General features: G+C 60.8%; 47 protein-coding genes (1 of these 47 running past the window's edge). 28 read left to right on the top strand and 19 right to left on the bottom strand.

Features of this window, described 5'->3' with window-relative positions:
- A protein-coding gene (gene rpoC / locus ACIGGE_RS06115; protein ID WP_103023020.1) for a DNA-directed RNA polymerase subunit beta' crosses the window boundary here: on the bottom strand, positions 1–1,100 show its 5' end (the start). It extends 3,226 nt beyond the left edge of the window; only the first 1,100 of its 4,326 coding nucleotides appear in the window; it begins with the start codon at positions 1,098–1,100; its stop codon lies beyond the left edge, outside the window.
- Between the two features lie 59 nt (positions 1,101–1,159).
- A complete protein-coding gene (gene rpoB, locus ACIGGE_RS06110; protein ID WP_397489697.1) occupies positions 1,160–5,362 on the bottom strand; it encodes a DNA-directed RNA polymerase subunit beta in 4,203 nt (1,400 codons plus the stop codon).
- A gap of 574 nt (positions 5,363–5,936) precedes the next feature.
- Between rpoB and ACIGGE_RS06105 the strand changes: the two genes are divergently transcribed.
- The 11 genes from ACIGGE_RS06105 to csgH all read left to right on the top strand — a co-directional run bounded on the left by ACIGGE_RS06105 (position 5,937) and on the right by csgH (position 15,221).
- The gene (locus tag ACIGGE_RS06105; protein WP_397489696.1) at positions 5,937–6,176 is read left to right on the top strand and encodes a hypothetical protein; all 240 of its coding nucleotides are present in this window, start codon (positions 5,937–5,939) and stop codon (positions 6,174–6,176) included.
- A 156-nt stretch (positions 6,177–6,332) separates the two neighbouring features.
- Complete coding sequence (locus ACIGGE_RS06100; RefSeq protein WP_397489695.1) at positions 6,333–6,593, top strand: hypothetical protein; 261 nt, start codon at positions 6,333–6,335, stop codon at positions 6,591–6,593.
- A 313-nt stretch (positions 6,594–6,906) separates the two neighbouring features.
- The gene (rplJ, locus tag ACIGGE_RS06095; RefSeq protein ID WP_103023013.1) at positions 6,907–7,422 is read left to right on the top strand and encodes a 50S ribosomal protein L10; all 516 of its coding nucleotides are present in this window, start codon (positions 6,907–6,909) and stop codon (positions 7,420–7,422) included.
- Between the two features lie 81 nt (positions 7,423–7,503).
- On the top strand, positions 7,504–7,881 hold the full coding sequence (rplL, locus tag ACIGGE_RS06090; protein ID WP_103023012.1) for a 50S ribosomal protein L7/L12: 378 nt from the start codon (positions 7,504–7,506) through the stop codon (positions 7,879–7,881).
- Between the two features lie 389 nt (positions 7,882–8,270).
- Complete coding sequence (locus ACIGGE_RS06085; RefSeq protein WP_345725348.1) at positions 8,271–8,696, top strand: curli assembly protein CsgF; 426 nt, start codon at positions 8,271–8,273, stop codon at positions 8,694–8,696.
- A gap of 2 nt (positions 8,697–8,698) precedes the next feature.
- Positions 8,699–9,658 (top strand): CsgG/HfaB family protein, encoded by a 960-nt coding sequence (locus tag ACIGGE_RS06080; protein ID WP_397489694.1) that lies wholly within the window; start codon positions 8,699–8,701, stop codon positions 9,656–9,658.
- A 221-nt stretch (positions 9,659–9,879) separates the two neighbouring features.
- Entirely contained in the window at positions 9,880–11,973 is a 2,094-nt protein-coding gene (locus ACIGGE_RS06075) for a beta strand repeat-containing protein (RefSeq protein WP_397489693.1), read from the top strand.
- A 105-nt stretch (positions 11,974–12,078) separates the two neighbouring features.
- Positions 12,079–13,476: a hypothetical protein gene (locus ACIGGE_RS06070; protein WP_397489692.1), complete on the top strand. Its 1,398-nt coding sequence runs from the start codon at positions 12,079–12,081 to the stop codon at positions 13,474–13,476.
- Between the two features lie 66 nt (positions 13,477–13,542).
- Entirely contained in the window at positions 13,543–14,274 is a 732-nt protein-coding gene (locus tag ACIGGE_RS06065; protein WP_397489691.1) for a hypothetical protein, read from the top strand.
- Positions 14,275–14,292: 18 nt separating this feature from the next.
- A complete protein-coding gene (locus tag ACIGGE_RS06060; protein ID WP_397489690.1) occupies positions 14,293–14,883 on the top strand; it encodes a hypothetical protein in 591 nt (196 codons plus the stop codon).
- Positions 14,883–15,221, top strand: a complete 339-nt coding sequence (gene csgH, locus ACIGGE_RS06055; protein ID WP_221597048.1) for a curli-like amyloid fiber formation chaperone CsgH — start codon at positions 14,883–14,885, stop codon at positions 15,219–15,221. Before ACIGGE_RS06060 ends, csgH begins: the two co-directional genes overlap by 1 nt.
- Here the strand turns inward: csgH and ACIGGE_RS06050 are convergent.
- Positions 15,191–16,048, bottom strand: a complete 858-nt coding sequence (locus ACIGGE_RS06050; RefSeq protein WP_397489689.1) for a hypothetical protein — start codon at positions 16,046–16,048, stop codon at positions 15,191–15,193. The two genes, csgH and ACIGGE_RS06050, sit on opposite strands and share 31 nt — an antisense overlap.
- A 224-nt stretch (positions 16,049–16,272) precedes the next feature.
- Between ACIGGE_RS06050 and ACIGGE_RS06045 the strand changes: the two genes are divergently transcribed.
- On the top strand, positions 16,273–17,685 hold the full coding sequence (locus tag ACIGGE_RS06045) for an MATE family efflux transporter (protein ID WP_397489688.1): 1,413 nt from the start codon (positions 16,273–16,275) through the stop codon (positions 17,683–17,685).
- Position 17,686: 1 nt separating this feature from the next.
- Here the strand turns inward: ACIGGE_RS06045 and ACIGGE_RS06040 are convergent, their stop codons facing one another.
- Positions 17,687–18,520, bottom strand: a complete 834-nt coding sequence (locus ACIGGE_RS06040) for a mechanosensitive ion channel family protein (protein ID WP_103023006.1) — start codon at positions 18,518–18,520, stop codon at positions 17,687–17,689.
- Positions 18,521–18,737: 217 nt separating this feature from the next.
- Between ACIGGE_RS06040 and groES the strand changes: the two genes are divergently transcribed.
- The 3 genes from groES to ACIGGE_RS06025 all read left to right on the top strand — a co-directional run bounded on the left by groES (position 18,738) and on the right by ACIGGE_RS06025 (position 21,393).
- Positions 18,738–19,025, top strand: a complete 288-nt coding sequence (gene groES / locus ACIGGE_RS06035) for a co-chaperone GroES (RefSeq protein WP_103023005.1) — start codon at positions 18,738–18,740, stop codon at positions 19,023–19,025.
- 85 nt (positions 19,026–19,110) lie between these two features.
- Positions 19,111–20,760: a chaperonin GroEL gene (groL, locus tag ACIGGE_RS06030; protein ID WP_103023004.1), complete on the top strand. Its 1,650-nt coding sequence runs from the start codon at positions 19,111–19,113 to the stop codon at positions 20,758–20,760.
- A 231-nt stretch (positions 20,761–20,991) separates the two neighbouring features.
- A complete protein-coding gene (locus ACIGGE_RS06025; RefSeq protein WP_196847498.1) occupies positions 20,992–21,393 on the top strand; it encodes a DUF4168 domain-containing protein in 402 nt (133 codons plus the stop codon).
- A gap of 81 nt (positions 21,394–21,474) precedes the next feature.
- On the opposite strand, the gene ACIGGE_RS06020 is transcribed toward ACIGGE_RS06025, so the two are convergent.
- The 3 genes from ACIGGE_RS06020 to ACIGGE_RS06010 form a co-directional block, all read right to left on the bottom strand.
- The gene (locus ACIGGE_RS06020; RefSeq protein WP_397489687.1) at positions 21,475–23,661 is read right to left on the bottom strand and encodes a DUF305 domain-containing protein; all 2,187 of its coding nucleotides are present in this window, start codon (positions 23,659–23,661) and stop codon (positions 21,475–21,477) included.
- Positions 23,662–23,727: 66 nt separating this feature from the next.
- Positions 23,728–25,014, bottom strand: a complete 1,287-nt coding sequence (locus tag ACIGGE_RS06015) for an acyl-CoA dehydrogenase family protein (protein WP_397489686.1) — start codon at positions 25,012–25,014, stop codon at positions 23,728–23,730.
- On the bottom strand, positions 25,014–26,363 hold the full coding sequence (locus tag ACIGGE_RS06010; protein WP_397489685.1) for a phosphotransferase: 1,350 nt from the start codon (positions 26,361–26,363) through the stop codon (positions 25,014–25,016). Before ACIGGE_RS06010 ends, ACIGGE_RS06015 begins: the two co-directional genes overlap by 1 nt.
- A gap of 104 nt (positions 26,364–26,467) precedes the next feature.
- Between ACIGGE_RS06010 and ACIGGE_RS06005 the strand changes: the two genes are divergently transcribed.
- Both ACIGGE_RS06005 and ACIGGE_RS06000 read left to right on the top strand, forming a co-directional pair.
- A complete protein-coding gene (locus tag ACIGGE_RS06005) occupies positions 26,468–26,875 on the top strand; it encodes a host attachment protein (RefSeq protein ID WP_397489684.1) in 408 nt (135 codons plus the stop codon).
- Between the two features lie 137 nt (positions 26,876–27,012).
- Positions 27,013–28,029 carry a serine hydrolase gene (locus tag ACIGGE_RS06000; protein ID WP_196847494.1) on the top strand — a complete coding sequence of 339 codons (1,017 nt, stop codon included), beginning with the start codon at positions 27,013–27,015 and terminating at the stop codon, positions 28,027–28,029.
- A 92-nt stretch (positions 28,030–28,121) separates the two neighbouring features.
- On the opposite strand, the gene ACIGGE_RS05995 is transcribed toward ACIGGE_RS06000, so the two are convergent.
- Positions 28,122–28,394 carry a hypothetical protein gene (locus ACIGGE_RS05995; RefSeq protein WP_103022998.1) on the bottom strand — a complete coding sequence of 91 codons (273 nt, stop codon included), beginning with the start codon at positions 28,392–28,394 and terminating at the stop codon, positions 28,122–28,124.
- A 248-nt stretch (positions 28,395–28,642) separates the two neighbouring features.
- On the opposite strand from ACIGGE_RS05995, the gene polA reads away from it, so the two are divergent.
- From polA to ACIGGE_RS05980, 3 genes are read left to right on the top strand one after another with little or no spacing between them, the layout of a single operon-like run.
- A complete protein-coding gene (polA, locus tag ACIGGE_RS05990; protein WP_397489683.1) occupies positions 28,643–31,507 on the top strand; it encodes a DNA polymerase I in 2,865 nt (954 codons plus the stop codon).
- Positions 31,489–32,784 (top strand): sensor histidine kinase, encoded by a 1,296-nt coding sequence (locus ACIGGE_RS05985; RefSeq protein ID WP_247714207.1) that lies wholly within the window; start codon positions 31,489–31,491, stop codon positions 32,782–32,784. The genes polA and ACIGGE_RS05985 overlap by 19 nt, the downstream gene beginning before the upstream one ends.
- Before the next feature lie 55 nt (positions 32,785–32,839).
- Positions 32,840–33,919, top strand: coding sequence for a mechanosensitive ion channel family protein (locus tag ACIGGE_RS05980; RefSeq protein WP_221597036.1), 1,080 nt, complete (start codon positions 32,840–32,842; stop codon positions 33,917–33,919).
- On the opposite strand, the gene ACIGGE_RS05975 is transcribed toward ACIGGE_RS05980, so the two are convergent.
- On the bottom strand, positions 33,916–36,243 hold the full coding sequence (locus tag ACIGGE_RS05975; RefSeq protein ID WP_397489936.1) for a CDC48 family AAA ATPase: 2,328 nt from the start codon (positions 36,241–36,243) through the stop codon (positions 33,916–33,918). The genes ACIGGE_RS05980 and ACIGGE_RS05975 overlap by 4 nt on opposite strands.
- 515 nt (positions 36,244–36,758) lie before the next feature.
- Between ACIGGE_RS05975 and ACIGGE_RS05970 the strand changes: the two genes are divergently transcribed.
- From ACIGGE_RS05970 to ACIGGE_RS05960, 3 genes are read left to right on the top strand one after another with little or no spacing between them, the layout of a single operon-like run.
- Positions 36,759–37,682 (top strand): 5'-nucleotidase, lipoprotein e(P4) family, encoded by a 924-nt coding sequence (locus tag ACIGGE_RS05970; RefSeq protein WP_397489682.1) that lies wholly within the window; start codon positions 36,759–36,761, stop codon positions 37,680–37,682.
- Between the two features lie 56 nt (positions 37,683–37,738).
- The gene (locus ACIGGE_RS05965; protein ID WP_397489681.1) at positions 37,739–38,878 is read left to right on the top strand and encodes a nitronate monooxygenase; all 1,140 of its coding nucleotides are present in this window, start codon (positions 37,739–37,741) and stop codon (positions 38,876–38,878) included.
- A gap of 37 nt (positions 38,879–38,915) precedes the next feature.
- The gene (locus ACIGGE_RS05960) at positions 38,916–40,055 is read left to right on the top strand and encodes a CaiB/BaiF CoA transferase family protein (protein ID WP_397489935.1); all 1,140 of its coding nucleotides are present in this window, start codon (positions 38,916–38,918) and stop codon (positions 40,053–40,055) included.
- A 3-nt stretch (positions 40,056–40,058) separates the two neighbouring features.
- Here ACIGGE_RS05960 and metK read toward each other — a convergent pair whose 3' ends face one another.
- The 6 genes from metK to hisS all read right to left on the bottom strand — a co-directional run bounded on the left by metK (position 40,059) and on the right by hisS (position 47,135).
- The gene (gene metK / locus ACIGGE_RS05955; RefSeq protein WP_397489680.1) at positions 40,059–41,297 is read right to left on the bottom strand and encodes a methionine adenosyltransferase; all 1,239 of its coding nucleotides are present in this window, start codon (positions 41,295–41,297) and stop codon (positions 40,059–40,061) included.
- 30 nt (positions 41,298–41,327) lie between these two features.
- A complete protein-coding gene (gene lnt, locus ACIGGE_RS05950; RefSeq protein ID WP_397489679.1) occupies positions 41,328–42,920 on the bottom strand; it encodes an apolipoprotein N-acyltransferase in 1,593 nt (530 codons plus the stop codon).
- Positions 42,921–42,962: 42 nt separating this feature from the next.
- A complete protein-coding gene (locus tag ACIGGE_RS05945) occupies positions 42,963–43,724 on the bottom strand; it encodes a DUF4167 domain-containing protein (RefSeq protein ID WP_103022992.1) in 762 nt (253 codons plus the stop codon).
- A 241-nt stretch (positions 43,725–43,965) separates the two neighbouring features.
- Positions 43,966–44,796 carry a peptide chain release factor N(5)-glutamine methyltransferase gene (gene prmC / locus ACIGGE_RS05940; protein ID WP_397489678.1) on the bottom strand — a complete coding sequence of 277 codons (831 nt, stop codon included), beginning with the start codon at positions 44,794–44,796 and terminating at the stop codon, positions 43,966–43,968.
- Positions 44,797–44,829: 33 nt separating this feature from the next.
- Complete coding sequence (gene prfA / locus ACIGGE_RS05935; protein ID WP_397489677.1) at positions 44,830–45,897, bottom strand: peptide chain release factor 1; 1,068 nt, start codon at positions 45,895–45,897, stop codon at positions 44,830–44,832.
- 2 nt (positions 45,898–45,899) lie between these two features.
- Entirely contained in the window at positions 45,900–47,135 is a 1,236-nt protein-coding gene (hisS, locus tag ACIGGE_RS05930) for a histidine--tRNA ligase (protein WP_375246261.1), read from the bottom strand.
- A 139-nt stretch (positions 47,136–47,274) separates the two neighbouring features.
- On the opposite strand from hisS, the gene ACIGGE_RS05925 reads away from it, so the two are divergent.
- Both ACIGGE_RS05925 and ppa read left to right on the top strand, forming a co-directional pair.
- A complete protein-coding gene (locus ACIGGE_RS05925) occupies positions 47,275–49,215 on the top strand; it encodes a M61 family metallopeptidase (protein WP_397489676.1) in 1,941 nt (646 codons plus the stop codon).
- A gap of 97 nt (positions 49,216–49,312) precedes the next feature.
- Entirely contained in the window at positions 49,313–49,846 is a 534-nt protein-coding gene (gene ppa, locus ACIGGE_RS05920) for an inorganic diphosphatase (RefSeq protein ID WP_103022989.1), read from the top strand.
- Positions 49,847–49,849: 3 nt separating this feature from the next.
- On the opposite strand, the gene ACIGGE_RS05915 is transcribed toward ppa, so the two are convergent.
- The 3 genes from ACIGGE_RS05915 to ACIGGE_RS05905 all read right to left on the bottom strand — a co-directional run bounded on the left by ACIGGE_RS05915 (position 49,850) and on the right by ACIGGE_RS05905 (position 53,014).
- On the bottom strand, positions 49,850–51,223 hold the full coding sequence (locus tag ACIGGE_RS05915) for a mechanosensitive ion channel domain-containing protein (RefSeq protein ID WP_397489675.1): 1,374 nt from the start codon (positions 51,221–51,223) through the stop codon (positions 49,850–49,852).
- Positions 51,220–52,566: a TldD/PmbA family protein gene (locus tag ACIGGE_RS05910; protein WP_397489674.1), complete on the bottom strand. Its 1,347-nt coding sequence runs from the start codon at positions 52,564–52,566 to the stop codon at positions 51,220–51,222. Before ACIGGE_RS05910 ends, ACIGGE_RS05915 begins: the two co-directional genes overlap by 4 nt.
- Positions 52,567–52,639: 73 nt before the next feature.
- Positions 52,640–53,014 (bottom strand): hypothetical protein, encoded by a 375-nt coding sequence (locus tag ACIGGE_RS05905; protein ID WP_103022987.1) that lies wholly within the window; start codon positions 53,012–53,014, stop codon positions 52,640–52,642.
- A gap of 209 nt (positions 53,015–53,223) precedes the next feature.
- Between ACIGGE_RS05905 and lptB the strand changes: the two genes are divergently transcribed.
- From lptB to ctrA, 3 genes are all read left to right on the top strand, one after another.
- Entirely contained in the window at positions 53,224–53,994 is a 771-nt protein-coding gene (lptB, locus tag ACIGGE_RS05900; protein ID WP_234003092.1) for an LPS export ABC transporter ATP-binding protein, read from the top strand.
- A 26-nt stretch (positions 53,995–54,020) separates the two neighbouring features.
- Entirely contained in the window at positions 54,021–55,478 is a 1,458-nt protein-coding gene (gene rpoN / locus ACIGGE_RS05895) for an RNA polymerase factor sigma-54 (RefSeq protein ID WP_103022986.1), read from the top strand.
- A 141-nt stretch (positions 55,479–55,619) separates the two neighbouring features.
- Positions 55,620–56,315: a response regulator transcription factor CtrA gene (gene ctrA / locus ACIGGE_RS05890; RefSeq protein ID WP_050601718.1), complete on the top strand. Its 696-nt coding sequence runs from the start codon at positions 55,620–55,622 to the stop codon at positions 56,313–56,315.
- Between the two features lie 66 nt (positions 56,316–56,381).
- Here ctrA and ACIGGE_RS05885 read toward each other — a convergent pair whose 3' ends face one another.
- Positions 56,382–57,599 carry a mechanosensitive ion channel family protein gene (locus ACIGGE_RS05885; protein WP_397489673.1) on the bottom strand — a complete coding sequence of 406 codons (1,218 nt, stop codon included), beginning with the start codon at positions 57,597–57,599 and terminating at the stop codon, positions 56,382–56,384.
- Positions 57,600–57,671 lie beyond the last annotated feature (72 nt).

Raw genomic sequence — 57,671 nt, 5'->3', positions numbered from 1 at the left:
CACTGATGCAGCTTGAGTTCCGGACCGGTCACAATGACCGAACGGCCCGAATAGTCGACGCGCTTACCAAGCAGGTTCTGACGGAAGCGGCCCTGCTTGCCCTTCAGCATGTCGGAGAGCGACTTCAGCGGACGTTTGTTGGCGCCGGTGATGACGCGGCCGCGGCGGCCGTTGTCGAACAGAGCGTCGACCGCTTCCTGCAGCATGCGCTTTTCGTTGCGGACGATAATGTCCGGTGCGCGCAGTTCCATCAGCCGCTTGAGGCGGTTGTTGCGGTTGATCACGCGGCGATAGAGGTCGTTGAGATCCGACGTCGCAAAACGGCCCCCATCGAGCGGCACCAGCGGGCGCAGTTCGGGCGGGATGACCGGCACGACTTCGAGGATCATCCATTCGGGGCGGTTGCCCGATTCGATGAAGCTTTCGACAACCTTCAGGCGCTTGATGATCTTGGCTGGCTTCAGCTTCGATTTGGTCGTCGCCAGCTCTTCCAGAAGGTCCTCTTTCTCACGGTCGAGATCGAGATCCATCAGCATGAACTTGACCGCTTCGGCACCGATGCCGGCGCTGAAGCTGTCTTCGCCATACTCGTCCTGCGCTTCGAGCAGCTCGTCTTCAGTCAGCAGCTGGAATTTTTCCAGCGGCGTCAGGCCGGGTTCGGTGACGATGTAGCTTTCAAAGTACAGCACACGCTCGAGCTGCTTAAGCTGCATGTCCAGCAGCAGGCCAATGCGCGAGGGCAACGACTTCAGGAACCAGATATGCGCAACGGGCGCGGCCAGTTCGATGTGGCCCATGCGCTCGCGACGGACCTTGGTTACGGTAACTTCGACGCCGCACTTTTCGCAGACGACGCCCTTGTACTTCATGCGCTTGTACTTGCCGCACAGACATTCGTAGTCTTTTACCGGACCGAAGATGCGCGCGCAGAACAGGCCGTCACGTTCAGGCTTGAACGTGCGGTAGTTGATCGTTTCCGGCTTCTTGATTTCGCCGAAGGACCACGAGCGAATGCGCTCCGGGCTGGCGATGCCGATCTGGATCTCGTCGAAGGTTTCGGGCTTCGCGAGCTGGTTGGTGAATTTGGTCAGTTCGTTCATGACTTAATTCCCTAAACGGGTGAATTCTCTGGGACGGAAGCGGTGGGGGCCGAAGCCCCCTATTCCGCCGCTATAGCGAGACCATCGTCGTCTTCGTCGGTCAGAGACTTGAGTTCGACATTGAGGCCCAGGCTGCGCATTTCCTTGACGAGCACGTTGAAGCTCTCCGGAATGCCCGCTTCGAAGGTGTCGTCGCCCTTGACGATGGCTTCGTAGACCTTGGTACGTCCTATCACGTCGTCCGATTTCACGGTGAGGATTTCCTGCAGCGTGTAGGCGGCGCCGTAGGCCTGAAGTGCCCAGACCTCCATTTCCCCGAAGCGCTGGCCACCGAACTGCGCCTTACCGCCCAGCGGCTGCTGGGTGACGAGGCTGTAGGGGCCGATCGAACGGGCGTGGATCTTGTCGTCGACGAGGTGGTGCAGCTTGAGCATATAGATGATGCCCACGGTGACCTTGCGGTCGAAAGCTTCACCCGTGCGCCCGTCGAACAGGACCGACTGGCCGGAGCTGTGCAGACCCGCCTTTTCGAGCTCGATCGTTACGTCGCCTTCACGCGCACCGTCGAACACCGGCGTACCCATCGGAACGCCTGCGGTCAGGTTGCTGGCCAGTTCGACCACTTCGGCGGTCGAACGGCTGTCGATCGCGTCGTGATACTCCTCGCCGTACACTTCCTTCAGGCGGTCGATAACGGCTTCGGGCGGCTTTGCCTGGGCATAGGCTTCCGAAGCGTTGGGGTTGGCCTTCTTCCACTCTTCAAGCTGCTCACCGAGCTGGTGACCCAAATTGCGGGCCGCCATGCCGAGATGCGTTTCGAAGATCTGGCCGACGTTCATACGACTGGGAACGCCCAGCGGGTTGAGCACGATATCGACCGGTGTCCCGTCTTCGAGGAACGGCATGTCCTCGATGGGCAGGATGCGGCTGATGACGCCCTTGTTCCCGTGACGGCCGGCCATCTTGTCGCCCGGCTGCAGCTTGCGCTTCACCGCGACGAAGACCTTGACCATCTTGAGCACACCCGGAGCGAGTTCGTCACCGCGCTCGAGCTTTTCCTTACGGTCTTCGAACTTCTCTTCGATGATCTTGACCGCTTCGTCGTACTGCGACTTGACCGCTTCGAGTTGCGCCTGACGGCCATCGTCCGCCACGGCGAACTTGAACCATTCGTGCCGGTCGATTTCGTCCAGAAGCTCTTCGGAAATCTCCGTGCCCTTCTTGACGCCTTTCGGCGCTGCCGAGGCGGTTTGCCCGGCGAGCATATCGCGCAGGCGGTTGTAGGTCGCCCGGTTGAGAATGGCGCGCTCGTCGTTCGAGTCCTTGCGGAGACGTTCGATTTCCTCGTTCTGAATCGCGCGGGTACGGTCGTCGATCTCGATACCGTGACGGTTGAAAACGCGAACCTCGACAACGGTGCCTGCAACGCCCGGGGGCAGGCGGAGCGATGTGTCGCGCACGTCGCTGGCCTTTTCACCGAAGATGGCGCGCAGAAGCTTTTCTTCCGGCGTCATCGGGCTTTCGCCCTTTGGCGTGATCTTGCCGCACAGGATATCGCCCGGATGCACTTCCGCACCGATGTAGACGATGCCCGCTTCGTCGAGGTTGCGCAGGGCTTCCTCGCCGACATTGGGAATGTCGCGGGTGATGTCTTCAGGGCCGAGCTTCGTGTCGCGGGCCATGACTTCGAATTCCTCGATATGGATCGAGGTGAAGACGTCGTCCTTTACGATACGTTCGGAGATGAGGATACTATCCTCATAGTTGTAGCCGTTCCATGGCATGAAGGCGACGAGGCTGTTCCGGCCCAGTGCCAGTTCGCCCAGATCGGTCGAAGGACCGTCAGCGATGATGTCGCCTGGCTCGACCGTTTCGCCCACCTTCACCAGCGGACGCTGGTTGATGCAGGTGTCCTGGTTCGAACGCTGGAACTTCTGCAGCGTGTAGATATCGACGCCCGACTGTCCGGCCTCGACATCGCCGATCGCACGGATAACGATACGCGTGGCATCGACCTGGTCGACGATACCGCCGCGCGTCGCTGCGATGGCAGCGCCGGAATCGCGGGCCACGGTTTCTTCCATACCGGTGCCGACCCAAGGCGCTTCGGCCTTGACCAGCGGAACGGCCTGGCGCTGCATGTTCGATCCCATCAGCGCGCGGTTGGCGTCATCGTTTTCCAGGAACGGAATGAGCGATGCCGCGACCGAAACGAGCTGCTTGGGGCTGACGTCCATCAGGGTGATGGATTCGCGCGGCGCCATCAGGTTGTCGCCATCGTGACGGGCCGAAACCAGTTCCTCGACGAACGAACCATCCGTGGTGAGATCGGCCGAAGCCTGCGCCACCGTGTGTTTCTGCTCTTCCATCGCCGAGAGGTAGATGACCTCGTCGGTGACCTTGCCGTCAACGACCTTGCGGTACGGCGTTTCGATAAAGCCGTACTTGTTGACGCGGGCGAAGGTCGACAGCGAGTTGATCAGACCGATGTTCGGGCCTTCCGGCGTTTCGATCGGACAGATACGACCATAGTGCGTCGGGTGAACGTCGCGGACTTCGAAGCCGGCGCGTTCGCGGGTAAGGCCGCCCGGGCCGAGCGCCGACACGCGGCGCTTGTGGGTGACTTCCGACAGCGGGTTCGTTTGGTCCATGAACTGCGAAAGCTGGCTCGAACCGAAGAACTCGCGCACGGCGGCCACGGCAGGCTTCGCATTGATCAGGTCGTTCGGCATGACGGTCGATACATCGACGCTGCTCATGCGCTCCTTGACGGCGCGCTCCATGCGCAACAGGCCGACGCGATACTGGTTTTCCAGCAGCTCGCCCACCGAACGCACGCGGCGGTTGCCGAGATTATCGATGTCGTCGACGTCGCCCTTGCCGTCCTTGAGGTCGACCAGTTCCTTGACCACGGCCAGGATGTCTTCCTTGCGCAGCGTGGTCACGGTGTCTTCGGCGTCCAGCTCGAGACGCATGTTCAACTTCACGCGGCCAACGGCAGACAGATCGTAACGCTCACTATCGAAGAACAGGCCTTCGAACAGAGCTTCTGCAGTTTCCTTGGTCGGCGGTTCGCCTGGACGCATGACCTTGTAGATCGCCTCCAGACCTTCGTCACGATTTTCGGCCTTGTCGACCTTGAGCGTGTTGCGCATCCACGCGCCGGTGCTGACGTGATCGATGTCCAGCAGATCCATCGCATCGATGCCGGCAGCATCAAGAACTTCGAGGTTTTCTGCCGAAACTTCGTCGCCCGCCTCGATGTAGATGCGACCGGTCTTCTCGTCGATCATGTCACGCGATGCATAATGGCCGAAGATTTCCTCGGTTGGCAGCAGCAGCGTTTCGAGACCGTCCTTGGCAGCCTTGTTGGCCGCACGCGGACTGATCTTCTGACCGGCGGGGAACACTTCTTCGCCAGTCTTCGCATCGATCAGCGGGAAAGCCGGCTTCTGGCCACGCCATTGCTCGGCGACGAAAGGAATGTTCCAGCCTTCGCCCTTCTTGCCCGTCGCCCGCTTCCAGGTGACGGTGTTGTAGAAGTGCGAAAGAATGTCTTCGTCATCCAAACCGAGCGCGAACAGCAGCGACGTGACCGGCAGCTTGCGCTTACGGTCGATACGCACGTTGACGATGTCCTTGGCGTCGAATTCGAAATCGAGCCACGAACCGCGATACGGAATGATCCGGGCGGCGAAGAGGAGCTTGCCCGAAGAATGCGTCTTGCCGCGATCGTGGTCGAACAGCACACCTGGCGAACGGTGCATCTGCGATACGATCACACGCTCGGTACCGTTGATGATGAAGGTACCATTGCCCGTCATCAGGGGCATGTCGCCCATGTAGACGTCCTGCTCCTTGATATCGAGAACCGAGCGCGTTTCGGTTTCCTGGTCCACCTCGAACACGATCAGGCGCAGCGTGACCTTCATCGGGGCGGCATAGGTGATGCCGCGCTGGCGACATTCCACGATATCGTATTTCGGCTGCTCGAGCTCGTAATGCACGAAGTCGAGTTCGGCTGTCCCGGCGAAGTCGCGAATCGGGAATACGCTGCGAAGAGTCTTCTCGAGGCCGGAAACGTAATCGATTTCCTTGTTCGAACGCAGGAACTGTTCGTAGCTCTCGCGCTGGACCTCGATCAGGTTCGGCATATCGACGACTTCGTGAATGTCGCCGAAGATCTTGCGGATACGACGCTTCGCCGTGCCCTGCGCGTTTGCGCCCCGGGTTTTCTTCGGAGCTTTCGCCATGGTAGCCATAAGGGGTAGTTACCTCTTCTCGTGTGCGCCGGCGCCTGCGCGGACAGGGCCGGAATTCGTTTCTCATGCGCGTGAGATCATAGCCGGGACGCGAAAAGGCCGCAGCGTCCTGCACACCGGTTCCGGTGGCCTGCTGCAGCTTCTCTAGCGTCGCGATTATGGAAACGCCGCTTCCATCCTGTGTCCAATTCCCGCGCATGAATCGGACTCGCTCGAAGCGTGCGGTCGAAGGGGCATATAGGAAGCATGCCGCAAAGGGTCAAGCAGAAGGAAATTTGGTCACCTGACTAGTGACGACATTCTTAACCCCGACAGCAGGCAAGCCTTTTATCTCCTCGGATCCTTGATCGAATTGGGATGATGCGGGTTGGTTCGCAGTTGCCGTTATTGCCGCACGCAATAAGCGTGCGGCGCGCAGTGTTCCGACCAGGCACACAAATGCGTCTAGATTCGATCCGAAACTAGGTGCTCTCCACCAAAAATTCGACGACGTCGCGAGAATATGTCTTTTCGCGGGCGAAAATATGGCTATTTTAAGGCTACGCCAATCCAGGCGTTACAGGAATATTGTCACATGAAGAAGATCGCTCTCGTCGCCGCACTTCCGTTCGCGCTGACTCTCGCCGCTTGTGGCGAACAGGCCGCTGACGAAACCACCGCAGACGAAATGGCTCCGGCTGAAGCAGTCGACGAAACCGTTGTTGTCGAAGAAACCCCGGTTGCCGATCCGATGGCAACCGAAGGCGCAATGATGGAAGAAACCGTCACCGCCACCGAAACGCCGATGGCTGAAGAAACCACTCCGACTGAATAATCGGACTTCCGTTTACCGCGCCCTGCGCGAAACGGTACGATTAACGAAAGGCCTGTCCCTCATGGGGGCGGGCCTTTTTCGCGTCAAAAGGGCTTTTTTGGAACCGATGGCAATTGTGGCGGTTTTATGGCCATGCTCTCGAAAGGAGATTATGACATGACGAAGTTTGCTATCATCGCCGCCCTCCCCTTCGCCCTTTCGGTCGCCGCCTGCGGCGACTCGGTTGACGGAACCGACACCACTGACCTCGAAGCCAACGCTGTCGAGCCTATGGATCAGGGCATGAGCGATCCGATGGAAACGCCGGCACCGATGATGACGGGCACCGAAACCGGTACCATGGACGATACCATGACTACTCCGCCCACCGGCACCGCTACTGGCGAGCCCATGGAATCGGATCCGATGGCCGAATAACGCCGGAGTCGATGACTCACGCGGGTTCTGCTTGACAGAATCACCCAAATCCTTAGAGGCCCGCCACCGAACGGCGGGCCTTTTTGGTTTACCCGTTCATCCGTCCGAGACAGTTGGTGACCGGAATGTGCCGGTCTTAATTTCCAGCCTAGACGGGGAACAGAGATTTCATGACGATGTTCTGCATCGTCGTTTCGCGCCTGTTGGTGCACCTCCTTCCCCCTCAACGGACTCGCCCGTGTCGCTTCGGCGGCGCGGACAAACGTAGCCGGTCGTTCGCCGCAAGCGAACGGCCATAGTGAAGGAGTATGGCATGGATCGTTCGCAGAAAGCCGATGCAGTCGCCCAGCTCAGCGAAGTCTTCAACCAGGCTGGCGTGGTCGTCGTGACCCGCAACCTGGGCCTTACGGTCGCTCAGTCGACCGAACTGCGCTCGAAGATGCGTGAAGCCGGTGCGACTTACCAGGTTGCGAAGAACCGTCTCGCCAAGCTCGCCCTGAAGGACACCGACTACGCAGGTCTCGACGAGTACCTGTCCGGTCCGACCGCCCTTGGTTATTCCGAGGATCCGGTTGCTGCGGCCAAGGCCGTGGTGGATTTCGCCAAGACCACCGACAAGATTGAAATCGTCGGCGGTTCGATGGGCGCGCAGAAGCTCGACGAAGCAGGGGTCAAGGCACTCGCCTCGATGCCGAGCCTCGACGAACTTCGTGGCACGATCGTGGGCCTCCTCAACGCGCCGGCGACCAAGGTCGTCCGCACGATCAAGGAACCCACCTCGATGCTCGCACGCGTATTCGGTGCCTACGGCGCCAAAGAAGCCGCGTAAGAGCTGGTTCCCGCATAGAACACATATTCATCGGGGCAGACCCAATCGGGCTCCCCGGCCTTATATTTGGAGTGAAACATCATGGCCGATATCGCCAAGCTTGTTGAAGAACTGTCGAAGCTGACTGTCATGGAAGCCGCTGAGCTTGCCAAGGCGCTTGAAGAAGAGTGGGGCGTGAGCGCTGCTGCTGCTGTTGCCGTTGCTGGCCCTGCTGCCGGTGGTGACGCTGGTGCGGCTGCTGAAGAGCAGACCGAATTCGACGTCGTCCTGACCGGCGACGGCGGCAAGAAGATCCAGGTGATCAAGGAAGTCCGCGCCATCACCGGTCTGGGCCTCTCGGAAGCCAAGGCTCTCGTCGAAGGCGCGCCCAAGCCGCTCAAGGAAGGCGTCAACAAGGCAGAAGCCGAAGAAATCAAGGGCAAGATCGAAGCAGCCGGCGGTACCGTCGAACTCAAGTAAGCCTTTCGCTTACGCTTCGATCTCGTTTCGAGATCACGAAAGGGCGGCACCGCAAGGCGCCGCCCTTTTTACGATTCGCACTGCTCGTATTGATATCCCGTTGTAGCTTGATTAGCCTTGTTCGGTGCCGCTTCTTGGAGCACTAGCCTCTTGTAACATAACAGATAGCAGATTTTTCAGTGACTTGCCGTTTCACGAGACGCTGTTGAAAACGCATTCGGACGTGCTTGTACCAAATCGGGTCAGTGCTTAACGAAACCTAAATGGGGGTTCTCACCAACAGCGCCCGCGAGTAGCGTGAGTTCCACAACGAGTCGCATAATGAATCAGCTCATCGTCTGACGGACAAATCCGCAGTCGATATTCGATCACGACTTGGGGGTTTTGGGGTGTCTACAGGGAAAATCGGCTTCTTCTTCGGAGCCGTGTTCATGCTTTCTACTGTGCCGCTTTCGGCGCAGGATCTGGTTCACGAACCGATCAGTCCTACATTCGGTGGAAACCCGTTCAACTCGAACCACATTCTCGGGACCGCAAACGCACAGAATAAATATCGCGACCCCAATTCTTCGAGCAGTAATTCGCAAGCCGATATCTTTGCACGGCAATTGCAGTCACGCCTGTTGTCCGCCCTGTCCTCGCAGGTCGTTGACGCGATCTTCGGCGATAATCCGCAGGAAAGCGGCACCATCAGCTTCGGCGGGCAGACAATCGAATTCTTCCGCTCACTCGATTCCGTCACGCTCGTCATCACCAACGATGACACCGGTGAAGAGACGCGGATCGTCGTGCCGTTGTTTGTTGAGGTCGACTGAACATGCGGATCGTGCGCACCCTCGCCGCAGCCGCAGCCTGCATTGCGCTCATGGGCTGTACCACCCTCACCAACAGCGGCCGCGACTTCCTGCCAACCGACACCAGTCTCGCCTATTTCCCGAAAAAGACCCAGACGCAGGTCCTACTGAACGACTTGCCGGCTCCCCAGCGTCAGGTCGCAGTTGCAGTTTATGGTTTCACGGACCAGACCGGGCAATTCAAACCGACCGAGGCGGGTCAAACGCTGTCGCGTGCCGTCACCCAGGGTGCCAGCTCGATGCTGGTGAAGGCGCTACAAGAAGCGGGTAGTCGGCAGTGGTTCACCATTGTGGAGCGCGAGCGGCTGGATAACCTGCTCAAGGAAAGACAGATCATTTCCGAGATGCGTAAGCGCTACCTCGGCGAAGAAGGCGTCAATCCGAACGCATTGCCCGCTCTGCTGTTCGCCGGCGTCTTGCTCGAAGGCGGCATCGTGGGCTACGATACCAATACCGTGACCGGCGGCGCCGGTGCGGCCTTCCTGGGTATCGGCGGACGCACCGAATATCGTCAGGATACGGTCACGGTGTATCTGCGCGCGGTATCGGTCCGTACGGGCGAGGTTCTGACTACGGTGACGGCTTCCAAGACGATCGCCTCCCAAGCGGTCGGCGCCAGCGCCTATCGCTTCGTTGCATTCAAGGAATTGCTCGAAGCGGAGTTTGGCTACACCACTAACGAACCCGACCAGATCGCCTTGCAGCAGGCCGTCGAAAAGGCGGTTTTCGGCTTGGTCATGGAAGGGGTCGATCTCGATCTCTGGCAGTTCGCCGACATGGCGAATGCCGAGCCTTTGCGTGCGCTTTACCGTAAGGAACGCGACGGTGTCTACGAGGCCCGTGACGTGCAGAAAGCCTTCCAAAAGGCCGGATCCTTCAGCGCACTGACTATTGTCGACAAGGACGACGAGGAGAAGAATTGAGAGCCGACGGACACTCCGTAGGAAGAACATAATCAATTTCTGACTGAGCATGCGCGTAAGACTCAATCAGCGCATGTGACAAAAGGTCGCAAAAGAAAGCACGAACGAGAGCGGCAACTCTCGCCCGTGCAGTGTGTAGGCTGCGATAACCTGGTGATGCCCGGCGTCTGATGCGCCGCGGTCGACGATGGTTATCGCCTTAATCAAAAGGTGATGCAACCATGAAGAATGTGCTACTCTATACTGCTTCGGTCGCCGCGCTCGCGCTGGCCGGTCCTGCAATGGCCCAGACATTCACCGGTCAGCAGTCGGATATCGACCAGACTGGTTCAGGCAACGCTGCGGACGTCGATCAGGCTGGCAACGAGAATGTCTCTGTCATTACGCAAGGCAGCGGGTCTACGGATGGCGACAACAACCGTGCAGAGGTTTCGCAGACCGACTCTCAGCCCGGTTCGGTTAGTTACAACGTTCCGGCAAACCAGTCCGACATCAACCAACAGGGCGATGGCGGTTTCGCCTCGGTCGACCAGTCAAATGGTGTAGCTGCCGGCGGGGGAAATTCGGTCGATATCGACCAGTATAGCGAAGACGGCGCAGCCGAGTCGGGTACCCGCACGACCTCGCCGACTGTCGATGTCCTGACCTCGGACGAAGTCACTGAAGCCTTCAACAATGCTGTTTTCGTCCAGCAAACTGCGGGTGGCGCTGGCGGTCCTAACAGCGTCATCGTCCGCCAAGGCGCCGACGGTGCTGCGGTTTATGGAAACGTCGCTGACATTGCGCAGACTGGAGACAACAATAGTTCCGAAATCGATCAGCAGTCGTTCGGTGCCAGCGCCACGAATGTCCAGACCGGTTCGGGTAACGTCGCGACCATAACACAGAGCGACACTGGCCTTCGCCAGTCCACTGGCTCGCCTTCAGGCGTTCCCGGAGATGGTGACGGCGGTTACGATCCGGAATCGATGGTTTCTCAGGTGGGCAATTCCAACACCGCCACTGTTACACAGACCGCAGATAACGGATCCTTCAATCTCACTGGTGACGTATTTCAAACCGGTGATACCAACGATGCTACCGTAATCCAGAACGCCTTGGGCGGGAACGGGTTTTCGGGCACGCTTGGCGCGACCGTGACGCAGACTGGCGATAGCGACGCAATGGTCACGCAAAACGCCGCGGTTAGCGGCGCAAAGAACATCTTTGCAACTGTTACGCAGGATGCTTCGAGCGCGACGGTTACCCAGACGGGTAACGGCAACGAATCCGAATGGTTGCGAGCAACTGTTTCACAGAGTGGCGGTTCGAATGCGACGGTCGAACAGACTGCAAATGGCAATGATACTTCGTTCATCGACGCGAAAGTGACGCAGGCAGGCGGAGCAACTTCCAATACCTTCCAGACTGCAAACGGCGATAATTCTACCAACATGGATATCGTCGTGAACCAGGATGGGGCATCGATATCGACGGTCACCCAGACCTTCAACAACGATGCCTCGGCAAACTTCCTTGCCACGGTCGATCAGACCGGAGCTGGGCATAGTTCGACGGTGACCCAGGCGGATGACGGCAGCGCCAACATCAATCCGACTACTGGCATTGGTGATAATGGTCTGACTGCCGACATCGACCAGACTGGTTCGGGCAACACCTCAACGGTCGAGCAGTACAACCGTAATCAGTACGCAGTGGTCGAGCAGACCGGCATCGGAGAAACCGCGACGGTTATCCAGAATGGTAACGGCAACGATGCCTTTGTCGACCAGGACGGTAGCGGAAATACCGCGAACGTCTATCAGGCCGGTTTCGGTCAGATGGCCGATATCGATCAGAGCATCAATGCATCTGGAAGCCTTGCTGAGATCAGTCAGAGCGTTCCAAGCGGCGATGGCAATGGCAGCAACTCCGCGACCATCTCTCAGGACCTGTCCAACGGCGATTTCGCCTATATCGATCAGATTTCGTTCGCTCGCGGCGAAACAGCGACCATCAACCAGGGTCTCGTTTCGGCCAGTTCATCGTCAACGGCTATGATCGTTCAGTACGGTGACGAATCCGACGATAGCGGACAGAACCTGAACGAAGCTACGATCAACCAGGATGGTGGCATGCTCAACGACGCGTTAATCGAACAGTACGGCACCGGCAACACCGCGACGTCGACTCAAATCGGTTCGTTCAACGATTCCGATATTTTCCAGGACGGTACGGATAACACTGCAACCGTGACGCAGACGGGCGACAACAATCTGTCGGACGTCATGCAGAATGGTTCAGGCAATACCGCCACCGTGACGCAGGGAATGTAAGGAGTTTCGGGGCAGAACCGCCATGGTCTCTGCCCCGCACTCTCCAACAGGGGAATAATCATGAAATATGCTCTTACTATGTCCGCCTCGGCGCTGGCACTGGCCTTGGCCGCGCCCGCCATGGCACAACTCTCGCCGGACCTTGCCGATTGTGTCGGTGGCGCCGCGAACTGTTCGGATATCGACCAGACCGGCAACAACGATGTCGCCAGTGTGACCCAGACCGGATCGCGCAGCGTGTCGGATATCGATCAAGCCGGCACTGGCGCGACGAACACCGCCACTGTGAACCAGACCGGCACCGACGCTTCGAATGCCAATGAATCGCTCATCGCACAGACCGCCGGTTCGGAAGGCAATCTCGCATCCGTAACGCAGAACGGGGCCGGCAACCTGTCGGACGTTTTGCAGGCGGGCGATGATTCGACCATCACCGTTTTGCAGGAAGGCAGCGCCAACAGCTCGCAAGTCGTGCAGTATGACGGCACCAGCACCAATAGCATGGCCACGGTCAACCAGAACGGCACTGCCAACGTCTCGGATGTGGCACAGCTTGCAGCAAGCTCCAGCGTGGTTGTAAATCAGGGCCAAGACATGGGCTCCGCCAGCAGCGGCAACCGCAGCTTCGTCGGCCAGACCGCGGCATTCTCGAATGTCAATGTCACCCAAGATGGCATCGACAACGACTCCGATGTCTACCAGCTTACGGGCGCAGCAAACGTCAATGTCACCCAGTCGGGTACGGCCAACCAGTCGACCGTGCTGCAGGCGGGGCTTCTGTCGACTGTCGACGTCAACCAGTCGGGCACGTCCAACGTCTCCCGAGTGGGCCAGATTGCAATCGGGTCGGTAGTCGATGTCGATCAGGAGGGCACCAGCAACGATGCAATGGTCGGTCAGCTTTCGGCTGGCACCGTTGCCAAGGTGAATCAGAACGGCACCTCCAACAACGCTGCGATTGGTCAGTTGGGCGTCGGCGATTTCGACTATTTCAGCGATCAGACCTACTTCGATAATAACTCGAGCGACAATTTCTTCGCTGACGTCGAGCAGATCAATAGCAACAACAGTCTGGTTGCTGGCCAGCTCGGCGTCGACAACGAATTGACTGTGCGACAGACCGGCAACAACAACAGCGCCGGTGCGCGCTGGAGTTCGGTCGGGATCGCCCAGGTCGGCGAATTGCAGAAGGCCAGCCTATTCCAGGAAGGTAACTTCAACAGCTCGACCATCTATCAGGGCATCGGCGATCACGGCGCGAGCTTTGAAAACAACGCTATCGTAACTCAGGATGGCGATCGTGGCGAGTCGCTGGTCTCCCAGAACGGCAACGGCAACAACGCCACGCTAACCCAGCATATGGGTGGGGACGACAATTACTCCTCCATTATCCAGGCCGGTGCCAGTAATATTGCCACGGTCGATCAATACTCGAGCAACAACAGCTCGATGATCACTCAAACCGGCATTGGCAACACCGCCACGGTCACCCAAGGCATGTAAAATACGCTAGACGGGTCGCCCGTCCGGCGGCCCGTCACCTCCTTCCTCTCCCGAGCAAACTCGGGGATGAACATTTACTCCAGGGCGGACATTCCGGCGCGCTCGACCGAAACATCCGCCGACAAACTTGAACGGACCAACGCCATGAGCATCCCGATCCAGATAATGCGAACGACCGCAGCGGCAGCAACGCTGATGGCGACTCTGGGAACGGGCGTGGCGCTGGCTCAGAGCGCAGGCAGCGCCCACCAATTCGAGAATGTCGAAGCGCCTAGAAATCAGGAAAACGGCGTCTTCATCAATCAGATCGGCAGCAGCAACGAGGCGAGCGCCCAGCAGGATGGAAACGCCGCCAGCGCACAGGTTGCGCAGCAAGGCGAAGGCAACCGTGCAGCCATCCGCCAGAGCTCCGCACCGCATTATGCGGCTGTCGCGCAGAACGGCAACCTCAACGAGGCTGACATCGCCCAGGATGGTAATGGCCAGACTGCTCTCGTCCTTGCACAGCAGGGCAATGGCAACGTCGCTGACATCCTTCAGCGCGAAGCCGGCCTTGCCTATTCGGCCGGGGCGATCAGCCAGACCGGCGACTCGAACAGTTTGTCCCTCATTCAGGACGGTAGCGACAATCAGGCGCGGCTCACTCAGGCGGGTGACGGCAATGCGATGACAGCATCGCAACTGGGTGGTAACAACAGGCTCGACTGGTCGCAGGTCGGTAGCGGATTATCCGACCTCCAGATCGAACAGACCGGCGGCGCCGGTCTTATCGTGATCCAGACCAATGGCGGGGGCTGAGGCGAAAAGGATGACCCAATGACCTTGCTAGTCACGTTGGGAGTGATCTTGCTTTCTCAGCAGATCGCCGTTGAGCAGGTCGATCCGATCGACGCTCCATCTATAGCGCAGGATATCGAACAGCTTAGCAAGCGCGGCGATGCCGAGATGTCAGATCCGATTGGAGCGCCGGACGGCGACGGCGGCAAGGATGTGCAACAGCTGAGCCGTCCGGATACTACACTTGAACTTACCCGTGTCGAAGGCATGGACCGTTGCAGTGCAGAATTGCTGTCCGATAAGGATGCCGATTTTTGTGCCCGTCGGATCGAAACACGCTCAGGCGATTTCTCGCCTCGTCCAGCGCCCTCGCTGACCGCTGAACAGGTACTGGTCGGAGAGAAGTATGCTTCTGTGGCGGGTGTCGGGGTGGCGAATGCATCTCGCGATGCGACGCGCCGCGAACTCTCACCTGAGGATCAGGACTTGCAGGCTTTGGCCTCTTTGACTCTCCCCTCAACCACGCCCCCCCCCGCCGCCAAGGAAGAGCCGCAAGCCGGCCTTCCCGCTGCGACGGAGGCATTGATCGAGGCGATCGTCAATCAACTTTCGCAGCCGGGCGGTAATTGATGCGTATCCTTGCTCTGATCTACTTCTTTTTCGGGAGCGCCGCGACCATGGCAACCAGCCAACCACCCCGGGCGATCAGCATGGATGTCGAGGAAACGGCTGATGCGGTCACGGTGGTCCTCAACGGACATTCAGATTCGGACCAGGAGGTCAGCTACGAACTCGTGATCGAAGGCCGCTCCACCAGCCGACATAAGGGCCGAACCAAGCTAATTGCGGGACAGAACGCGATACTTTCCACGATGCGCATGAGCGCTGCCGAACCATGGTGCATCAAGGCATCTGTTACAGAAGCCGACGGCACCAGCTACGAATATGCGAAAGGCTCCTGTACCTGATTTGTAGCTATGTCGGAGCCATTTTGGCCTGTATCGATCAAGATTTCGTCATAGATCGGATCATAGCTTATCCCAAGTCCGGCAGTTGCGAGTCGATCGATCGCGACAAAGCTTTGCGCGGCAGGCGAGTTCGATAGGCGGTCATATTCCTCGGTCGGGAAACGATCTGCCAGAGCCGCCAAGACCGATCCGAGATTGACGCTGACGGTCTGATTGGCATCGCTGAATTCGATCTGCCCAGTCACTAATCCATCTACGCGGGCAGTCAGATGTGTGAGGCCGCCGTGGTTCGCCGAAGCTGACGCCGGCGGTGTCAAAAGTACATCCACCTCGAAGGCAGCCGTGTCCTCGGCGGTATCCGCACCTAGCGCCCCAGATGGCGGCCGAACGATATCTGCTTCGGTCGGCGCGGTATCCGTTTTCAATGGTAGCAACGCTTCGACGGGGGTGGCCGGCATGTTCAGCGTAGATCGGCGGATCGGAGTCGCCAGCTCGAATGGCGCCGGCGAAGCCTTCGCAATCTCCTGTGCCGCTAGCGCGCGTGACGTTTCGATCTGCGCTCCAGTCGCAACTGGAACAACGCGAGCCGCTGCTGGGACGAGCGCCTCATCATCCCATTCGACCTGCGAAGACGCACCGATCGTAAGGAGGAGGACTGACGCAGATGCGTTCAACCCCGCGATGGTCCATTTGCCTACCAGCGTGCGGGGGTCAGGATCGACGAACGCTAGTGGCGGAAAGCTGGCAATCAACGCATCTAGATCGGAGGCGTACGAATAAACGCGCACACCGTCGCAAGTTTCCGTCAGCTGATAAGTGCCGTGCATCGAATCACCCCCATCCCACCGACGACCGCAGTCCGCCGGTCTTGGAAAGCTGACCCTCGGTAGCCGGTCTCGCAAGGGCAATTGCGAGATGCACCAAAATAAACCGGTTTGAAGGCACTAGATTCGGGTGTGCCTTCCTGGACGCGCAGGCAGGTAGAAAGTTCGGCAATCCCGAAAAAACTATGGAGGACCATTGCGGAGGCGCCTAACCGGGCCGGCTTGTCATGGCAGACCTGGCCCCTCTGACACCCCCGCGGACACGCGGCGATGGTTGGCGCGATGAACTTCGCGCGATGCTGCGGCTGAGCTGGCCGCTAGCGACAGCGAACCTGTTGCAGATGCTCACATACGCCATCGACGTGATTTTCATCGCACGACTGGGTGAGGATCAGCTGGCCGCGTCGGCGCTGGCCGTAGCCGTGTTCGGCCTGGTCATGTGGGCTCTATGCGGCTTGACCGGCGCTGTGGCCCCGGTTGCGGCAGCAGAGCTCGGCGAGCGCGCCCCGGCCTTGCGGCCCGTGCGCCGATCGGTTCGTATGGCGCTGTGGCTGGCCCTGTTTGCCGGTATCGTGGGCATGGGTCTGTGTCTTCTACTCGGCCCATTGATGCGCGTGACAGGGCAGGAACCCCAGATCATCGCGCTGGCTATCGAGTATAATACGCTGCTCGTCCTTTCGATGGTGCCGATGCTGTTCAACAACGTGCTGCGCAGTTTCGTCTCCACACTCGACCGCCCGATTTTCGCCACCGCCATTACCGCTGGCGGCATCTTCGTCAACGCGCTGGCAAATTACGCCTTTATTTTCGGCAATTTCGGCGCGCCGGAGCTTGGACTGCAGGGTGCCGCGGTGGCGACGATCATAACGACTTTCACGACGCTGCTTGCCTATATCGTCGCCATCCGGCTCGATCCGCGGCTGCATCGCTATCACATCTTTGGTCGTTGGTGGTCACCGGACTGGGCGCGCTTCCGGCATATTGCTGCCATAGGCACGCCAATCGCGCTTACAATCACAGCAGAAGCCGGGATCTTCGGAGCTGCCGCCTTCCTGATGGGCAATATCGGCGCGAGCGAGCTCGCCGCTCATACGGTGGCCCTGCAGATCGCGGCGCTGGCTTTCCAGGTGCCGTTCGGCGTGGGACAGGCTGCCACCATCCGCGTGGGTTATTTCTATGGCGCGCGCGACGAGGGCGGCATTCGGCGCGCGGGATGGACCGCAATCGTGGTTGGTACCGGCTTCATGGTTCTGACCGCACTTGCCATGGTGGTCATCCCCAAGCCGCTGATCGCGATCTACGTCGATCCGTGGGATCCGAAAAACGCCGTCCTGGTCGGCTTCGCGCTGCAATATATCGTCATCGCCGCCGCCTTCCAGCTGTTCGACGGGATGCAGGCCGTTGCCGCCGGCGCATTGCGGGGATTGCAGGACACCCGAATTCCCATGTGGATTGCCGCCTTCGCCTATTGGGTACCGGGCATCGGAACCGCTCTGGTTCTGGGCTTTGCCACCCCGCTCGAAGGGACAGGGGTCTGGATCGGCCTTGCAACGGGCCTGACCTTTGCAGCGGCCCTGCTGGGTTGGCGCTGGCATCGACGCGAGGCGCTGGGTCTGACCCTGCGCCCCGCCAGTCGATAGCTCAGGCGCTGCGCTGCCAGATGTCGCGCTGCGGGAACGGGATCGAGATACCGACGTCGTCGAAACGCGCCTTGGTCGCCTCGGTCAGATCCCAGGACAGCGCCAGATAATCACCTGTGGCGCACCACACGCGCATGCCGATGCCCACCGAACTGTCGTCGAGCGAGCTGACGAAGGTCTGCGGTGCTGGATCCTTCAGCACGCGCTCATCCGCTTCGGCAAGCGCCAGCAATTCCTGGCGCGCCTGCTGCATGCTATCATCATAGGCAATGCCCACGATCAGTTCGAGCCGGCGGGTCGGATGACGATTGAGATTGACGATCGCCTGGTTCCACAGCTCCGAATTCGGGACCATGACGAACAGGCCGTCGAACTGTTTGAGCTCGGTCGTGAACAAGCCGATCTGCTGGACGGTACCGGAAATGGAGCCGGCATTGATCGATTCCCCGATCTTGAACGGCTTCTGCACCAGGATCATCACACCCGATGCCACATTGCTGAGCGTGCCCTGTAAAGCCAGACCAACGGCCAGCGCCATACCGCCCAATGCAGCGAGGATGCTGGTCGTTTCCACGCCGAACTGTGCCAGTACGGTGACCAGCACCAGCGCCCACAGCGCATATTTGACCAAGTTGGAAAGAAAGTTGGCGACCGTGGGGTCGATGCGGTCGGACCGGTTCAGTGCGCGCGCCACCCAGCCCGACAGGATCCCTGCCAGCAGCAAGCCGATGACCAGCACGGCAAAGGCGCCGGCGATTTCCACCATGTTCAAGCGCAACCACAGCCAGATCTGTTCGGGAATGGTCAATGCGGCAATGGTTTTGTCGGTCGTCATGACGGGCTGGCCTCTTGCTGGCTAATCTGGAATTGGGGCGCGCGATAGGGAACCGGGCGCGTCTTGGCCACCCCCTGCCCCGGCCTGTCGCGCCGACCGAATTTTTTCCCTACGTCCCCGTTGACACCCTTGGTGCCGGCCCCCAAATGCCCTTCGCTGGCACTCTCGATGTGGGAGTGCCAACGAACATTCACACTCATTCAAGAGGTCACACACAATGGCATTTCGTCCGCTGCATGACCGCGTACTGGTCCGTCGCATCGAAGCTGATGAGAAGACCGCAGGCGGCATCATCATCCCCGACAGCGCCAAGGAAAAGCCCAGCGAAGGCGAAATCGTCGCCGTCGGTTCGGGCGCCAAGGCTGAAGACGGCACGGTTACCCCGCTCGACGTCAAGGCTGGCGATCGCGTTCTGTTCGGCAAATGGTCCGGCACCGAGGTCAAGCTCGATGGCGAAGACCTGCTGATCATGAAGGAAAGCGACATCATGGGGATCATGGGCTGAGCCCATTTCCTTCGTCATGACACTGTCAACTGTGTCAACTTCAGTAATCTGATCGAATAGAAATCTGAACGGAAAGGACAGCATTATGGCTGCCAAAGACGTAAAATTCAGCCGCGATGCCCGCGAAGGCATTCAGCGCGGCGTCGATATCCTCGCCAACGCCGTCAAGGTTACGCTGGGCCCCAAGGGCCGCAACGTCGTCATCGACAAGAGCTTCGGCGCTCCGCGCATCACCAAGGACGGCGTCACCGTCGCCAAGGAAATCGAACTCAAGGACAAGTTCGAGAACATGGGCGCGCAGATGCTCAAGGAAGTCGCTTCGAAGTCGAACGACGCCGCCGGTGATGGCACCACCACTGCCACCGTGCTTGCCCAGTCGATCGTGACCGAAGGCATGAAGTCGGTCGCAGCGGGTATGAACCCGATGGACCTCAAGCGCGGCATCGACATCGCCGTTACGAAGGTTGTCGAAGACCTCAAGGCCCGTTCGAAGGACGTGTCCGGCTCGAACGAAATCGCGCAGGTCGGCATCATCTCGGCCAATGGCGACCGTGAAGTCGGCGAAAAGATCGCCGAAGCCATGGAGAAGGTCGGCAAGGAAGGCGTGATCACCGTCGACGAAAGCAAGGGTCTCGAATTCGAGCTCGAAACCGTCGAAGGCATGCAGTTCGATCGCGGCTACCTCAGCCCTTACTTCATCACAAACCCGGACAAGATGACGGTCGAACTCGAAAACCCGTACATCCTGATCCACGAAAAGAAGCTCTCGAACCTGCAGGCGATGCTGCCGGTGCTCGAAGCCGCTGTCCAGTCGGGACGTCCGCTGCTGATCATCGCTGAAGACATCGAAGGCGAAGCGCTGGCTACCCTCGTGGTCAACAAGCTGCGCGGCGGCCTCAAGGTTGCGGCGGTCAAGGCTCCGGGCTTCGGCGATCGTCGCAAGGCGATGCTGCAGGACATCGCGATCCTGACCAAGGGCGAGATGATTTCCGAAGACCTCGGCATCAAGCTGGAAAACGTCACGCTCGGCATGCTCGGCGAAGCCAAGCGCGTCACCATCGACAAGGACAACACCACCATCGTCGACGGTGCCGGTGACGAAGGCGACATCAAGGCCCGCGTTACGGAAATCCGCACGCAGATCGACAATACCAGCAGCGATTACGACAAGGAAAAGCTGCAGGAACGTCTTGCCAAACTCGCCGGCGGTGTTGCCGTCATCAAGGTCGGCGGTGCTACCGAAGTCGAAGTGAAAGAACGCAAGGACCGCGTCGACGATGCGCTGCACGCAACCCGCGCAGCTGTCGAAGAAGGCATCGTCCCGGGCGGCGGTACCGCGCTGCTCTACGCGTCGAAGGCTCTCCACGGCCTTTCCGGCGAGAACGACGACCAGACCCGCGGCATCGACATCGTCCGCCGTGCGCTGACCGCTCCGGTTCGCCAGATCGCAGCCAATGCCGGTCACGACGGTGCGGTTGTTTCGGGCAAGCTGACCGACGGCAACGACGAAAACCTTGGCTTCAATGCCGCTACCGACACCTATGAAAACCTGGTGTCGGCTGGCGTGATCGACCCGACCAAGGTGGTGCGTACTGCCCTGCAGAACGCTGCATCGGTTGCCGGTCTGCTTATCACGACCGAAGCTGCGATCGTCGACAAGCCGGAAGACAAGTCGTCTGCCCCCGCAATGCCCGACATGGGCGGCATGGGTGGAATGGGTGGAATGGGCTTCTAAGTCCTACTCGACCAACCCGGAGATTGGGCCCGGCAGGAGCGATCCTGCCGGGCCTTTTCTTTAGAGATTCGCAAGTATCGCTGACCGTGCTGCACTCAACTCATCGCAGGTGAGCGACATGTCTGGGTATCCGCCTTCCTTTAGACACAATTGAACCCACCAGCTGTTCGCAATGCCGGCCATCATGCGCATATCGGTTGCACAGGGGACACCAGTCCAAAGGAAAACACTATGAAAACCCTCAATATTCTTCTCGCGGGCTCCGCCATGGTTCTTGCTAGCGGTGCTGCCGCTCAGTCCATGGAAGAACAGACCGCGGATCCGGCAACCACTATGCCAGCCCAGGAAGCACCTGCTCAGGATGCGCCGGCAAGTCCGGCAATGGGTGAACAGTCCGCTGATGCAGAATTTACCGATACACAGGTAAAAAGCTTCGCTGCAGCAGTCGTCGAAATTCAGACTTTGTCGGGCGATGAAGCTGCCAAGCAGCAACAGGCTGCGCAGATCGTCGCAAACTCGGGTCTCGATGCCGAAACATTCAACGCAATCGGTACGGCGATGCAAACCGATCCGGCGCTGGCCCAGCGTGTTCAGCTCGCGGCCGCAGAAGTGCAGTCCCAACCCGCCGGCTAGGGTTCCAACCCCTCACATCGAAAGGCCCCCGCTGATCCGATCGGCGGGGGCCTTCTCGTTAGCGCAGTCGAGACGGAGAATTCATCCGCCTTTGCGGCTGTCCTCGGCTGCCGCCACCAGCGCGTCGGGCCATGTCACCTGAGTCTGTGTTTGCGGGTTGAAGAGGCCATCGGCGTACACCGCGCCTTCCGCCGCCGCGATCTCCTCGGCCGTCAGGAATTCGCTCGGTTCCAAGGCGAACACATCCAGACCGCGGCTGATTTCCGTCGCGTAGATCCGCCCCTTGTACCAATAGGCCGACCAGTAACCACCCGTAACAAGCTGATCCTTGTCGATCGGCCCGCGGTCGAAATAGGCGATTTCGTGGATGTTCTGATCGTCGGTGAAGTCGATCACGCTGATGCCGCCCTGATACCACGCCTGCACGAAGATATCGCGCCCGGGAACTGGGATGATCGATCCGTTATGGGCAACGCAGTTTTCCTTGTCGCCCTGCGGCGCCGGAAGTTTGTAGGTTCCACGGTAAACCAGTTTGCCGTTCTCGATGCCGTAGAACGCGTCCGCTCCCCAGTTCTTGGGGTCGCCAGCCTGGCAGCGCGGCCGACCGCCCCCGCCCCATTCGTCGGTGAATAGCACTTTGGTACCATCATTGTTGAAGGTGGCCGAATGCCAATAGGCAAACCCTTTGTCGGTCACATCGTCGATGCGCTGCGGCTTCAAGGGATCGGAGATGTCGAGAATGATGCCATTGCCCGAACATGCCCCGGCCGCCAGCTTCTTTGCCGGGAAAACGGTAATGTCGTGGCACTGGTTCGTCTGACTGGTGTCCTGCGTGCCGTCGCCGTGATCGCCCCCGCCCCACAGACCGGCAATTTCGCCATCGCGGGCAAATACCCGGGGCCGGTCAACAATGCGGGCTTTCGATGGATCGGCGACGGGAATCTCGATCACGTCGATGCTGAAGAGCGCCGTGTTATCACCGCCCGCGCTGAAGCAGCCCGGAACCTCTTCGGAATCGCGCACATAGCTTGTGCCCGAATTATACACGATCAGACGGCGATCGTCGGCGTCGACGATCGAATGGGTATGGCTGCCGCGACAGGTCTGCACCAGACCGACCTGCTTGGGACGCGTGATGTCGGAGATGTCGAAAATACGCAGCCCGCGGAAACGCTCGTCGCTGACCTTATCATCGACTCCTTCAAGGCCGCAATCGATCCGGCCCCGGCGATCTTCGACGCTCATGACCAGCAGATTGCCGGCGATAGATACATCGCCCTGTCCGCCCGGGCACACCACCGAGCTGATCAGTTGCGGCACGCCGTCCTGTCCGAGACGATAAGTGTTGAAACCGTGGTAACTACCCGCAACCATCATATCGCCGCTGAAAGCCATATCGGTGAAAGCAAAGCTCAGCAGCGAACCGCGCTCGCCGAATTGAGGCTCGTCTTCCTCATCGTCGCCATCCCTGCGAGAGGTATTCTTCGCTTCGTCCTTGCTTTTGTCGCGCTCCTTGATCGGCTGCAACTGAGCCGGGTTTTCAGGGTCGAAGAATCCTGCAGGCTTTTGCAGCGCCACCACGTGGCGCATGTTGGAAATCGCCTCGCCCGCGTCGCGAAAACCGGGCTTCAGCGTTGCACGCGGATCGGTCGAGAGCGTCGCAAGCGTTGCATTCATTCTGTCGATTTCGGACCGCTGGTCGCTGACGACATCATTGGTGAATTCGTACATCACCGGATCGTAGGCGCTGCCCGACACGCCATGCAGTTCATCCACCATGTCAACCGCCCCGAGGTGGTGGGCGACCATGAGCTCGAGAAACAGGCGGTCGAAGGCGGTGCCGTTCGCGGCGGCCAGTTCGCGCATCTGCTCCGGCGACGCCATTCCTTTCATCGTGTGATGGGCATGGCCCATGCCCTGCATGGCCACGTCAAGATTGCGGTCCTCCAGCCAGGTCCGCATGAAATCCATTTCGTCTTTCTGCCCCGCTTCGATCCGATCGGCCGTCTTTAGCACCGCTTCGTTATTGGTGCGCTGCCGGACCAGTTTCGCCATATCGACGGCTTGCTGATGATGGACGATCATTCCCTGCATGAAAGACACATCGGCTGGCGAAAAGCGTGTATCGGAAAGAGCAATGGCTTTTGCTGCGTCGATGACGCGGGGCTCCGCGCCCGGCGCACCCGGAAGCACGATCGGCGCCTCCTGTGCAGCGAGCGGTGCAGTGGTCACGAGCAGTGCGGCAACCAGCGATATACGTGCGATCATTGATAACTCCCTCAAGTCGCTGCAATGGCTAGCATCCCGGGGGGGCTTGGCAATGTCGTTTGTCGATCACCCGTATTTCCCGCGCTTCGGACCAAGGTAGCCGAACAGGTACGCAGCCACCTTACGCATCTGAATTTCCTCCGCACCTTCGGTGATGCGGTAGCGGCGATGGTGGCGATAGATGTGCTCGAACGGCTTGTGGCGTGAGTAGCCGATGCCGCCGTGCACCTGCATCGCCCGATCGGCGGCTTCGCAGACCAGCCGGTTGGCCCAGTAATTGCACATCGAAACCTTGTCGGACATCGTCTTCTCGATCTCCTCATGGTCCAGTGCGTCCATGTCCCATGCGGTCTTGTAGATCAGCAGGCGCAGCATTTCGCATTGAGTGGACAGTTCGACCAAAGGGAACTGAATAGCCTGGTTCTTCGCCAGTTCTTCCCCAAACGGCTTTCGCTCTCGCGCATAGCGTACGCTCTCTTCGATGCAGAACTGGGCTGCGCCGAGGCTGCTTGCCGCCTGACGGATACGGTTCTGGTGCACGAAGCTTTGCGCCAGTGCCAAACCGCGGCCTTCCCGGCCGAGGATGGCGCTGTCAGGGACCCAAACCCCTTTTATCGATAGGCGAGGGTGGTCGGTGGGCATGTTGAAGGTCCACATCCATTCTTCGATCTGCAGCCCTTCGGTGGGATTGGGGACGAGAAAGCAGGTAATCCCCGTGGCTTCGCCATCTTCGCCCGATGTGCGCGCAAACAACGCGCAATGCGTTGCCACGTGCATTCCGGTGATCCACATTTTCTCACCATCGATGCACCACCCGTCCACGCCATCGCGGGTCTCGCGCACAGCGGTCGTTTCCATCCAGGTCGCGTCGCTGCCATGATCGGGTTCCGTCAGCCCGAATGCGACGCGCCGCGTCCCTTCGAAACCGCCACTGATGAATTCCCGTTTCTGCTCGTCCGTTCCGAACGTTTCGAACATGGCGACAAAGGGAAAGTTTCCGACGATGGAATGCTCGTTCTGCAGATCATTATGGAGACCAAGGCCACGCTGCGCGAAGCGATCACGGATGACAGCCATCCACAGGTTCGAGCCGTCCTTCCCGCCGTATCTCTTCGGAGCAGAAAAACGCCAGTGACCCGCCTCGTCTGCTGCCTTCCGGGCCTTGCTCAGCAATTCCTCCCATAGTTGGGACGGCAGCCCGCCCCGCTCCCAATCCGTGCGTGCGTCTTCGCGGCGGTGGTCGAAGAAACGCTGATTGTCGTCCTTCGCCACCATCGGCTCGATGACCGTCTCGATGAATGTTTCGAGCTCGGCGTAATACTCCTCGAGCGCTTGCGGTATTGCGAAATCCATCAGTCCTCTCCTGTCCACTTTGCGCGAGCACGTTCGAGCATTGGGTATTTGGGCACGTCTGCAGCAAGCTTGTCCAACGCGGCACGGCGAAGGGCAGCAAGCACTCCGGGATTTCTCAAAGAGCATTCCCCACGGAGCAATTGCTGCGCGAGATGTCTGTCTTCGCATTCAGACACAATCTGGTCGCCCCGCGCCAACATGCCCAGCGCATTGCGTGCCACTGCAAGCTGGAACCGGTCATGGCCTTCCATGCGATCTTTTATCGTGGCCAACCATTCCGAAATCGCACTTGCGATTTCGCCCATACTCGCCTCCCCCTGCGGCTCTGGCCGTTTCTCAATCGGAGGCACCGGGCGTGCCCGCTCCTCCTCGGGCGAGTCCTCTTCCAACAGCAGAAGCAGGTCGAGCTCTTGTTCGCTCGTGCGGCGTGAGATCACGACGCGTTCAAGCATGCGGTCATCGCCGCTACGCCAAAAACTCGCCATGCGGAGGCAGCCGAGGGCCCACCAAACCGTGCGATAGATCAGCCAGAAACGAAAGCGATCCAGGTCCGCGCCGAAACCGCTCTCCTGCTCATGTGCAACCAGATAGTCTTCTAACGAGCCAAGCCCCAGCGCGGGGCGATCGATCCGCGAAAACCGCCAGACGGCCATACAGCCAAAGGCGAGATCTTCGTGTCGGTCCCCGAAGTGGCATAATTCCCAGTCCAGTACGCCGGTGAGATGTGAATTTTCGGCGAGCAAATTGCCAAGACGGAAGTCGCCATGGTTGAGCACTGGCTCGACAGGCTCTGGCAAATTGTCTCGAAGCCACTTGAGGCCAAGGGCAATGACAGGCCGGTCGCCGCCAGCGTCTTCGAATTGCTGTTCGAGACCATCGACGGCTTCTGCGTAATCCAGTTCCGGCACATCGTCGGGTAGTGCGGCGCGAGGTATGGCATGGATTCGCGCTAGGTCGCGGGCGACTTCCTCAAGAAGCCGCCCCGGCTGCTTCATATCCAAGATAACGCGCGGTTCTGCCGTACCTGGCAAAGCTCGCATGACGAAGCCGCTGCCGATCCCATCGGCCGGCTCCAGCCCGACAACCACCTCCGGTGCCATCACGCCCGCATTGTGAGCGGCGTTTATGATCGCAGCTTCGACTTCATGGCCGAAGGGTCGCCCCTCCATGAATGACAAGCTGGGCGCGCGGCGCAGGACGAAGTCCTCGGCGCCGCTGGAGAAAAACCAGCTTTCCATCGTGGCCCCGCCGGTGAGCCGCCGCAATCCTTCGGGTGCAGCCAATCCTGCGCGTGCAAGCGCTTTCGCCAGGCCGGGTTCAAGCGCGCTTGCGCCGTCGATCTCTCCCATGCGGTTAATGTGTGCCGCGAAACGCTCCGACGCTCAAGTCTGGACCTCTTGGCACTCTCGCCCGTTCCATCTCGTGCAAACGAAAACAACAGGAGACAGATTCCATGCGCCTTCCCAACAATGCCCATGTTGCCATCGTCGATGGGGAAAATTTCATCGTGATGCGTAACAGCGGCACAGCTTTGGAACCCAAGCTCGGATCATCCGAAAAACCGGATCTAAGTGTCACGAACTTCAGTGCAGGAGTGAAGCATCAGGATCCCGTCAGCCAACAGCACGGCCGGACCGATCTGAACGAGCTTGCACACGGCGCGGCAGCGGCAGAATGGCTCAACGAGAAATCCATATCCGGAGAGATTTCGGACGTGCTCGTGATCGCCGACCCTAAAACGCTTGGCGAAATGCGGCGCCATTATCATTCGGAGTTGGAAAAACGCCTGGTTGGTGAAATCGACAAGACATTGTCGGGTGAAACCACGGCGAAAATCGAACAGGTTATTATCAATTCCTAGCGTCTGACGCGGTCAGTTGTAACAACCGGACGGAATGAACTGTCTTCCTGACGACACCTTTCGTCGCCATGCCCTTGTATCGACACATTTTCGAGGCATTAATATTTGCCTAACCATAGAGGGTGTATGGGGTCGATATGGGAAAAGGAATTTTCGGACGGTTGCTTGCAATCGGGGCTATGGCCTTTGCCGCCCCGGCGCTCGCACAGGGAAGCGGCTTCGAAGCGCAATTCGACAATACTCTGGGCACCGAGTTGCGCGTGCCTCAGAGTCAAGGGACGCTCTACTCTTCGCCCCTTGAAAGCCGGATTGCTCAGCTTGCCGATGGATCGAATGGGCGGATCGGTGTCTATGCTGTCGATCTGACGTCTGGCCGGGAAATAGGCGTACTCGCCGATCAGCGGTTTCCCTTGGCAAGCACCAGCAAGGTCGCCATTGCAGCTACCTATCTCGCTGGAGTGGATGAGGGCCGGTGGAGCCTCACCAGCGAATATCGTCTTCCCCGCCCCGGCGGCGCATATATGCCTGCATACCGCCACCTCAGCCTGATGATCAGCAAGAGTTGCAACGACTGCACCGATGCTCTTCTCAATGCAGTTGGTGGACCGTCCGCCGTCAATAAATGGATGCGAGGAGCGGGTATCGAAGGCTTCGAACTCACCCGCAATATCGCCACCCTTATTCGCCAGGACGGTAGCATCGATCCGGCCTGGAGCGTCGATACGAAGGATAGCGCAACCCCGCGCGCGATGGGCCAACTGCTTGCCGGCATTTATCAGGGCAAATGGCTGAGCGAGCATTCCCGCCGCGTCTTGTTGGATGCGATGCTTGAAACGACTACTGGCAAACGGCGCATGCGCTCAGTCTTGCCGGTAAGCGCCAATCTTGCTCATAAAACGGGTACGCTGGCTCGTACCGCTAGCGACATCGGCATCTTTCTGACGCCCGACGGGCGTGCGATTGCCGCCGCGATTTATGTGACTGGCCAGAGCCCGTCCATGGCCATCGAGAATGGTAGCCGGAGCGAGAAGCTCAACGCACGCGCTAACCGCGATTCACGTATCTCGACGATAACGCAGGCACTTTATAATGGGTTCGGCACGAGATCGCAGGATGGACGCAACTGGGCCAGCGCCGATTACGGCGGCGAATAAGCTCGCTCTCATCGATCATTAAAAAAGGGCGGTGCCGAAAGGCACCGCCCTTTTCTGTACGTGAACGGGAAACCGTTCGCGAAGCAGGTCGATTAGTCGGCCTGAGCTTCTGCGGTGGTTTCGTCCTGCACGTCTGCTTCGACTTCGGCAGCAGCGTGGTCAGCGTCGGCAGCCATGTCTTCAGCGCCAGCTTCCATCGACTGACCAGCCGATTCCATTGCGTCGCCAGCAGCTTCCATGTTCGCTTCAGCGTCTGCAGCAGCGTTGTCAGCAGTGGTCGCAGCCGAATCTTCGGTAGCTTCCGAACATGCGGCGAGGGTCAGAGCAGCAGCCGAAGCAGCAGCGAAAAGAGCGATCTTGCGCATAGGTATAAATCCTTGAACAGCGAGTTTTGCTTACGGTACAAAAGACTTGCGTCCCCACACCGAGCGAGCGCCCAATTGAGGCGTCACAGTGGCTAAATAGTGGCGGGATTGAGGCATCGCAAGGATAATCGCACTCTCACTGCCACATTTCCGCCTTAATTAGGGCGGGCTCACCTTGATTCCCGCGCGATCTTAATAGGGAGAAAAAGTCGCTCCCCAATAGGTCTGCCCGTTGCTAAGCCCCCGCCATGGGTGACAAACCACATCTCTACCTCGTTGACGGCTCGGCCTATATCTTTCGAGCCTACCATCGCCTTCCCCCGTTGACCGACCCTGAAGGCACGCCGGTTGGCGCTGTTTACGGTTATACCACCATGTTGTGGAAGCTGGCGGATGATCTTCATAAAGCCGACGGCCCGACGCATCTCGCGGTGATACTCGACAAGTCGAGCCACAGTTTCCGCAACGATCTTTACGACCAGTACAAGGCCAATCGGCCAGACCCGCCTGAAGATCTGGTGCCACAATTCCCTTTGATTCGAGACGCAACGCGCGCCTTCAGCCTGCCTTGCATCGAAGAACCTGACGTCGAAGCGGACGACATGATCGCCTCCTATGCCCGCGCGGCGACGCGAAAGGGCTGGGACGTCACGATTGTCAGTTCTGATAAGGACCTGATGCAATTGATCGGCCAATGCGCCGACGAAGATCTCGAACCGGGCGTCGAGGCAGGCGGCTGCATCGACATGCTCGATACGATGAAAAATGCCCGCATCGGACGCGACGAAGTCATCGAGAAATTCGGTGTGCCGCCGGAGCTCGTGGGCGATGTACTCGCGCTGATGGGCGATTCTGTCGACAACATCCCCGGCATATTCGGCGTCGGGCCGAAAACGGCCAGCAAGCTCATCGCCGAACACGGCACGCTGACCGCCGCGCTCGACGCAGCGGAAGGCATGAAGAAGAGCAAGCTGAAGGAACGCCTGCTCGAACATCGCGCAGACGCTGAACTCAGCCGCGTGCTCGTGACATTGAAAGAGGACTGCGGCCTGCCCGTGTCGCTGGACGACATGAAGCTGGTGGAAGTGCCGCCTGAACCGCTGGCTGCCTTTCTCAGCAAACATGGCTTTACCAGTCTGTTGAAGCGGCTCGACGCTGGCACTGGCAGCCCCGCGCGAACGACCGAACTCGATCCCGCCCGGCAGGATACCAAAGGCGTGACCCCCGGCGAGCAAGGCAATCGCCAGCCTCCGCCGGATTATCCTGCTGTCGATCGTTCCAGCTATGAATGCGTGCAAACGCTGTCCCGGCTCGAAGAATGGATCCAGCGCGCGCATGCCGCCCGGCTCGTTGCCGTGGATACGGAGACCAGTTCACTCGATTGCATGCTGTGCGATCTGGTCGGGATCAGCCTGGCGCTCGGTCCGAACGATGCATGCTACATCCCCCTCGGTCATGGCGGGAATGACATGTTTGCAGAACGGCCGGAGCAGATCGAAAAGGCTGCCGCGCTCGCCGCTCTGCGACCATTGCTGACAAGCGATGCCGTTACGAAAGTCTTCCACAACGGCAAATACGACCTCAACGTCCTCGCTCGCAATGGCATTACGGTATCCCCTGTCGAAGATACGATGATCATCAGCTTCGATCTGGACGCCGGCCGTCAGCTCGACGGCATCGGCGGCGGACACGGGATGGACGAGCTTGCGGACCGCCACCTTGGCCACACCTGTCTTACCTTCAAGGAAATATGCGGCACCGGGAAGAAGGCGATTCCCTTCGGTGAAGTGCCGCTCGACAAGGCGACGGAATATGCCGCGGAAGACGCCGACGTAACCTGGCGTCTGTATAAATTGCTCAAGCCCCGACTCGCCGTTGAAGGCGGCACGAGAATCTATCAGCGCGTCGATCGGCCCCTCGTGCCTGTCGTCGCCGGCATGGAACGTCATGGCATCAAGGTCGATCGCGCCCAGCTGGCGCGGTTGTCGGAAGAATTTGCGAGCGAGACGGCGCGGCTGGAGAAGGAAATCCACGGCATAGCCGAGCGCGAATTCACCGTCGGCAGCCCCAAACAGCTAGGTGAAGTGCTGTTTGACCAGCTGGGCTACAAAGGTGGCAAGAAGGGGAAGAGCGGGCAATACTCCACGGATCAGAGCGTACTGGAACGTCTGTCCGCCGATGGAGCGGAAATCGCCGACAAGGTGCTGGAATGGCGGCAGCTCGCCAAGTTGAAGAGCACGTATACAGACGCCCTCCAGCAGGCGATCAATCCCGAAACCGGGCGTGTCCATACCAGCTATAGCCTGGTCGGTGCACAGACGGGTCGCCTGTCTTCAACCGATCCGAACCTTCAGAACATTCCCATTCGTACAGAAATAGGGCGCCAGATTCGCGAAGCGTTCGTTGCCCAGGACGGCAACGTACTCCTGGCTGCCGACTATTCGCAGATCGAGCTTCGCCTGGCCGCGCACATGGCTGACGTGCCAAGCCTGAAGGAAGCCTTCGCCAACGGCGAGGACATTCATTCGCGCACGGCCAGCGAAATGTTCGGCGAGGTCAATCGCGATACGCGCGCGCGCGCAAAAACGATCAATTTCGCCATCCTCTATGGTATATCGCGCTGGGGGCTTGCAGGTCGCCTCGGCGTAGAAGCCGACGAGGCTCAGGCCATGATCGACACCTATTTCCAGCGTTTTCCCGGCATCCAGAAATACATCGTCCGCACCCTCGAGCAGGTCCGAGAATGCGGTTATTCGGAAACGCTGTTCGGTCGCAAGACCTGGTTCCCGCGGATAGGGTCGAAGAACCAAGCGGAACGCCAGGGAAGCGAGCGGGCAGCCATCAATGCTCCGATCCAGGGGACCAGCGCCGATATTATCAAGCGGGCGATGGTTCGCATGATGCCTGCCTTGGAAGCTGCAGGGCTCGCTCATGTGCAGATGCTGCTTCAGGTCCACGACGAATTGGTGTTCGAACTGCCCGAAAGCGATGTCGATGCAGCGCGCAAGGTCATCGAAAACGTTATGGTCAGCGCCGCCGAACCGTCTGTAAAGCTTGACGTTCCGCTAGGTGTCGATATCGGTACCGGAACCAGTTGGGGGGCAGCACACTGAGCGAGATCGAAGACTTCGTCGCGCGTACGCGAAACCCGCGCTGGATGAATGTGGCGCTGCTGCTTGTCATCGCAGCGGCCATGTTTGCGACCATCGTTCTAGCCTATCAGACCGTAGAGGCCGAACGCGCACAGCGCCGCCAGGTCGAACGTACGGTCGAGGTGCTGGAAGAGCTGCGCCAGATCAACAGCGCCGCGCTTAGTGGCGAGACCGGGCAGCGCGGTTATCTCATCACGCTCGATCGGCGATATCTTGCACCTTACCAGATGGCCCGCGAACAGCTGGAGCCGTCACTCGATCGGGTACGCGTGCTCCTCGGCGATGATGCGACGGCGCGGCAGGTCGAACTAATCGATCAGATCGATGCGCTGGCGCGCGCCAAGTTCGATGAGATGGCTGAAAGTGTCGAACTGCTCGAAAATGGTCGTCTGCTCGATGCCCGCCGTGCCACGCTGACGGACGAAGGCGTCGAAGCGATGGAGCGGCTGGTTCGCGCCATTGCGGAAATGGAAGATATCGAAAGCCGGATCCTTGCGGAACGCGCTGCCGAAGCTGCACGAAGTGAAGCTCGGGTTCTGCCGCTACTCGGCGCCCTGTTCGTGCTGCTCATCATCGCCATGCTTGCAGGGGCGCGCCTTGTCGGTCGCGCCGCGCGGGCGGAAGCCGAAGCATCGCAGGCAGCCGCAGTCAGCGAAGCGCGTGATCGCGCCGATTTGCTTGCACGCGAACTCAATCACCGGGTGAAGAACCTGTTCGCTGTCATCCTCGCGATCGTCCAGATGAGCGCGCGCGATAAGCCCGAAGCGAAGGAAGTCACCGACAGTATCGCTCAGCGCATTCGCGCGCTGCTGACCGCGCACGAGGTCAGTCAGGGCGAGCTGGAGAGGCCCGTCGCCTCGCTTCGCGCATTGGTCGAAACCTCGCTCGCTCCTTATCGCTCCAGCAAGCATCCGGCCGAGATCGAAGGTCCGGACGTCATGCTGCCGGCCAAGCGTGTTACGCCTTTGGGTCTCGTTCTGCACGAACTGACCACCAATGCCGTCAAATACGGAGCCTGGAAGAACAGGGGCACAGTCCATGTCAGCTGGACGGAAGATGATGGCATGCTCACGCTAACCTGGCGCGAAAGCGGTGCCGATCTGGAGGAATTGCCGGAACGCAAGGGTTTCGGCAGCCTGCTCATGACCAGTGCTGCCCGTCAGTTCGGCGGGACATTCGAACGCAACTTCACCAAGGACGGTTTGCAAGTCTCGATCGTATTGCCTGTGACGGATTGAGGCACCGGCCGCTTGGACTTGCGTTACACAGCGTGCCTCCATACCGATTACAACGATGTTTGACCGCTACGATCCAGCCAATTGGCCGATCTCCGTCGAAGGCCTGATCCATACGTTGATCGCGCTTGCGGCATCCATATTGATCGCCGTCGTGATACACTGGATCGTGTTCGCCATTCTGCGTCGAATTGCGCGGACGTCGACCAGTGTCTTCGACGATGTTCTAGTCGAAGCAGTCCGCAAACCGCTGCGCTGGGCCGCGATAGCGTTCGCGGTTGCCATTTCAGCAGAGAACGATGCGCTGACCGGCCGCGGCTGGGATATCCTGACACGCTTTCTGATCCCCGCCGTGGTAGGGTGGGTCGCCTATTCTGCCGTACGCGGTCTCGCTCTCGGATTTGAAAGACAGATCGGGTTCTCGGGAGACCCGGTCGCGCACCGTGGTCGCCTCACACGGATCGCGATCCTGTCACGGACGGTAAAGGTCGGGATCGTCATCATCACGATTTCCCTGATCATGCTCAACATCCCCGGTGTTCGCGATGTCGGGACTACGATGCTGGCATCTGCAGGCCTCGCCGCCCTTGCAGTGGGCGCCGCGGCGCAGCCTGCACTCAAATCGCTTATTGCCGGACTACAGATGGCTCTGACACAGCCTCTACGGATCGGGGATCTGGTCAAGGTCGATGATCAGGCCGGGCGCGTGGAGGAAATCCGGATGAGCTTCGTGACGGTCCGCACTTGGGACGAACGCGTTCTGGTCGTTCCTACGACACGCTTTCTCGACCAGAGCTTCGAAAACTGGTCGCGGGTAAGCGAGCGGCTGACAGGGCCGGTCATGCTGCATCTCGATCCCATCGCAGAGATCGATCCAATCCGCGAGGAATTCGAACGCTTCGTTCAATCCAATCCGTTGTGGGATGGGCGCAATCTGGAATTGTTGATGACCGAAGCCTATCCGGAAAGCGTCGAGTTGCGTCTGTCGATGAGCGCAGAGACGATTGGCGACCTATGGACGCTGCGCTGCGAAGTCCGCGAACACATGCTCGGCTGGATCAAACAGAACCAGCCAGACGCGCTGATCCGCCACCGCCTCGAAGTGGAAGCGGCGAACCAGCGCGCAACCGGAGCTTAGTCCCCGGCCGGCGGCGAGTGCTTCTCGTCACGCGTGCTTTCGACCATTCCTTCGTAAACGAAGCCGATCGGTCGCACATCTGCAGCGCGCTTCTTCAGTTCGCCCTGCATCTTCTTGTACTCCGCTTCCATCTGTGACGTCACGGTGGCGCGGCTGTCTCCCAAGGCCTCGGTGAAATCGGCACCGGTCACTTCCTGCACATCGCCACCCGCCCGGTGGAGCGCGTTGAGGCCCGCCCGGCGCACCACGTCTTCCAGGTCCGCGCCGGTAAAGCGCTCGGTCTTCGAAGCTACATCGACCAGATTGACGTCGCCAGCCAGCGGCATGTCCTTCGTATGAATTCGCAGGATCTGTTCGCGACCGCCCTTGTCGGGTGTTCCGACATAAACCAGTTCGTCGAAGCGGCCCGGGCGCAGCAGCGCAGGATCGACCAGGGTGGGACGATTGGTCGCACCAATCACCACCACCGACTGCAATTCTTCGAGCCCGTCCATTTCGGCCAGAATGGTATTTACCACCCGCCCGGTCACCTGGGGTTCGCCCTGCCCGCTTCCACGTGCCGGAACCAGACTGTCGATCTCGTCGATGAACACGACGCAGGGTGCGACAGCCCTCGCCCGCTTGAACATCCGTGCGATCTGCTGTTCGCTTTCGCCATACCATTTGGATAGCAAGTCCGAACTTTTCATCGAAATGAAGTTCGCCTTCGCCTCCTTGGCGACGGCCTTTGCCAGCAAGGTCTTCCCGGTACCGGGGGGTCCATAAAGTAAAAAGCCCTGAGCAGGCCGGATACCGAGACGATGAAACGCCTCGGGGTTTTTCATTGGCAGTTCGATGCCTTCCTTGAGCTTGCCGATAGCATCGCCGACCCCGCCAATATCGGACCATGCGACATTGGGCACCTGAACCATGACTTCGCGCATGGCGCTTGGTTGGATACGCTTCAGCGCAGAGAGGAAATCCTCGCGGCCTACATAGAGGTCATCGAGCACTTCCGGCGGAATGGTGCGTTCGTCCAGATCGATGCGCGGCATGATCCGCCGCACCGCGTCGATCGCTGCTTCTCGCGCAAGCGCCGCGATATCTGCCCCGACGAAGCCATAAGTCGCCTTGGCCAGTTCGTTCAGGTCGACCCTGTCGCCCAGCGGCATGCCGCGTGTGTGAATGCCGAGAATTTCTCGGCGTCCGCTTTCGTCGGGCACGCCGATCACGATCTCGCGGTCGAAGCGCCCAGGCCTGCGCAATGCCTCGTCAATCGCTTCAGGTCGGTTGGTCGCCGCGATCACGACCAGGTTCGAGCGGGCTTCCAGTCCGTCCATCAGGGTCAGAAGCTGCGCAACAAGCCGTTTTTCCGCTTCGCCTGGCACGCGATCTCTCTTCGGCGCAATCGAATCGATCTCGTCTATGAAGATGATGGCCGGCGCTGCCTTCGTCGCCTGCTCGAACACTTCACGCAGTGCTTTTTCGCTGTCGCCATAGCCCGACCCCATGATCTCGGGACCGTTGATGGTAAAGAAGTTGGCATCGCTTTCATTGGCGACGGCCTGAGCAAGCCGGGTCTTGCCCGTTCCCGGCGGCCCGTGCAGCAAAACGCCCTTGGGCGGATCGACACCCAAGCGCGTGAACAATTCTGGGTAACGCAAAGGCAACTCGACCATCTCGCGCAATTGCTGGATGGTTTCACCCATGCCGCCGACATCGTCATAATTGACGACCGCACGCGCATCGCGCGGCGGCTCGAACTCGGCGCGCAGCTCAACCTCTGTATTCTCGTCGATGTGGACGATGCCCTTGGGTGTCGTCGCGACCACGCTCAGGCGAATCTGCGTGAGGGCATAGGCCGGTGCGTTGAACATGCGGCGCACTTCCGGTGGCATATTCTGAACCGGCTGCTGTCCGGTCGTCGCCACAAGGTCACCCGCGACAAGAGGTTTCCTGAAGAAGTTGCGCTTCAGCGCCTGCGCCGGGCCCTGCAAACGCATTTCCCGCTGCGCCGGCGCAAACACGACCCGGGTCGCAGGGCGCGATTCGGCGACGACCACATTCACATGTTCGCCCGACCCGACCTGCGCATTCCCGCGCTGGAGACCGTCGAGCCGCACCACATCGAGACTTTGATCTTCGTCATAAGCGGCCATGGCGATGGCAGCAGTTGCGCGCTTTCCGGTAATCTCGACGACATCGCCCTCAGTGATCCCCAACGCCTGGAACGCAGAACGCGGCATGCGCGCGATACCCTGACCACTTTCTTCCTGTCGCGCTGCTGCGACCTGCAATCTCACTGTCTTTTCTTCTACCGCTGTCGCAGCATCCACATCGGCCATTGGGTCGTATTCCCGTTCCTGTTGGTCTTGCCGGTTCACTTGGGGGTGGCCCCTGTGAGATACAATGAAGGAAGACGCCGCGCGGGTCCGGTCAGGCCAGAAAAAAGCCCGGCTGGAAAACCAACCGGGCTTAAAAGTCTTGGGAGAGGATGCCTAAAAGGCACGAGGAGATATGCGCTCCGGGCGGTTTTTGTGCAAGTGCGAAAAGGACAATTTTGATTGCATATTGCGCAACAAACATCGCAGCCTTGTCATTAACGCAATGATTTCCCTTAATTTGCGTCATCGGGCTTCGGCGCGCCTTCCTGCTGCGTTGCACAATTACTGTAGTATTGTGAATGTTATCAATTTTCAGGAGGCACAAGGTCGATTTCGACGCGAGTTTCTTGGCCGGACGAGGCTGTGACGCGTACATGGTCAACCGTTCCCGGTCATTGATACAGTCGATTGCGTTTCCATGGCTTGCTGTGGCAAATCGCCGACCGGTATTCTCTTGATCGTTCTGGACGTTTTAAATGAAACAAATTTTGACCCTCGCCGCCAGCGCAGTGGCCCTAGCCGGTTGCGCGACCATGAGTTCGGGCCCTGTCACTGGCCCCGCGACGGTGGCGAAAGAGAAAGCGGCGCCGGACACCATGCGCTGGCTCTACGGTTCGGGCGAAGCTGCAGCGGCGTCTATCCAGACCTGGCGTCAGATCGCCGATTATTCGATCGCCGTGGTCCACCAGCGAAAGGCTCCGCAATCGGTTCCTTTGGGTCTGCCAGACGGGACGACTGGCGGGATCGGAACGCCGTCCTGCATCAAGGCCGACGGCACAGCCAAACCATTTGCAGCCGTGTTCGACGTCGATGAGACGGTGCTGCTTAATACAGGCTATGAATACTGGCAGGCACTGACGGGTAAGCCGTTCGATGCCGACGAATGGGCACAATGGGCCAATAACGGTGCCGGGATCGCGCAACCGGTTCCTGGTGCAGTGACCGGCCTGCGCCGCCTTCGTGAAGCCGGAATTACGGTCATCTTCAATACCAACCGCGAATCGGACACCGCTGCTGGTGCCGTGGCAGCGATCGAAGCAGCGGGGACCGGGCCGGCTGTACACGGGCAAACCCTCTTTCTGCGCGGCGACGACGATATGGGAAGCCGCAAGGATGGGCGCCGGGCGAAGATAGCCGAGAATTACTGCGTGATCGCCATGGCAGGCGACAATCTCGGCGATTTTGCCGACGTATTCAACGCGGATGAAAGTGCGATTGCCGCGCGGCGGACAATGGTCGCGCGCGGCGAATACGCACAGCTTTGGGGCAATGGCTGGTTTCTCGTACCGAACCCCGTTTACGGGGCCTGGCAAAAGGGTACTCTTGACGAGGTATTTCCGCCTGAAACCCGGTGGAAGCCATCGCCCGGCGACGCTCCGGTTACGATGACCCGCCCGTAATGGCGGCTTGCACAGCCGAGTGCGCGGGATAGGGTGTCTCCCAGGAGGACATGCCCATGCCGATTAACCGCATATGTGAACTGACCGGGGCGGAGTTTCCACTCTTCGCCTTCAGCCACTGTCGCGACGTTGTGGCTGCCGTCAGCAAGGCGGGCGGGTTCGGGGTGCTGGGCGCTACGCGCTTCAGTCCCGAGCAGCTCGAGCAAGAGCTTGCCTGGATCGATTCGCATGTGGACGGGGCACCTTACGGTGTGGATGTTCTCGTTCCCGAAGTGATCGATCCTCGCGTCAGTGAATTGTCCGACAACAAGAGCCGAGCTGCGGCTATCGATCCCGCCTATCAAGGCTTCGTCAATTCCGTTCTCGGCCAATATGGAATTGCGCCCGAAGCCGAGATGCCGATCCTTCGCGAACGCATGGGCATAACCCCCGAGAACGGCCTTGCCCTGATGGAAGTCGCATTCCGCCATCCAATCCGGCTGATTGCCAACGCATTGGGCATTGCACCACCCGCGATGATAAAGGAAGGCAAGCAGCGCGGCGTGCCGGTAGCTGCGCTGGTCGGGGCCAAGGAACATGCCATCCGCCAGGCCGAAGCGGGTGTCGACATCATCGTTGCGCAGGGCACGGAAGCGGGCGGCCACTGCGGCGAAGTATCGACGCTGGTGCTCGTCCCCGAGGTCGTGCGCGAACTCGCCCACCACGGTTACGATATCCCGGTGCTCGCCGCCGGGGGCATCATGACCGGGGGTCAGATGGCCGGAATGATGGCGGCGGGTGCACAGGGAGCATGGACCGGATCGGTCTGGCTCGCCACACCCGAAGCGGAAACGAGCGAGGCTTTCCGCGCCAAGATGGTCGCAGCGCGCAGTCGCGATACGGTCCGCTCGCGCAGCCGGACTGGCAAGCCCGCGCGCCAACTCAAGACAACATGGCACGATGCCTGGGATGCGCCCGGCGGTCCGGGGACCCTCCCCATGCCGCTGATGGGGATGGTCTCCGAACCCGCCTTCGCCCGGATCGAACGGGAGGCTGCGTCGGGCAATAAGGGTGCGAACGAGCTGGTAAGTTATTTCGTGGGTCAGGGCGTGGGGTTGGTCGAACAGGTTCGTTCCAGCCGGCAGGTGGTTCAGGATTTCCGCGAGGAATTCCTCGATGCCATCGGCAGCCTCGCCGCATCCGTCGGCATGGAGTGACTTGACCGCCGCGAAGCTGCCGCCCAAGCCGCACGCCATGTGGCTAGATACCCCTCGCAACCCGAACGCTCCCCTTGCCGGGCTGAAAGTCCTCGAACTTGCGCGCGTCCTGGCAGGCCCGTGGGCTGGCCAGATCCTCGCCGACCTCGGCGCCGACGTGATCAAGGTGGAAAGCCCCGATGGCGATGGGACCCGCAAATGGGGCCCACCCTGGATTGAGCGCGACCAAGGAGAACGTGAAGCTGCCTATTACCACGCCGCCAATCGGGGGAAGCGTTCGATTATCGCTGATTTCAGGGACGAGGATGATCTGGCTCGTATCCATGATCTGGCATCCTCAGCCGACGTAGTGCTCGAAAACTTCAAAACCGGGACACTGACGAAATTCGGCCTCGACTATAAAAGCCTCGCCCAGGTCAACGCCCGGCTTGTTTATTGCTCGATTACCGGGTTCGGGCAGACGGGACCGCGTGCGCACGAAGCAGGCTACGATTTCGTTATTCAGGCGATGAGCGGTTTCATGGCTCTGACGGGCGAGCCGCAGGGGCAGCCGATGAAAATGGGCATTTCCATATCGGACCTCACCTGCGGACTGTACTCCGTTATCGGCATTCAGGCCGCGCTCGCCATGCGCGCAAGAACGGGGCGCGGACAGCATGTCGACATGGCACTGCTGGACTGTTCGGTAGGTTTGCTTGCCAGCCAGGCGATGCATTTTCTCACTACTGGCGAAAATCCACCCCGAATGGGTAACGAGCACGCACAAGTCAGCGCCTATGGCGTATTCCCCGTCGCCGATGGCAAGGTTGTGCTCGCACCTGCCAACGACGGCCTGTTCCGCCGCCTCCTGACCCTACTCGGTCGCAACGATTTGCTGACCGACGAACGCTTCGCCACCAACGAGGGACGTCTGGCCAATCGCGATGAGCTCGATGAGATTATCGCACGTGAGACATCCAAGTGGCAGATGGACGAATTGCTTGCCGATTGCGCGGCGGCTGGGATCCCGGCCGGCCGCGTCAACGCCGTGGATGCCGTGTTCGACGACCCTCAGGTGAAGGCACGCAGCATGCGTCTCGATCTCGATGGCATTCCCGGCGTACGCACGCCGCTCACCTTCTCCGATGCGGAGCTGGCACTCGATCGCCCCAGCCCGCGCAAGGGAGAGCACGGCTGACCGTTAGTTTAGCGCAGCCTTTAGATCGTCGACCAGATCGGTGCGCTCCCAAGGGAAGTGCTCGCCATCGGCCTGACGACCGAAATGGCCATAGGCCGCGCTCTGGCGATAGATCGGCTTGTTCAGCCCAAGATGCATGCGGATACCGCGCGGGGTAAGACCACCCAGTTTCTCGATCCCGCGGATCGCGTCCTCGAGTGCCTCATCGGTGACGTCATCGGCACTGGTGCCGTGCGTATCAACATACAGCGAGAGAGGCTTGGACACGCCGATCGCATAGGACAACTGGATGGTGCAGCGCTTGGCGAGTCCGGCCGCCACTATGTTCTTCGCCAGATAGCGGGTGATATAGGCAGCCGAACGGTCGACCTTGGTTGGGTCTTTTCCGCTGAATGCGCCGCCGCCATGCGGGGCTGCACCGCCATAAGTATCGACGATGATCTTGCGGCCGGTAAGGCCGGCATCACCATCGGGCCCGCCGATTTCGAACGCGCCGGTAGGGTTGATATGCCATTCGGTATCGTCGGTCAGCCAGCCGTCGGGCATGATGTCGCCGACAACCTTTTTCACATAGGCCTTGAGTTCGGCTTCCTTTTCGCCCTCATGATAGCCTTTGCCATGCTGGGTCGAAACGACCACTGCGGTGCAGGCCACCGGCTTGCCGTTTTCATAGCGCAGCGTAACCTGGCTCTTGGCGTCGGGCTCGAGGAAGGGTGCAGTGCCGCTCTTGCGGTCGGCGGCCAGCTGCTCGAGGATCTTGTGGCTGTAGTCGAGGGTCGCCGGCATGAGATCGGGCGTCTCGTCGCATGCGAATCCAAACATGATGCCCTGATCGCCTGCACCTTCATCCTTGTTGCCGCTTGCATCCACGCCCTGGGCGATCTCGGATGACTGGCCGTGAAGGTGATTTTCGAAGGTCAGCGTTTTCCAGTGAAAACCGTCCTGCTCATAGCCGATATCGCGCACGGTCTGGCGAACAGCGCGCTCAATCTCTTCCTTCGCACCGGGGGCCCAACCCCCGTTGACGGCCCAGTCGGTATTATTCGCGTCATACATCGGGGCGCAGCGAATTTCGCCCGACAGGATGACACGCTGGGTGGTCGTCATGGTTTCGCAAGCCACGCGCGCTTCAGCATCCTTGGCCAGCATCAGATCGACAATGGCGTCGGAAATCTGATCCGAAACCTTGTCGGGGTGCCCTTCCGAAACGCTTTCGGATGTGAACAGGAAACTGGTGCGCATAGAGATCGAAATCCTGATATAAAGAAGTCTTTATGTGTCTTCCCCGCGGTAGCCTTCCGTGCGCCGTATGGCAACCAGCGAAAGCGCAAGCAGAGCGACGCCCCAAAGCAGCGTGAGCCAGTGGCCAAGTCGGGCGAAGGGCGTGGCAGCATGCGGAGGAGGTACGAGCGTATCGATCCGCCCTGCAACATTGCGCCCGATATGCTCGCGCACAACGCCGCGAGCATCGATTACCGCGCTGATCCCGGTGGTAGTGGATCGCAGCACCGGTAGTCCTTCTTCGGCAGCACGCATTCGCGCCTGCGCAAGGTGCTGCGGCGGTCCCCAGAGGCCGAACCAGCCATCGTTCGACGGGTTGAAGATATAATCAGGGCGGTTGGCCCGATCCACCACTTCGCCGGAGAACACGATTTCGTAGCAGATCTGCATGCCCGCGCGCCCATAGTCGCTCAGGTCCTGGGTCTGCGGGCCCGGTCCCGGGATGAAATCGATTGTCCCCGCAACGAGCCGCGAAAGGCCCAGTGGCTCGAGCAGGCCGCGCATCGGCAGGTATTCGCCGTACGGCACCAGATGCGCCTTGGCGTATCTCTCGCCCAATTGACCCTGCGGATCCACCGAGGTGACCGTATTATACGCCCCCACCGCTTTTTCGCGTCCGTCGACCATTCCGATCTCCAGATCCACGACACCGGTCAGCAACAGGCTGTCCGGACCGATGGCCTGCCCCACGCGTGCGCGGGCGAAGGCGGGATCGCCCGCCGCCGTCATCTGCGTGTAGTACCGCTGCGGATAGCCATCGCGCAGGTAGTCGGGAATTCCGCTTTCCGGCCATAGTACCAGGCGCCGGCTTTGCGGCCCTTCGGCACGGCTCAGCCCGGCAATGCGTTGGAATTGTTCCTCGAACTTCGAAGCATCGTCGATCTCGTCCTGCCGCAGATTGGGCTGCACCAGCGTCAGCGGCAAACTCCCGTCGCGGCCCTTCCCAGCCGGGAAATAGACCATGGCAACCACGAAACAGACAAGCCCTATGCCTACGAACCGTTTCGCCTGCCCGATCCAGACAAGTGCGACGGCGAGCGCGACCGTTATCCCCGACAGGGCATAACTGCCGGCATAAGGCAGCAGGGCGGCAAAGCCCGGTCGATCCCATGGGCCCAGCATCATCATGGAGAACGGCCCCCAGCTGTAACCGCTGAAAACCCAGCTACGCAGCCATTCGGCTGCGATCCACATGGCGCCGAAGGCAAGGGCAAAGGCGAAGAGGTTTGCCCGGCGCGCGATCAGCCAGGCCGCGCAGGTGGCAAAGGCGGGCCACACGGCGAGATACAGCGCCAGCAGCGGAACGGCAGCCCAACCGAGGATCGCAGGCATTTCCGCCTGATAGGTAAAGGCCGTGGCGATCCAATTGTCGGTGACGGTGAAATGGGCAACGCCGAACAGCCATCCGGCCAGAAGCGCGCGTTTCCAGCTTGGCGAATGAAAGGCCAGCCAGCCGAAAGCCCCCATCGCCGCCAGGCCGAGCGGCCACAGGTGAAGGGGCTGGAAACCGAAAGCGGATGCCGCGCCCAGCAAGAGCGCGGCAATATTCGGGTGCGATCGGGCCAAGCCGGGGATTTTCTCCATCGGCCTGTCCCTTAAATCGTCAGGTCAGCACTGCAAGCGCGATCAACCGACAGCGCTTACTTCGCTATCGTCTTCCTGCTTGCGCCGACGGCGGCGCGGTGCGGGCTTTTCATCGGAATCGTTCGCGCCGATCGATGGCGGCAGCACGGTGGCATCGATACCGCCATCGCTTCCCGCCGAGCTATCGCTTGTCTTGGGCTTGCGCGGTGCGCGACGCTTCTTGGGTGCTTCGCCCTCTTCGTCGCGGCGTGTGAACGGATTTTCGGAAGGCTCGAACTCGCTTTCGCCATCACCGCCATCGTCGTTGCGCGGTTTGCGACCGCGCGGCTTGCGAGCACCGTCATCTTCGTTCTCGGAACGGCGAGCGCGCGGCTGGCGCACCTCGTCTTCATCGTCATCCCGATCGTCGCGGCGAGCGCGTGGCTTGCGATTGTCGTCGTCCTGATCGTCGCGGCGACCGCGCGGACGCCGATTGTTGCGGCGATCATCACCGTCGTCATCGTCGTCGTCATCGTCTGACTGATTGTGTCCGCGCTCGTCGTGGCGTTTCGCCTTGGCTTCGTCCTGACGGGCCTTGTTGTCGGCGATCACACGGAAATAATGGTCGGCGAACTGCAGATAATATTCGGCCTGCACGCGGTCGCCATTATGCTGGGCGTCCTGGGCAAGCTTCTTGTACTTGTCGAGCAGTTGCGGGGCATTGCCGCGAGCGCGGCTGTCGATCCGGTTGCCCGAATTGGCGCCGCCCTGATTGCGATTATTCCCGCGTCCGCGACGGCGGTTATTATTGCGATTGTTGTTCAAGGGTAGCTGGTCCTCATTAAATGCGCGGCGTAGACCATAAAACCGGTCCACAACTGGCCGCGTGACCCCTTGCGCGCCTGCGCCTGTCGCAGTTCGCGTGCCCCGGTTTGTGCATGGTATGCGGGGCCGGAGCCTCGCACCAAAACTGCAATGTCGGAGCTGGAACCGGTGGGGAGGCGTTAGCCGCGCACCACTGGCCTGGGGCCAGAGTTAAGCGTTCGAATCGCCTTTGCCAAGTCTTTTATCTCAGGATCAGTGCGCGCGGTCGATCGGCAAGGTCGCGGCGCGTCTCCGCGGCGAAGCCCGATTCGCTCGCGATAGCTCCGACGGCTTCGGCCTGCCCTGCCCCGATTTCGAATATCGCGACGCCGCCGGGCACAAGCAGCTTGCCAAGCTGCGGGACTATGGCCCGATAGTCGTCAAGCCCTTCCGGTCCGGCAAACAGCGCCGTAGCCGGTTCGAATTCGCGCACGTCGGGATCGAGGATGGCATCGCTTTCAACATAAGGGGGATTGCAGAGCACTAGGTCGAAACGGCCCAGATCGTGCGCCCAGCCCGCCTCCAGCCAGTTCGCTTGTACAAATTGTGCGCGTTCCGTCAGCCCCAGCCGCTGGCCATTGGCGCTGGCCACGGCAAGAGCAGCAGCAGAGGCATCGATGCCCAGCCCCTTGCCATCGGGCCGCTCGTGCAGGAAAGCCAGCAGCAGCGCGCCCGACCCTGTCCCCATGTCGAGCACGCAGGCATCGTGCGGGGCACAATCGAGCGCTGCCTGGACGATCGTTTCGCTGTCGCCGCGCGGGATCAGCGTATCGGGGGTCACGGCGAACTCGAGCCCGAAGAATTCCTGTACACCCAGCAGATGCGCCACAGGTTCGTGAGCCGCGCGTCGCTCAACCAGCCGATCGAAACCGGCCGCATGCGGCGCAGCGTCGTCGCGCATCCGCAACAGCAGCAGTTGGGAACGTGACACGCCCAGCACATGCGCCATCAGCAATTCGGCATCGAGCCGGGCGGTATCGCTGGTGGTGCAAAGTCGCTCCGCTGCCGCGCGGATCGCTTCGGCAATGGTCATGCGGCCATCCATCGGGTCACGCAGACCACGGCCTTATTCGGCCATTGCGGCAAGCCGCTTTGCTTCATCCTCGGCGATCAAAGCATCGACCAGTTCCCCAAGGCCCGGCCCGGCAATGATCTGCGGCAGTTTCTGCAGCGTCAGGCCGATCCGGTGGTCGGTCACCCGGCCCTGCGGATAATTGTAGGTGCGGATGCGCTCCGAACGGTCGCCGCTGCCTACCATGGCCTTGCGCGCTTCCGCTTCGGCCCCCTGCGTCGCCTCGCGCTGCGCATCGTAGAGCCGGGTGCGCAGCACCTGCATCGCCTTTTCGCGGTTCTTGTGCTGGCTGCGGCCGTCCTGGCAGGTGACCACCGTGTTCGTGGGCAGGTGCGTGATGCGGATCGCGCTGTCGGTGGTGTTGACGTGCTGCCCACCCGCGCCGCTGGCGCGATAGGTATCGATCTTGAGGTCGGTCGGATCGATCTGCACGTCCACCTCGTCCGGCTCGGGCAGGACCGCCACAGTCGCGGCAGAGGTGTGGATGCGCCCGCCGCTTTCGGTCTCGGGCACGCGCTGCACGCGGTGCACGCCGCTTTCGAACTTCAATTTCGCGAACACGCCGGTGCCGGTCACATTGGCGACGATTTCCTTGAAGCCGCCGACCTCGCTTGCGCTCATGCTGACCGGCTCGACCTTCCAGCCCTGTTCGGTCGCGAAACGCTCGTACATGCGATAAAGATCGCCTGCGAACAGCGCTGCCTCATCGCCGCCCGTCCCCGCGCGGATTTCGAGCATGGCGGGTTTGGCATCGGCGCTGTCGCGCGGCAGCATGGCGACGGCCAGCGAATGCTCGGCCTCGGGCAGGCGCTTCTTCAGCGCAGCGATTTCCTCTTCGGCCATCGCTTTCATTTCCGGATCGGCGAGCATTTCCTCCAGCTCGACAAGCTCCGCCCGCATCGCCTGAACCTCGGCAGCGACCTTTGCCACCGGTTCGAGTTCGGCATAATCGCGGCTCGCCTGAACGAAGTCATCGCCTTCAAGCTGGCCAGACGCCATCCGCGCCTCGAGCTCGGCGAAGCGGTGAGTGATCTGGTCGAGGCGTTCGGCTGGAATTTGCATGGTCAGCCGAGGATCTTCTCGATTGCTACGCGTGCTTCGTCGTCGGCCTTGATCCGCATGTTTTCCGCGCCATCGCGCAGGTCGAAGGCAACGATAGTTTCCGCGCCGGCCTTGACCGCCTTGTCGAACCGCTTGCGCGCACTGCCCGATGCCATGAGATCGGCAGAGTGCCCTGCGGCCCTGATCTTGCCAATAGCCGTGATGGCGCGGTTCGTAAGTTCGTCGTTTTCGACCACCACAACCACATCCGCTTTCGGCTCGACCTTGTCGCCCACCAGCATCGCCAACCGTTCGATCCCCGCAGCCCAACCGACCGCGGGCGTAGCCGCACCGCCAAGGCTTTCCATCAGCCCGTCATAGCGTCCGCCGCCGAGAATCGTGCTCTGGCTCCCGAGTTTGCCTGCCGCTTCGCTGCCCTCGTCAGGGATGAATTCGAACGCCGTGTGGCGGTAATAGTCGAGCCCGCGCACCAAGCTTTCCGCGCGTGTCCACTTAACGCCCGCGGCATCGAGGCCGCTGGTCACTGCATCGAAGAAGGCTTTCGCTTCGTCCGTCAGGAAATCGTCGATCTTCGGCGCATCGGCAACGAAGCGCTGATCGCGGCGATCCTTGCTGTCGAGAATGCGTAGCGGATTCTTCTCCAGCCGCTCCTGCGAATCTTCGGACAATTCGTCTTTCACTTCGCGGAAGTGCTCGACCAGCGCGGCGCGCCATGCCTCGCGGCTGTCGCCATCGCCCAGCGTGTTGAGGTGCAACGTCACGCCCTCGATGCCCAGTTCCTTCAGCAAATGATCGGCCATGGTCAGCAGCTCGACATCTGCTTGTGGTTCCCCCGCACCGATGATTTCGGCGTCGATCTGGTGGAACTGGCGATAGCGCCCCTTCTGCGGGCGCTCGTAACGGAACAGCGGCCCATGCGTCGCCAGCTTGACCGGGGCATGCTGCTGCCAGCCGTTCGACAGAAATGCGCGAGCAATCCCGGCGGTAAATTCGGGACGCAGGGTCAGGCTCTCGCCGCCGCGATCGTCGAAGCTGTACATTTCCTTCGAAACCACATCGGTCGTCTCGCCGATCGCCCGGCTGAATACCTCGGTCTTCTCGAACACCGGCATTTCGGCACGACGGAAGCGATAGAGCTTGCGCACACGTTCGAAGGTTTCGACCACGAAGGCGAAAGCCTCGGCGTCGGCGCCGAAAATATCCTGGGTGCCACGGATGGCTTGCGGGGTCTTGCTCATGGCGCGCGCTTTAGGTGCGTTGGGCCTCGGCAGCAAGCGGTCGGCACGCCGCCGCCCTTCTGCACGTCGGTGGAGCCAAGCGTGCCGCTGGTCGAGGGCGCCCTTGCCTTCCGCGGGCCACCCAAGCATCAACACCGCCATGAAAATCACCACCGTTCCCGTTACGCTCGTCGCTGCCCTGCTCGTCTCTAGCCCGCTCCAGGCCCAGCCGGATACCAACTCCGCGCCGATCGCGCCGCAACTTGGCGATGCGACTCCACTGCCCCAGGATACGCCGTGGCCCGGTGGAACGATCGGACTTGATATCGATGCCACCGATACCCGCCGTGCGGTCTATTCGGTTACCGAGACTATCCCGGTGCCTGCCGGAATGCGCGAACTGGCCCTCCTGCTTCCCGAATGGCTGCCGGGGAAACATTCCGCTCGCGGGCAGATCAACCTGCTGTCGAACATCCGCTTCAGCGCCAACGGCCAGCCACTCGAATGGAAACGCGATCCGCTCGACGTATTCCGCTTCGTGGTCGACGTGCCGGAAGGTGTCACGGAAGTAACAGCGCAGTTCATGCACACCTCGCCCGTCACCGGCCGCGAGGGACGGATCACCATGACGCAGGAAATGCTCAACCTTCAGTGGGAAGCGATGAGCCTCTACCCCGAAGGCCATTACACGCGCCGCATCGCGTTCAAGCCTACGGTCACCGTTCCGCAGGGTTGGGAAGTGTTCACCGCGCTCGATGGCAAGGCGCGCAGCGGCGACACGGTGACCTGGGAAACGGTCGACTACGAAACGCTGGTCGATTCGCCGATCTTCGCGGGCCGTTACGCGAAGCAATGGTCGCTCGATCCCGAAGTCACGCTCGATGCAGTGGCCGATGCGCCCAAATATCTCGAACTTGCACCTGAAAACCTGCGCACCTTCGAAAAGCTGATCGACGAGGCGGATGCGGTTTTCGGCGCGCGCCATTTCGATCACTACAATTTCCTGCTGGCGATGACCGATCGCATGGGCGGGATCGGGCTGGAGCATCACCGGTCCAGCGAAAACCAGTACGAGCCGGAAGCGCTGATCGACTGGGAAAAGATGGATTGGGCCCGCAACGTCGTCAGCCACGAACTGGTTCACAGTTGGAACGGCAAGTTCCGCCGGCCAGAGGGCCTGTGGACGCCCGACTATCGCACCCCGATGCAGAACTCGCTGATGTGGGTGTACGAAGGCCAGACCCAGTTCTGGGGTTGGGTGCTGGCGGCTCGTTCGGGTCTGCAGGAAAAGGACACGGTGCTGGGCATGTTCGCCAATGCCGTGGCCAATTATTCCGAAGGCCAGCCCGGCCGTGCCTGGCGCAGTGTCGAGGATACGACTTACGACCCGATCACCAATTCGCGGCGTCCCCTGCCCTACAGCTCCCTCCAGCGTAGCGAGGACTATTATGTCGAAGGCGCGCTCACCTGGCTGGAAGCAGACCAGATCATCCGCGAAGGCACCAGGGGGCGCAAGGGTCTCGACGACTTCGCCAAGGCGTTCTTCGGCAAGAGCGATGGCGACTGGGGCGTGTCGACCTATGATTTCGACGAGATCGTCGAGACGTTGAATTCGGTCTATCCCTACGACTGGGCCGAATTCCTCGATACGCGGCTGCGCCAGCCCGACCAGCCGGCCCCCGTGCGCGGCCTGGAAAAGGCCGGTTACCGCCTGGTCTGGAAGGATACGCAGAACCCTTACGCCGAGGGGCGCAGCGCCAACGGCAAGTCGCTCGACCTGTTCTATTCGCTCGGCGTCATTCTCGACGGCGATGGCGAGGTTTCCTCCACCTTGTGGGACGGGCCTGCATTCGATGCCGGGATCGTCAACGGTGCCAGGATCGTGGCGGTCAACGGCGAGGCATATTCCAAGGACGTCATCCGCGATGCGGTCACCGCGGCCAAGGACGGCAGCGAACCGATCACCTTGCTGGTCAAGCGGGGCGATCGCTTCGATACGCTCGAAATCCCCTATCACGGCGGCCTGCGCTATCCGTGGATCGAACCCGTGTCGGGCGGCACCCAGGGTCTCGATCGGCTTCTGGCAGCGCGCACAAAATAGGCAGCAAGGCGGGTTGCTAGCCGGGCGGACGGACGATAAGGCGCGGCGCGAAGTCTTTCTGGGGAGAGGGGCCGACCACAACGAGAGATTAGCTGCAATGCGCATCGAAATGATTCCGACCGGCGACAATCCGCCCGAAAGCCTCAACGTCATTATCGAGGTCCCGACCGGCGGCGAACCGGTAAAGTACGAATTCGACAAGGAATCGGGCGCCCTGTTCGTCGACCGCATCCTGCACACGCCGATGCGCTATCCTGCGAACTACGGCTTCGTGCCGCACACGCTTTCGCCCGATGGCGACCCGCTCGACGCGCTGGTCATTTCGCGCAGCCCCTTCATTCCCGGCTGCGTGGTGCGGGCCCGTCCGATCGGCGTGCTCAATCTCGAGGATGAACATGGCGGCGACGAAAAGCTCGTCTGCGTGCCGATCGACACGACCTTCCCCTATTATTCGGATGTCGCCGAAACCAAGGATCTGCCGAGCATCATCTTCCAGCAGATCGAGCACTTCTTCACCCACTACAAGGACCTGGAAAAGGAAAAGTGGGTGCGGATCGGCAATTGGGGCGATGCGGCCGAAGCCAAGCGCATCATTCTGGAAAGCGTCGAGCGCTACAACAGCTCGAACTAGGCGCTATTCGACGGGGCGCGAGTGGTCGAGCAGGTCCTTTTCCTGCTCGCTCCCGCCGCGCCTTCGCTCCTGTTCCACCATCTCGCCGATTTCGTTTGCGGGCCGGATGTCCTCCGCCTCGGCAATCGTTTCGAGCGAAGGCTTCGGGGGCTTGGCCGCGCTGGTCGCGACCTTGCCTGATTCGCCTGCAGGCATCATCGGGATGGTGGCCGAACGCGCATCGAAGCGCAGGCGATAGATCGGTTCCGGCAAGGCAAAGCCCGCTTCTTCCAGCGCCACCTTGAGCGTCGCGATCGCGCGCGTTCGCGCCTTGAAGAAGTCCGCCTCGCCCTGATCGATCCAGCCAAGGAATTTCAGCACGATATTGGAATCGCCGACTTCTTCGATCCGCGCTTCGGGCGGCGGCTCGGCAAGCACGAAGGGCAGGCCCGCCAGCGTATCGCGCCCCAGCTTCAGCGCCGCCGTTGCATCGTCGTCCGCATCCACGCCCAGATCGAAATCGAACCGGCGCTGCGGGTTGCGGGTGTAATTGAGGATGACCGCCTTGAAGACCTGCCCGTTGGGAATGCGCAGCTGATTGCCGTCCAGCGTCATCAGCACGGTCGCGCGGCTCGTCAGGCGAATGACCCGCCCTTCGAGATCGTCGATCACCACATGATCGTTCGCGCGAAAGGGCTGCCGCAGCGACAGCATCAGCGATGCGACGTAGTTTTCGATCGTGTCGCGCATCGCAAATCCCAGCGCGATACCGATCAGCCCTGCTCCGCCCAGAACCGCGCCCAGCAGCGCCGTCGCCCCGATGATGTCGAGCGCGATGACCAGCCCCAGCACCACGAATACGAAACGGATCGCGCTGGAGATCAGTTCTGCCAGGAAACTGTTGGGAGCGATGCGGTGCCACACGCGCCCCAGCCCCGCCAGGAGATAGCCGAACAGGGCGATGATCGCCCACACGGCCAGCGCGGCGGCAATCAGCGGCAGCATTCTGAGGAAGCCGTTCCAGCGGTCGGCCAGATTGGAAATCCCCGCACTCCCCGCCGACAGCGACAGATCGCGCTCCAGCCCGTTCTCGACCGTCACCACCCCCGATACCCGGCTGGCGATGGCTTCGGCGCGGCTCACGTCTTCCGGCTTGGGGACCGTGCCGGACAGCGAAACCACGCCTTCCCGCACCATGATGTCCACACCGCGAAAGGCGGGCAGCTCGGAGAAAATGCCGGAGATCCGCTCTGCGATTCGCTCGTCGTCGCCGGCATCGCGCGTCGCTGCGATCGTCTGCTCCGGGGTCGGCGTTGCAACCGGATCGGACGGCGCCTCGAGCTGGGCCGCCGCCGGCACTGCCAGCAGCAGGGCCAGTAGGGCGAACAGCCGTATCACTGGCCCGCCACGAACATGCCGTCGATGCGGAAGGTCGGCACATCCAGCCCGCGCACCAGTTCCAGATCGCTCGCCGGTACGAGTGCGCGGAACATTTCCGGCAGCGTCCCGGCGATGGTGATTTCGGCCACGGGTTCGGCCAGTTCGCCATTGCGGATGCGCAGCCCGCTCGCACCGCGGCTGTAATCGCCGGTCACCAGATTGACGCCCTGACCGAACAGGTCGGTGACGAACAGGCCATCCTCGATATCGGCGATCAGTTCGGCAACGCTCGCTTCGCCTGCGGCCAGATAGATATTGCCCGCCGCCACGCCCGGCGATCCGCCCCCGCCCCTGCTGGCATGGCCGGTCAGGCTGAGGTCGAGCTGCGCGGCGCTGGCGACATTGGTCAGCCAGCCGAAGATACGGCCGTTCGACACCAGATCGCGCGGCACGCTGGCCACGCCCTCCCCGTCGTAATTGCGCGACCGCAGGCCCCGCAGGCGCTGCGGATCTTCGGCGATCCGGATCGCGCTGTCGAAAAGCTGCTCGTCTTCCCGTCCGATCAGGAAGCTCGCCTTGCGCGCGATGGAGGGCGCGGACATCGCGCCGAGCAGGTGGCCGATGATGCCGCCACCCACGCGCGGGTCGAACACCACGGGCATCTTGCCCGATTGGATCGACACCGGGCGCACCTTGCGCACCGCGCGCTCGCCCGCTTCCTGTCCGATACCGGCCGGGTCGGGCAGATCGCTGCGGTGGCGCTGCGTACGATAGGCATAATCGGTCTGCTTGTCGGCGCCTTCGCCTGCCACGACGCTGGCGGAAAACGTGTGCGATCCGCCGGAATATCCGCGGGCAAAACCGTTGGTCGCCGCAAGTGCGAAGACCGACCGGGATGCCGATGCACTGCCACCGTTGGAATTGGTGACCCCGGCAACGCCGCGCGCCGCATCTTCGGCGGCCAGCGCGGCTTCGCGCAATTCTTCCGGCGACGGGTCGACCCCGTCGTGCAGATCCAGATCGACGCCATCGCCGCTGAACAGCGCATCGGCCGGGGCCAGCCCGCCATAGGGATCTTCCGGTGCCAGCCGCGCCATTTCAACCGCGCGCTCCGCAAGTAGTTTCAACCCTTCGGGCGCAAAATCGCTGGTGCTGATCGATGCCGATCGCCGCCCGACGAACACGCGCAGGCCGATCTCTTCGCTTTCCGATCGCTCGACGTCCTCCAGGGCACCGAGGCGCACGCCGACACTTTCGGAAGCGGATGCGCGGGCGACGGCATCGGCCTCGTCCGCGCCCATCTTGCGGGCCAGTTGGATCAGGTCCTGGCAGCGGGCCAGCGCGGTGTCGGGCCCGATCATGGCTTCAGCCGGAAGTGTGCAATCATCCGCGCGAGGTAGGGCGCGCCCTTCCCGCTGACAACCGGTGAATGGATCAGGAGAAGAGCAGCTTGAAGAACATCGTCAGTACGACAGGCAGGCCGATGGCCAGCAGCCAGAGCATGATCTGGTCGCGCCGGAAGGCCGGCTTCATGTCCGGGTCGGCCGCCCTGGCGTCGGACAGTCCCGACCAGCGCCGCTCGAACCAGCGGCAGGCAGGAATGATGCCGCCCACCAGAATGACGAGCGCGAGATAGGGGACGATGGAAGAAACGCCGTCCTTCATCGCATTGACTGTCATGAATATCTGTAGGCCGGTATAGACCAGCAGTGCGAATGCGACATTGTCGCTCATGGATCGTCGCCAGTCGCGCGCCCTGCTTGTCCGGTGCCCGCTTGCGATGTCCTTTTCATAGAGCGCTTTGCTCATTGCACTGTTCCTCTCTACCCCTTCTCGAATCGCATTGTTTCAAAAATGCCGCACCCTGGCAAGCAATCGTGCGCACGCATGCTCCACTTGTCCATATATGGTGCGGCACATCGTCCATGCACGAATCCTGCCAGTTGGTCGAAAAGGGCCGCATGCGGGGTTCTCATGGCTGGAACGCGTGCTATGTCGCGCCCATGGCGGATGTAGAGATGAGCCCTGACAACGACGCGGTCCACGAAGCCGCCCCTCCCATCCCGCAGGGGGGACTGGAAGTCATTTCCATAGCCAAGAGCTATGACAATCGCGCCGTCCTGACGGATATCTCGCTCTCGGTGGGCAAGGGCGAAGTCCTCGGCCTGCTCGGCCCTAACGGGGCCGGCAAGACCACCTGTTTCTATTCCATCATGGGCCTCGTGCGTCCCGATGCGGGCCGCATCCTGATGGATGGGGAAGATGTGACCAATCTCCCCATGTATCGCCGCGCCATTCTGGGCCTCGGCTATCTGCCGCAGGAAACCAGCATCTTTCGCGGGATGACGGTCGAACAGAACATCAATTGCGTGCTCGAGATGGTCGAACCCGATGCCGACACGCGCACGCAGGAACTGGAACGGCTGCTGGACGAATTCGGCCTTACCCGCCTGCGCTCCAGCCCCGCCATGGCGCTTTCGGGCGGTGAACGGCGCCGCGCCGAAATCGCCCGCGCACTGGCGGCCAAACCATCGATCATGCTGCTGGACGAACCGTTCGCCGGGATCGACCCGCTGTCCATCAGCGACATTCGCGACCTGGTCAAAGATCTCAAGACTCGCGGGATCGGCGTTCTGATCACCGATCACAACGTCCGCGAAACGCTGGAGATCGTGGACCGGGCCTGCATCATCTATGGCGGTCAGGTGCTCTTTGCCGGCACGCCGGAAGCCTTGGTGGCGGATGAAAACGTCCGCCGCCTCTATCTGGGCGAGAGCTTCACCCTGTGATGCCCGCTATCGCGAGGATCTAGCTCATGGCGCTGGGGCCGCGCCTCGATATCCGGCAAACCCAGTCGCTGGTGATGACGCCCCAGCTCCAGCAGGCGATCAAGCTGCTGGCGCTGTCCAATCTCGAAATCGAAACCTTCGTTGCCGAAGCGCTCGAATCGAACCCGCTCCTCGAAATGGGCGAAGTCCGGCGCGAAGCGGGCGAGGATTCGCCTGCCGAACCGTCGGAGCATGACAGCGCGCCCGATTTCGGCGGCGAGGGCGCGCTCGATGTCGCCGACCATGCGCTCGATCCAGAAGCTGCACCGGGCGATTTCATTCACGGCGAAGGCGGCGACTGGAGCCGCGGGGACATCGCCAGCGGTGCCGAACTGCCGGATCTGGAAAACCGGTCTTCCGGCAGCCCGACCCTGTCGGACCACCTTGCCAGCCAGATCGGCCTCGTCGCCCATGACGAACGCGAGGCGCTCATCGCCCTGCGGATTATCGGCGAACTCGACGAGGCCGGCTATCTGCTGACCGATCTGCGGCAGGTGGCCGATGAACTGGGCATCCCGCTGGCAGAGGCCGAACGGGCGCTGGCCACCGTCCAGTCGCTCGATCCCACCGGCGTGGGCGCGCGGTCGCTGGCGGAATGCCTGGCGCTGCAGGCGCGCGAGGCCGATCGCTACGATCCGTGCATGGCGCGGCTGATCGACAATCTCCACTTGGTTGCAGCCGGCGACATCGGACGGCTCAAACGCATGTGCGAAGTCGACGATGAAGACTTCGCCGACATGCTTGCCGAATTGCGCAGTTACGATCCCAAGCCCGGTCTCGCCCATGCGGGCGGCGATGAAGGCGCGGTGGTGCCCGACGTACTGGTTACGCCCAGCGCCGATGGGTGGGACATCCGCCTCAATGAAGCCAGCCTCCCCCGGCTCGTGGTTAACCGCGAATACTATCTCGAACTGAAAGGCGGGGCGCGCGACAAGGCTTCGCAAAGCTGGCTCAACGAACAGCTCGGCGAAGCCGACTGGCTTATCCGCGCGCTCGACCAGCGGCAGAAGACGATTCTCAAGACGTCGGCCGAAATCGTGAAACGGCAGGAACGATTCTTCCGCGAAGGGGTGACGGCGATGCGCCCGCTCACCTTGCGCGAAGTGGCCGAGAAGATCGAAATGCACGAATCGACCGTCAGCCGCGTTACCAGCAACAAATATCTGTCCTGCCCGCGCGGCACGTTCGAACTGAAATATTTCTTCTCCAGCGGCGTCGCCGCGGCCGATGGCGAAGGCGCCTCGGCCGAAGCGATCAAGGCGCGCATCCGCGCCCTGTGCGATGCCGAAGATCCCAAGAAAGTCCTCTCGGACGAGGCTCTGGCCGGGCTTCTCAAGCAGGAAGGCTACGATCTCGCACGGCGTACGGTCGCCAAATATCGCGAGGCGATCGGGATCGGGTCCAGCGCGCAACGGCGGCGGCAGAAGAAGCTGGCTGCGCTCTGACACCTGTCTGCCACAGGGAAAAAAGTTAACGCACTTTACTTCGCGTTAACCTTTTTCCTTCAGACCAAATGTGGTTAATACAGGACAACACCTCTATGGGTGTTACCGACGGACACTAGGGAACCAACGGGGGACATCCCAATGCGTGTACTGCTGATCGAAGACGAGCCGACAACGGCCAAGGCCATCGAGCTCATGCTCACGACCGAAGGCTTCAATGTCTACTCGACCGACCTCGGCGAAGAAGGCTTGGATCTCGGCAAGCTGTATGATTACGACATCATCCTGCTCGATCTGAACCTGCCCGACATGCACGGTTACGACGTGCTCAAGAAACTCCGCGTCGCCAAGGTGCAGACGCCGGTCCTGATCCTTTCCGGCATTGCCGAAATGGACAGCAAGATCCGCTCGTTCGGCTTCGGTGCCGACGATTACGTGACCAAGCCCTTCCACCGCGAAGAACTGGTCGCCCGCATTCACGCCGTGGTGCGCCGCTCCAAGGGACACAGCCAGTCGGTCATCCGTACCGGCAAGCTGGCCGTCAACCTCGACGCCAAGACCGTCGAAGTCGATGGCGCCCGCGTTCACCTCACCGGCAAGGAATACGCCATGCTGGAGCTGCTTTCGCTCCGCAAGGGCACCACGCTGACCAAGGAAATGTTCCTCAACCACCTTTATGGCGGCATGGACGAACCTGAACTCAAGATCATCGACGTCTTCATCTGCAAGCTGCGCAAGAAGCTCAGCCATGCCTGCGGCGGCGAAAATTACATCGAGACCGTATGGGGCCGCGGCTATGTGCTGCGCGACCCGAACGAAGAGGCGGAAGCCGCCTGACACTGCATATCCCTTTGACGGGATCATGAGCCGCCCCGGACAGCCATCGCGCTTCCGGGGCGTTTCCTATTCGGCCCTGATCGCAAGCTGCGCAAAGTCCTGCCCGCTCGGATGCTGGAAGATACGCAGGCCGAACTCGGGCAGGATGGCCAGCATATGATCGAAGATGTCGGCCTGGATCGCTTCGTATTGTGGCCACTCCACCGTGTCGGTGAAGCAGTAGATTTCCAGCGGCAGGCCCTGCGGCCCCGGCGGTAGCTGGCGCACCATCAGCGTGAACCCTGCCCCCGCAATGCGCGGATGGCTCTTGAGATAGGCGATCACATAGGCGCGCAACGTGCCGATATTGGTGATCCGGCGCGCATTGATCGTATCGCAATCGCTGGACAGTTCATGCCGGTTCCATTCGGCAATCTCCTCCTGCTTGCGCGCCAGGTAATCGTCCAGCAGCCTGAAGCGCTTGAGATCGTCGGTTTCCTTGTCGTCCAGGAAGCGGATCGAATTCTGGTCGACGACCAGCGCGCGCTTGATGCGCCGCCCGCCGCTCTCGTTCATCCCGCGCCAGTTGCGAAAGCTGTCCGCGATGAGCCTGTGCGTCGGGATCGTCGTGATGGTCTTGTCGAAATTGCGGATCTTCACCGTGTGCAGGGCGATATCGACCACGTCGCCATCCGCGTTCATGCCGGGCATTTCGATCCAGTCGCCGACCCGCAGCATGTCGTTGCTGCTCAACTGGACGCTCGCCACCAGGCTCAGGATCGTGTCCTTGAACACCAGCATCAACACCGCTGCCATCGCGCCGAGGCCCGATAGCAGCAGCAGCGGCGATTGCTCGATCAGCACCGCGATCATCAGGATCGCCGCCCCGAAGTAGATGGCGATCTTCACGACCTGCACATATCCCTTGATCGGGCGACTGCGCGATTCCGGCCGGCGGGAATAAAGCTCGTTCGCGTAATCCAGAGCACCGCCGATCGCCATGGCGATCGACAGGACGATCATCGTACGCGCGATGTTGACCGTCACGTTCACGACTTCTTCCGGCAGGTGCGGCACCAGGCCGATCCCGCGCGAGACGAGCAGCAGGGGTATCACCGTGGTGAGCCACGCCGCCGACCGGTCCACCGTATCGGACCGTGCATCCAGATAGGGCGCGGCGACGCGCAGCAGGACCTTCTTCAGCAGCCAGTTGACCGTCAGCGCCGCCACCGCCAGCGCACACAGGGCGATGAGCGACTGGAGCCACAGCGGGAGGCCGGAGTAATCGTCTAGCAGTCTTTGCATGCGCGGCCCCTAGACTGCGGTTGCCCGGCGGTTCAACCCTGCCGAACAGACGGAATTTTCGCCAGATCAAAC

This window comes from Qipengyuania sp. NPDC077410 (assembly GCF_044543405.1).
Lineage (GTDB): Bacteria > Pseudomonadota > Alphaproteobacteria > Sphingomonadales > Sphingomonadaceae > Qipengyuania > Qipengyuania pacifica.
Note: the sequence above shows the minus strand (reverse complement) of the source record. Positions and strands in the feature narration are given on the sequence as shown.

What these genes read in the sequence shown, in the direction of transcription:
- rpoB (WP_397489697.1), bottom strand. Translation starts at nt 5,362, where the DNA reads ATGGCTACCATGGCGAAAGCTCCGAAGAAAACCCGGGGCGCAAACGCG.
- ACIGGE_RS06105 (WP_397489696.1), top strand. Translation starts at nt 5,937, where the DNA reads ATGAAGAAGATCGCTCTCGTCGCCGCACTTCCGTTCGCGCTGACTCTC.
- ACIGGE_RS06100 (WP_397489695.1), top strand. Translation starts at nt 6,333, where the DNA reads ATGACGAAGTTTGCTATCATCGCCGCCCTCCCCTTCGCCCTTTCGGTC.
- rplJ (WP_103023013.1), top strand. Translation starts at nt 6,907, where the DNA reads ATGGATCGTTCGCAGAAAGCCGATGCAGTCGCCCAGCTCAGCGAAGTC.
- rplL (WP_103023012.1), top strand. Translation starts at nt 7,504, where the DNA reads ATGGCCGATATCGCCAAGCTTGTTGAAGAACTGTCGAAGCTGACTGTC.
- ACIGGE_RS06080 (WP_397489694.1), top strand. Translation starts at nt 8,699, where the DNA reads ATGCGGATCGTGCGCACCCTCGCCGCAGCCGCAGCCTGCATTGCGCTC.
- ACIGGE_RS06075 (WP_397489693.1), top strand. Translation starts at nt 9,880, where the DNA reads ATGAAGAATGTGCTACTCTATACTGCTTCGGTCGCCGCGCTCGCGCTG.
- ACIGGE_RS06065 (WP_397489691.1), top strand. Translation starts at nt 13,543, where the DNA reads ATGAACATTTACTCCAGGGCGGACATTCCGGCGCGCTCGACCGAAACA.
- ACIGGE_RS06060 (WP_397489690.1), top strand. Translation starts at nt 14,293, where the DNA reads ATGACCTTGCTAGTCACGTTGGGAGTGATCTTGCTTTCTCAGCAGATC.
- csgH (WP_221597048.1), top strand. Translation starts at nt 14,883, where the DNA reads ATGCGTATCCTTGCTCTGATCTACTTCTTTTTCGGGAGCGCCGCGACC.
- ACIGGE_RS06050 (WP_397489689.1), bottom strand. Translation starts at nt 16,048, where the DNA reads ATGCACGGCACTTATCAGCTGACGGAAACTTGCGACGGTGTGCGCGTT.
- ACIGGE_RS06045 (WP_397489688.1), top strand. Translation starts at nt 16,273, where the DNA reads ATGGCAGACCTGGCCCCTCTGACACCCCCGCGGACACGCGGCGATGGT.
- ACIGGE_RS06040 (WP_103023006.1), bottom strand. Translation starts at nt 18,520, where the DNA reads ATGACGACCGACAAAACCATTGCCGCATTGACCATTCCCGAACAGATC.
- groES (WP_103023005.1), top strand. Translation starts at nt 18,738, where the DNA reads ATGGCATTTCGTCCGCTGCATGACCGCGTACTGGTCCGTCGCATCGAA.
- groL (WP_103023004.1), top strand. Translation starts at nt 19,111, where the DNA reads ATGGCTGCCAAAGACGTAAAATTCAGCCGCGATGCCCGCGAAGGCATT.
- ACIGGE_RS06025 (WP_196847498.1), top strand. Translation starts at nt 20,992, where the DNA reads ATGAAAACCCTCAATATTCTTCTCGCGGGCTCCGCCATGGTTCTTGCT.
- ACIGGE_RS06020 (WP_397489687.1), bottom strand. Translation starts at nt 23,661, where the DNA reads ATGATCGCACGTATATCGCTGGTTGCCGCACTGCTCGTGACCACTGCA.
- ACIGGE_RS06015 (WP_397489686.1), bottom strand. Translation starts at nt 25,014, where the DNA reads ATGGATTTCGCAATACCGCAAGCGCTCGAGGAGTATTACGCCGAGCTC.
- ACIGGE_RS06010 (WP_397489685.1), bottom strand. Translation starts at nt 26,363, where the DNA reads ATGGGAGAGATCGACGGCGCAAGCGCGCTTGAACCCGGCCTGGCGAAA.
- ACIGGE_RS06005 (WP_397489684.1), top strand. Translation starts at nt 26,468, where the DNA reads ATGCGCCTTCCCAACAATGCCCATGTTGCCATCGTCGATGGGGAAAAT.
- ACIGGE_RS06000 (WP_196847494.1), top strand. Translation starts at nt 27,013, where the DNA reads ATGGGAAAAGGAATTTTCGGACGGTTGCTTGCAATCGGGGCTATGGCC.
- ACIGGE_RS05995 (WP_103022998.1), bottom strand. Translation starts at nt 28,394, where the DNA reads ATGCGCAAGATCGCTCTTTTCGCTGCTGCTTCGGCTGCTGCTCTGACC.
- polA (WP_397489683.1), top strand. Translation starts at nt 28,643, where the DNA reads ATGGGTGACAAACCACATCTCTACCTCGTTGACGGCTCGGCCTATATC.
- ACIGGE_RS05980 (WP_221597036.1), top strand. Translation starts at nt 32,840, where the DNA reads ATGTTTGACCGCTACGATCCAGCCAATTGGCCGATCTCCGTCGAAGGC.
- ACIGGE_RS05975 (WP_397489936.1), bottom strand. Translation starts at nt 36,243, where the DNA reads ATGGCCGATGTGGATGCTGCGACAGCGGTAGAAGAAAAGACAGTGAGA.
- ACIGGE_RS05970 (WP_397489682.1), top strand. Translation starts at nt 36,759, where the DNA reads ATGAAACAAATTTTGACCCTCGCCGCCAGCGCAGTGGCCCTAGCCGGT.
- ACIGGE_RS05965 (WP_397489681.1), top strand. Translation starts at nt 37,739, where the DNA reads ATGCCGATTAACCGCATATGTGAACTGACCGGGGCGGAGTTTCCACTC.
- ACIGGE_RS05960 (WP_397489935.1), top strand. Translation starts at nt 38,916, where the DNA reads ATGTGGCTAGATACCCCTCGCAACCCGAACGCTCCCCTTGCCGGGCTG.
- metK (WP_397489680.1), bottom strand. Translation starts at nt 41,297, where the DNA reads ATGCGCACCAGTTTCCTGTTCACATCCGAAAGCGTTTCGGAAGGGCAC.
- lnt (WP_397489679.1), bottom strand. Translation starts at nt 42,920, where the DNA reads ATGGAGAAAATCCCCGGCTTGGCCCGATCGCACCCGAATATTGCCGCG.
- prmC (WP_397489678.1), bottom strand. Translation starts at nt 44,796, where the DNA reads ATGACCATTGCCGAAGCGATCCGCGCGGCAGCGGAGCGACTTTGCACC.
- prfA (WP_397489677.1), bottom strand. Translation starts at nt 45,897, where the DNA reads ATGCAAATTCCAGCCGAACGCCTCGACCAGATCACTCACCGCTTCGCC.
- hisS (WP_375246261.1), bottom strand. Translation starts at nt 47,135, where the DNA reads ATGAGCAAGACCCCGCAAGCCATCCGTGGCACCCAGGATATTTTCGGC.
- ACIGGE_RS05925 (WP_397489676.1), top strand. Translation starts at nt 47,275, where the DNA reads ATGAAAATCACCACCGTTCCCGTTACGCTCGTCGCTGCCCTGCTCGTC.
- ppa (WP_103022989.1), top strand. Translation starts at nt 49,313, where the DNA reads ATGCGCATCGAAATGATTCCGACCGGCGACAATCCGCCCGAAAGCCTC.
- ACIGGE_RS05910 (WP_397489674.1), bottom strand. Translation starts at nt 52,566, where the DNA reads ATGATCGGGCCCGACACCGCGCTGGCCCGCTGCCAGGACCTGATCCAA.
- ACIGGE_RS05905 (WP_103022987.1), bottom strand. Translation starts at nt 53,014, where the DNA reads ATGAGCAAAGCGCTCTATGAAAAGGACATCGCAAGCGGGCACCGGACA.
- lptB (WP_234003092.1), top strand. Translation starts at nt 53,224, where the DNA reads ATGAGCCCTGACAACGACGCGGTCCACGAAGCCGCCCCTCCCATCCCG.
- rpoN (WP_103022986.1), top strand. Translation starts at nt 54,021, where the DNA reads ATGGCGCTGGGGCCGCGCCTCGATATCCGGCAAACCCAGTCGCTGGTG.
- ctrA (WP_050601718.1), top strand. Translation starts at nt 55,620, where the DNA reads ATGCGTGTACTGCTGATCGAAGACGAGCCGACAACGGCCAAGGCCATC.
- ACIGGE_RS05885 (WP_397489673.1), bottom strand. Translation starts at nt 57,599, where the DNA reads ATGCAAAGACTGCTAGACGATTACTCCGGCCTCCCGCTGTGGCTCCAG.